General features: G+C 70.6%; 45 protein-coding genes and 3 pseudogenes (2 of these 48 running past the window's edge). 37 read left to right on the forward strand and 11 right to left on the reverse strand.

Translation table 11 applies throughout. The features are described 5' to 3' along the window. On the forward strand, nucleotides 1–459 hold the 3' portion of the coding sequence (locus AC07FT_RS05225; protein WP_479174103.1) for a sulfurtransferase. It extends 378 nt beyond the left edge of the window; only the last 459 of its 837 coding nucleotides appear in the window; its start codon lies beyond the left edge, outside the window; it ends in the stop codon at nucleotides 457–459. An 85-nt stretch (nucleotides 460–544) separates the two neighbouring features. On the opposite strand, the gene sepH is transcribed toward AC07FT_RS05225, so the two are convergent. After that, nucleotides 545–1,615 carry a septation protein SepH gene (sepH, locus tag AC07FT_RS05230; RefSeq protein WP_479174105.1) on the reverse strand — a complete coding sequence of 357 codons (1,071 nt, stop codon included), beginning with the start codon at nucleotides 1,613–1,615 and terminating at the stop codon, nucleotides 545–547. Between the two features lie 481 nt (nucleotides 1,616–2,096). Here sepH and AC07FT_RS05235 point away from each other — a divergent pair, with 481 nt between their 5' ends. Continuing rightward, nucleotides 2,097–2,936, forward strand: coding sequence for a hypothetical protein (locus AC07FT_RS05235; RefSeq protein ID WP_479174107.1), 840 nt, complete (start codon nucleotides 2,097–2,099; stop codon nucleotides 2,934–2,936). Nucleotides 2,937–2,981: 45 nt separating this feature from the next. Here the strand turns inward: AC07FT_RS05235 and AC07FT_RS05240 are convergent, their stop codons facing one another. Together AC07FT_RS05240 and AC07FT_RS05245 are read right to left on the reverse strand one after the other, a co-directional pair. Beyond that, entirely contained in the window at nucleotides 2,982–4,298 is a 1,317-nt protein-coding gene (locus tag AC07FT_RS05240) for a D-arabinono-1,4-lactone oxidase (RefSeq protein ID WP_479174108.1), read from the reverse strand. Next, nucleotides 4,261–5,505, reverse strand: a complete 1,245-nt coding sequence (locus AC07FT_RS05245; protein WP_479174110.1) for an MFS transporter — start codon at nucleotides 5,503–5,505, stop codon at nucleotides 4,261–4,263. Before AC07FT_RS05245 ends, AC07FT_RS05240 begins: the two co-directional genes overlap by 38 nt. A 146-nt stretch (nucleotides 5,506–5,651) precedes the next feature. Between AC07FT_RS05245 and AC07FT_RS05250 the strand changes: the two genes are divergently transcribed. Together AC07FT_RS05250 and AC07FT_RS05255 are read left to right on the forward strand one after the other, a co-directional pair. Further along, complete coding sequence (locus tag AC07FT_RS05250) at nucleotides 5,652–6,794, forward strand: ferrochelatase (RefSeq protein WP_479174112.1); 1,143 nt, start codon at nucleotides 5,652–5,654, stop codon at nucleotides 6,792–6,794. 80 nt (nucleotides 6,795–6,874) lie between these two features. After that, the gene (locus tag AC07FT_RS05255) at nucleotides 6,875–7,675 is read left to right on the forward strand and encodes an inositol monophosphatase family protein (RefSeq protein ID WP_479174114.1); all 801 of its coding nucleotides are present in this window, start codon (nucleotides 6,875–6,877) and stop codon (nucleotides 7,673–7,675) included. Between the two features lie 188 nt (nucleotides 7,676–7,863). On the opposite strand, the gene AC07FT_RS05260 is transcribed toward AC07FT_RS05255, so the two are convergent. Continuing rightward, nucleotides 7,864–8,034, reverse strand: a complete 171-nt coding sequence (locus tag AC07FT_RS05260) for a hypothetical protein (RefSeq protein WP_176180223.1) — start codon at nucleotides 8,032–8,034, stop codon at nucleotides 7,864–7,866. A 349-nt stretch (nucleotides 8,035–8,383) separates the two neighbouring features. On the opposite strand from AC07FT_RS05260, the gene AC07FT_RS05265 reads away from it, so the two are divergent. The 4 genes from AC07FT_RS05265 (at nucleotide 8,384) to AC07FT_RS05280 (ending at nucleotide 11,721) form a co-directional block, all read left to right on the forward strand. Continuing rightward, a complete protein-coding gene (locus tag AC07FT_RS05265) occupies nucleotides 8,384–9,037 on the forward strand; it encodes a response regulator transcription factor (protein ID WP_176180222.1) in 654 nt (217 codons plus the stop codon). A gap of 6 nt (nucleotides 9,038–9,043) precedes the next feature. After that, on the forward strand, nucleotides 9,044–10,279 hold the full coding sequence (locus tag AC07FT_RS05270; protein ID WP_479174116.1) for a sensor histidine kinase: 1,236 nt from the start codon (nucleotides 9,044–9,046) through the stop codon (nucleotides 10,277–10,279). Nucleotides 10,280–10,696: 417 nt separating this feature from the next. Further along, nucleotides 10,697–10,999, forward strand: coding sequence for a DUF4193 domain-containing protein (locus AC07FT_RS05275; RefSeq protein ID WP_254737190.1), 303 nt, complete (start codon nucleotides 10,697–10,699; stop codon nucleotides 10,997–10,999). Nucleotides 11,000–11,034: 35 nt separating this feature from the next. Continuing rightward, nucleotides 11,035–11,721, forward strand: coding sequence for a hypothetical protein (locus tag AC07FT_RS05280; protein WP_479174512.1), 687 nt, complete (start codon nucleotides 11,035–11,037; stop codon nucleotides 11,719–11,721). Nucleotides 11,722–11,754: 33 nt separating this feature from the next. Here AC07FT_RS05280 and AC07FT_RS05285 read toward each other — a convergent pair whose 3' ends face one another. Beyond that, nucleotides 11,755–12,207: a DUF3093 domain-containing protein gene (locus AC07FT_RS05285; RefSeq protein WP_471192836.1), complete on the reverse strand. Its 453-nt coding sequence runs from the start codon at nucleotides 12,205–12,207 to the stop codon at nucleotides 11,755–11,757. Nucleotides 12,208–12,266: 59 nt separating this feature from the next. Between AC07FT_RS05285 and AC07FT_RS05290 the strand changes: the two genes are divergently transcribed. The 11 genes from AC07FT_RS05290 (at nucleotide 12,267) to AC07FT_RS05340 (ending at nucleotide 23,904) form a co-directional block, all read left to right on the forward strand. After that, entirely contained in the window at nucleotides 12,267–12,848 is a 582-nt protein-coding gene (locus AC07FT_RS05290) for a PaaI family thioesterase (protein WP_471192838.1), read from the forward strand. After that, a complete protein-coding gene (gene dut / locus AC07FT_RS05295; RefSeq protein WP_471192840.1) occupies nucleotides 12,845–13,360 on the forward strand; it encodes a dUTP diphosphatase in 516 nt (171 codons plus the stop codon). Before AC07FT_RS05290 ends, dut begins: the two co-directional genes overlap by 4 nt. 1 nt (nucleotide 13,361) lies before the next feature. Continuing rightward, nucleotides 13,362–14,138, forward strand: coding sequence for a DUF3710 domain-containing protein (locus tag AC07FT_RS05300; protein ID WP_479174119.1), 777 nt, complete (start codon nucleotides 13,362–13,364; stop codon nucleotides 14,136–14,138). A 541-nt stretch (nucleotides 14,139–14,679) separates the two neighbouring features. Beyond that, nucleotides 14,680–14,769: a K(+)-transporting ATPase subunit F gene (kdpF, locus tag AC07FT_RS05305; RefSeq protein WP_009326374.1), complete on the forward strand. Its 90-nt coding sequence runs from the start codon at nucleotides 14,680–14,682 to the stop codon at nucleotides 14,767–14,769. Nucleotides 14,770–14,779: 10 nt separating this feature from the next. Beyond that, complete coding sequence (kdpA, locus tag AC07FT_RS05310) at nucleotides 14,780–16,465, forward strand: potassium-transporting ATPase subunit KdpA (RefSeq protein ID WP_479174121.1); 1,686 nt, start codon at nucleotides 14,780–14,782, stop codon at nucleotides 16,463–16,465. Further along, nucleotides 16,462–18,573 carry a potassium-transporting ATPase subunit KdpB gene (gene kdpB / locus AC07FT_RS05315; RefSeq protein WP_479174123.1) on the forward strand — a complete coding sequence of 704 codons (2,112 nt, stop codon included), beginning with the start codon at nucleotides 16,462–16,464 and terminating at the stop codon, nucleotides 18,571–18,573. Before kdpA ends, kdpB begins: the two co-directional genes overlap by 4 nt. An 8-nt stretch (nucleotides 18,574–18,581) precedes the next feature. After that, nucleotides 18,582–19,238: a potassium-transporting ATPase subunit KdpC gene (kdpC, locus tag AC07FT_RS05320; RefSeq protein WP_479174513.1), complete on the forward strand. Its 657-nt coding sequence runs from the start codon at nucleotides 18,582–18,584 to the stop codon at nucleotides 19,236–19,238. 29 nt (nucleotides 19,239–19,267) lie between these two features. After that, the gene (locus AC07FT_RS05325; protein ID WP_479174125.1) at nucleotides 19,268–21,844 is read left to right on the forward strand and encodes an ATP-binding protein; all 2,577 of its coding nucleotides are present in this window, start codon (nucleotides 19,268–19,270) and stop codon (nucleotides 21,842–21,844) included. Between the two features lie 71 nt (nucleotides 21,845–21,915). Continuing rightward, nucleotides 21,916–22,599 carry a response regulator gene (locus tag AC07FT_RS05330; protein WP_479174127.1) on the forward strand — a complete coding sequence of 228 codons (684 nt, stop codon included), beginning with the start codon at nucleotides 21,916–21,918 and terminating at the stop codon, nucleotides 22,597–22,599. Between the two features lie 132 nt (nucleotides 22,600–22,731). After that, nucleotides 22,732–23,142: an OB-fold nucleic acid binding domain-containing protein gene (locus AC07FT_RS05335; protein WP_432011778.1), complete on the forward strand. Its 411-nt coding sequence runs from the start codon at nucleotides 22,732–22,734 to the stop codon at nucleotides 23,140–23,142. 3 nt (nucleotides 23,143–23,145) lie between these two features. Beyond that, a complete protein-coding gene (locus AC07FT_RS05340) occupies nucleotides 23,146–23,904 on the forward strand; it encodes a DUF3159 domain-containing protein (RefSeq protein WP_479174128.1) in 759 nt (252 codons plus the stop codon). Between the two features lie 115 nt (nucleotides 23,905–24,019). On the opposite strand, the gene AC07FT_RS05345 is transcribed toward AC07FT_RS05340, so the two are convergent. Then, nucleotides 24,020–24,700 carry a potassium channel family protein gene (locus AC07FT_RS05345; protein ID WP_254737203.1) on the reverse strand — a complete coding sequence of 227 codons (681 nt, stop codon included), beginning with the start codon at nucleotides 24,698–24,700 and terminating at the stop codon, nucleotides 24,020–24,022. Further along, nucleotides 24,697–25,368: a potassium channel family protein gene (locus AC07FT_RS05350; protein ID WP_254737204.1), complete on the reverse strand. Its 672-nt coding sequence runs from the start codon at nucleotides 25,366–25,368 to the stop codon at nucleotides 24,697–24,699. Before AC07FT_RS05350 ends, AC07FT_RS05345 begins: the two co-directional genes overlap by 4 nt. A 522-nt stretch (nucleotides 25,369–25,890) precedes the next feature. Here AC07FT_RS05350 and AC07FT_RS05355 point away from each other — a divergent pair. From AC07FT_RS05355 to AC07FT_RS05410, 12 genes and pseudogenes are all read left to right on the forward strand, one after another. Next, entirely contained in the window at nucleotides 25,891–27,375 is a 1,485-nt protein-coding gene (locus AC07FT_RS05355) for an ATP-binding protein (RefSeq protein WP_479174130.1), read from the forward strand. Beyond that, a complete protein-coding gene (locus AC07FT_RS05360; protein ID WP_471192858.1) occupies nucleotides 27,372–27,800 on the forward strand; it encodes a roadblock/LC7 domain-containing protein in 429 nt (142 codons plus the stop codon). The genes AC07FT_RS05355 and AC07FT_RS05360 overlap by 4 nt, the downstream gene beginning before the upstream one ends. Next, nucleotides 27,797–28,153, forward strand: a complete 357-nt coding sequence (locus AC07FT_RS05365) for a DUF742 domain-containing protein (protein WP_479174132.1) — start codon at nucleotides 27,797–27,799, stop codon at nucleotides 28,151–28,153. The genes AC07FT_RS05360 and AC07FT_RS05365 overlap by 4 nt, the downstream gene beginning before the upstream one ends. Beyond that, a complete protein-coding gene (locus tag AC07FT_RS05370) occupies nucleotides 28,131–28,742 on the forward strand; it encodes a GTP-binding protein (RefSeq protein WP_479174134.1) in 612 nt (203 codons plus the stop codon). The genes AC07FT_RS05365 and AC07FT_RS05370 overlap by 23 nt, the downstream gene beginning before the upstream one ends. Nucleotides 28,743–28,915: 173 nt before the next feature. Then, a complete protein-coding gene (locus tag AC07FT_RS05375) occupies nucleotides 28,916–30,199 on the forward strand; it encodes a cytochrome P450 (RefSeq protein ID WP_479174515.1) in 1,284 nt (427 codons plus the stop codon). Nucleotides 30,200–30,526: 327 nt separating this feature from the next. Then, the gene (locus AC07FT_RS05380; protein WP_471192862.1) at nucleotides 30,527–32,596 is read left to right on the forward strand and encodes an APC family permease; all 2,070 of its coding nucleotides are present in this window, start codon (nucleotides 30,527–30,529) and stop codon (nucleotides 32,594–32,596) included. A 146-nt stretch (nucleotides 32,597–32,742) separates the two neighbouring features. Further along, entirely contained in the window at nucleotides 32,743–34,086 is a 1,344-nt protein-coding gene (locus AC07FT_RS05385) for a class I SAM-dependent RNA methyltransferase (protein ID WP_479174136.1), read from the forward strand. Between the two features lie 315 nt (nucleotides 34,087–34,401). Further along, nucleotides 34,402–34,762, forward strand: a pseudogene (locus tag AC07FT_RS05390) (FAD-dependent monooxygenase); the annotation flags it as partial. A gap of 305 nt (nucleotides 34,763–35,067) precedes the next feature. Then, complete coding sequence (locus AC07FT_RS05395) at nucleotides 35,068–35,271, forward strand: cold-shock protein (RefSeq protein WP_479174138.1); 204 nt, start codon at nucleotides 35,068–35,070, stop codon at nucleotides 35,269–35,271. A 317-nt stretch (nucleotides 35,272–35,588) separates the two neighbouring features. After that, a pseudogene (locus AC07FT_RS05400) lies at nucleotides 35,589–37,084 on the forward strand (DEAD/DEAH box helicase). Between the two features lie 114 nt (nucleotides 37,085–37,198). After that, entirely contained in the window at nucleotides 37,199–37,534 is a 336-nt protein-coding gene (locus tag AC07FT_RS05405; protein ID WP_479174517.1) for a CBS domain-containing protein, read from the forward strand. Nucleotides 37,535–37,583: 49 nt separating this feature from the next. Then, nucleotides 37,584–37,934, forward strand: a complete 351-nt coding sequence (locus AC07FT_RS05410) for an SCO5918 family protein (protein ID WP_479174140.1) — start codon at nucleotides 37,584–37,586, stop codon at nucleotides 37,932–37,934. Between the two features lie 78 nt (nucleotides 37,935–38,012). Here the strand turns inward: AC07FT_RS05410 and AC07FT_RS05415 are convergent, their stop codons facing one another. After that, nucleotides 38,013–38,372, reverse strand: a complete 360-nt coding sequence (locus AC07FT_RS05415) for a hypothetical protein (protein WP_479174142.1) — start codon at nucleotides 38,370–38,372, stop codon at nucleotides 38,013–38,015. A 1,227-nt stretch (nucleotides 38,373–39,599) separates the two neighbouring features. On the opposite strand from AC07FT_RS05415, the pseudogene AC07FT_RS05420 reads away from it, so the two are divergent. The 3 genes and pseudogenes from AC07FT_RS05420 to AC07FT_RS05430 all read left to right on the forward strand — a co-directional run bounded on the left by AC07FT_RS05420 (nucleotide 39,600) and on the right by AC07FT_RS05430 (nucleotide 44,110). Further along, a pseudogene (locus AC07FT_RS05420) lies at nucleotides 39,600–39,933 on the forward strand (MerR family transcriptional regulator). A 491-nt stretch (nucleotides 39,934–40,424) separates the two neighbouring features. Then, nucleotides 40,425–42,110 (forward strand): ribonuclease J, encoded by a 1,686-nt coding sequence (locus AC07FT_RS05425; RefSeq protein WP_403159288.1) that lies wholly within the window; start codon nucleotides 40,425–40,427, stop codon nucleotides 42,108–42,110. Between the two features lie 473 nt (nucleotides 42,111–42,583). Beyond that, complete coding sequence (locus AC07FT_RS05430; RefSeq protein WP_479174143.1) at nucleotides 42,584–44,110, forward strand: DUF3043 domain-containing protein; 1,527 nt, start codon at nucleotides 42,584–42,586, stop codon at nucleotides 44,108–44,110. 59 nt (nucleotides 44,111–44,169) lie between these two features. Here AC07FT_RS05430 and AC07FT_RS05435 read toward each other — a convergent pair whose 3' ends face one another. The 3 genes from AC07FT_RS05435 to AC07FT_RS05445 all read right to left on the reverse strand — a co-directional run bounded on the left by AC07FT_RS05435 (nucleotide 44,170) and on the right by AC07FT_RS05445 (nucleotide 52,869). Beyond that, the gene (locus tag AC07FT_RS05435) at nucleotides 44,170–48,462 is read right to left on the reverse strand and encodes an FtsK/SpoIIIE domain-containing protein (protein ID WP_479174144.1); all 4,293 of its coding nucleotides are present in this window, start codon (nucleotides 48,460–48,462) and stop codon (nucleotides 44,170–44,172) included. 111 nt (nucleotides 48,463–48,573) lie between these two features. Continuing rightward, nucleotides 48,574–50,076 carry a serine/threonine-protein kinase gene (locus AC07FT_RS05440; RefSeq protein WP_479174146.1) on the reverse strand — a complete coding sequence of 501 codons (1,503 nt, stop codon included), beginning with the start codon at nucleotides 50,074–50,076 and terminating at the stop codon, nucleotides 48,574–48,576. Between the two features lie 99 nt (nucleotides 50,077–50,175). Beyond that, nucleotides 50,176–52,869, reverse strand: a complete 2,694-nt coding sequence (locus tag AC07FT_RS05445) for a WD40 repeat domain-containing serine/threonine protein kinase (protein WP_479174147.1) — start codon at nucleotides 52,867–52,869, stop codon at nucleotides 50,176–50,178. Nucleotides 52,870–52,979: 110 nt separating this feature from the next. Here AC07FT_RS05445 and AC07FT_RS05450 point away from each other — a divergent pair, with 110 nt between their 5' ends. The 3 genes in view from AC07FT_RS05450 to AC07FT_RS05460 are tightly spaced (at most 19 nt apart) and all read left to right on the forward strand, a layout consistent with a single transcriptional unit that may run on beyond the window. Further along, nucleotides 52,980–53,267 (forward strand): hypothetical protein, encoded by a 288-nt coding sequence (locus AC07FT_RS05450; RefSeq protein WP_479174149.1) that lies wholly within the window; start codon nucleotides 52,980–52,982, stop codon nucleotides 53,265–53,267. A 10-nt stretch (nucleotides 53,268–53,277) separates the two neighbouring features. Continuing rightward, nucleotides 53,278–53,574 (forward strand): WXG100 family type VII secretion target, encoded by a 297-nt coding sequence (locus AC07FT_RS05455; RefSeq protein WP_479174151.1) that lies wholly within the window; start codon nucleotides 53,278–53,280, stop codon nucleotides 53,572–53,574. A 19-nt stretch (nucleotides 53,575–53,593) separates the two neighbouring features. Beyond that, nucleotides 53,594–57,671, forward strand: the 5' portion of a protein-coding gene (locus tag AC07FT_RS05460) for a DUF6531 domain-containing protein (protein ID WP_479174152.1). The gene runs 206 nt beyond the window's last position; 4,078 of the gene's 4,284 nt are visible here — the first part of the coding sequence; it begins with the start codon at nucleotides 53,594–53,596; its stop codon lies beyond the right edge, outside the window.

The raw sequence follows: 57,671 nt of genomic DNA on the forward strand, positions 1-57,671 counted from the left end.
GGGGACGGTGCGCTGACCACCGACGTTCCCGCCGTGGCCGAGGGGGACTTCGCGCCCGAGCCGGGTGCCGTTCCGGTGCTGGAGGCGGACGGCGCGGCGGCGCTCGCCCGGCGCGGTGTGCTGCTGGACGCGCGGGCGGGCGAGCGCTATCGCGGTGAGGTCGAGCCCATCGACCCGGTCGGCGGCCATATCCCCGGGGCGGTCTCCGCCCCCACGGCCGGGAACGTCGCCGACGACGGCCTGTTCCTGCCTCCGGAGCGGCTGGCCGAGCGCTTCGCGGGACTGGGTGTCACCGAAGCCACCGAGGTGGGGGTGTACTGCGGTTCGGGCGTCTCCGCCGCGCACCAGGTGCTGGCCCTGGCGTCGGTGGGCGTCCCGGCGGCGCTGTACGTCGGCTCCTGGAGCGAGTGGTCCGCCTCCGGCGACCGCCCGGTGGCCACGGGACCGCAGCCGGGCTGAACGCGCCGGTGGGCCCCGCCGTCCCGGACCGGGACGGCGGGGCCCACCGTGGGAGCGCTTCGCGGTGCCGAGGGGCGCCCGGCGGCTACTCCTGCTTCTTGCGCCGGGTACCGAAGACGATCTCGTCCCAGCTGGGTACCGCGGCCCGGCGGCCCGGACGGACACCGTCCGCCTCCGCCTGACGGTCCGTGGTCCCGGTCAGCCGGTCCCGGTGGCCCGCCACCGACCGCGGCATCAGTACATCCGCGTAGGCCGAACCCGCGCTCGCCGCCGGGGCGGGCGGCTCCACGGCCTCCGGCTCCTCATCGGGCTCGTCCTGCTGGGCGGCCGACGCGACGGGAGCCTCGGGTACGACCATGTCCCCCCGGAAGTTGGGCACGGCCTCCAGCAGGCTGGTGAGCGAGTCCCGCTCGCCGCCGAGGCCCTCGTCCGCCGAGGCGGACGCCGACACCGGCGCCGCGCTGTCGGAATCCTCGCCGCCCCGCTCGGCCGATGTGCGGTCCCGGTCCCTGTCGCGGTCCCTGTCCCGGTCACGCGGCAGCCGCGCGATCCTCGGCACGAACGGGAAGCTGGGCTCGGGGGTGTCGTCCGCCTCGCCGATCAGCGACCGCGCCTCGTCGTCGACGGCCTGGACCAGCCGCCGGGGCGGGTCATAGGTCCAGCTCGCCGAATGCGGCTCACCGGCGACCCGGTAGACCAGCAGCACCTCCCAGGTGCCGTCGTCACGCCGCCAGGAGTCCCACTGGGTGGTGTCCTTCTCGGCGCCGCGCAGCAGCAGCCGCTCCGCGACCGCCTCGCCGAGCTGCGGTCCGGTGTTCTCGCCGGGACGGCGCACAGGTGTCTTCCGGGCGCGCTCGGCCATGAACGCACGCTCCGCGAGGACCGGGCCCTCGAAGCGGCGCACGCGGTCCACGGGGATGCCCGCCAGCTGCGCGACCTCTTCGGCGGAGGCTCCGGCGCGTATACGGGCCTGGATGTCACGGGGCCGCAGATGGCTCTCGACCTCGATCTCGATCTGGCCGAGCCGAGCGCGGTCATTGCGCACCGCGGCGCGCAGTCGCTCGTCGATGGGAAGTGTGTACTCCGTGCTGTCCGCAGCCTTGAGCACCAGCCGTGTGCCGTCGTTGCTGACGGCCACGACACGCAGTTCGGGCATGGGGACCTCCCGGGTGGTGCCTGCCGACGTCACGGTTGCGTCGCTGCTCTCCCGCTAGACGAGTGTGGCCTGCCCGGGTGCAGCCTGCCACAACTTTGCCGAGTTGCCCGGCGTGTCGGGCATGGGCCCCGATCCGCCGTTATGGCACGGTGACCTGTTTGCAACCCACAGTGACGGCGCTGTCACCTCGGGCGGCGATCCCCATGTCATGTCGCGGCGGCGCCGGTTGAGTTGCCGCCTTCCGGCCCCTCCCGCCGGGCCCGGACAAGCCGGGTGGAAGAGGGGGGCCAGGGCTCGCCACAGTACTCCATTCGGGCCGCTCGGGTGGAGCGGCGCGCCAGCCGAGTTCGGCCGTGGCACGGTGATCGGACCCTCAACGCGTCGAAGTGGGCTCGGATGTGGGTGGCAAGTTTCACAGAATCGCCAGAATCGGAACGATCTGCTTCGTTTATCGGTCACTTCTCCTTGCAGGCTGGAACGAATGTCCAAGCAAGGGCGAGAGATGGACAGCAGGACCGAGACCGACGGACAACAGAAGAGCAGGCGCCTGGAGCTGAGTGCGGCACAGGTGGCCGGAAGCGCGCTGGCGGCGGTGGCCGCCGCGGTGCTCGCCTCCAAGCTCGGTGTGTACGGGACGATCCTCGGTGCCGGTCTGGTGAGCGTGGTGGCGACCGCGGGCGGCAGCCTCTTCCAGCACGCCTTCCGGCGTACCGGTGAGCAGATCAAGGAGGCGCGGGACCAGACGCGGCCGCCGCGCCGGGGCGGCCGCGGCGCGACGGCGCCTTCCATGGAGCACGGTGTGTGGAACGCGCCCAGCACGCACGGGACCCGGCTGCGCGGCGGGCGGCGGCCCGCGCTCGCGGCGGTGGCCGTGTTCGCCGTCGCGATGGTCGCGATCACCGGGATCGAGTGGGCGTCGGGCGGCCCGGTCTCCAACGTCTGGGGTGGTGACCGGGGCGGGACGACGGTCGGGGAGAGCTTCCACCGCCCCCAGGGGTCCTCGGGGCCGGAAGACGACCGCCGCCCCTCGGACACCCGTTCCGGCGATCCGTCCCGGGACCGCGGTCCGGACCGCGGTCCGTCCTCGCCGAGCCCGTCGCCCGAGCGCGGCGGTGACGGTGACACCGGACGTCCGGACACCCCGTCGCCCGGCCCCTCCCGGTCCTCGGGCGGGGGCGGCGAGGACGGTGACACCACCCCCGGCACCTCCGACCCCACCCCGTCTTCCTCGGGGTCCCCGTCACAGAGCGCTCCGGCGGACGGCAGCGACGAGGACGCCGGGACGACCACGCCCGAGCCGGACTCCTCCGCCGGTGAGTGACTCCGCAGGGGCCCGCACCGCGACCGAGGGGTCCGGAGCCGGACGTCAGTCGCCGAGCACCCGCCGCAGATAGTCGTTGCCGAACAGCCGGTCGGGGTCCAGCCGGTCCCGGAGCGCGGTGAACTCGCCGAACCGCGGATAGACCCCGGCCAGATAGGCGGCGTCGCGGCTGTGCAGCTTGCCCCAGTGCGGACGGCCGCCGTGCGCGGTCAAGATCTGCTCGGCGGCGGTGAAGTAGGCCCGGTGCGGAGTGCCCCGGTACAGGTGCACCGCGATGTACGCGGTGTCCCGGCCCGAGGCGGTGGACAGCGGGATGTCGTCGGCGGGCGCGGTGCGCACCTCCACCGGGAAGCTGATCCGCAGATCCGAGCGGTCGACGGTCCGCTTCAGCTCGCGCAGCGCGTCGGGCGCGGCCTCGCGCGGCAGGGCGTACTCCATCTCCAGGAAGCGCACCCGGCGCGGACTGGTGAAGACTTTGTAAGGGATGTCCGTGTAGCTGCGGGCGGACAGCGCCCGGCTGGAGATCCTGGCGATTCCGGGGATGGCCGAGGGCACCGCCCGTCCCACCGAACAGGCCACCTGGAAGACACCGTTGGACAGCAGCTCGTCGTCGACCCAGCCGCTGACCCGGCCCACCGGGGCGGCGGGGCCCGGGCTGCGGTTGTTCCGCTTGGTGTTGCAGTTCCCGGTGTGCGGGAACCAGTAGAACTCGAAGTGCTCGTTCTCGCCGACCAGCTGCGGAAAGTCGGCCAGCACCCGGTCGAAGGGCATCGGCTCCTCCCGCGCGGTGAGCAGGAACTCGGGCTCCACCCGGAAGGTGATCGCGCTGACCACGCCCAGCGCGCCCAGGCCCACCCGGGCCGCCGCGAAGACCTCCGGATGCTCCTGCGCCGAGCAGCGCAGCACCGAGCCGTCCGCCGTGACCAGCTCCAGCCCGGCGATCTGGGCGGAGATCGAGGCACTGTCCCGGCCGGTGCCGTGGGTGCCGGTGGAGGTGGCCCCGGCGACCGTCTGCTCCATGATGTCGCCCATGTTGGTCAGCGACAGACCATGGGCCGACAGCGTCTCGTTGAGCTGCTTGAGCGGGGTCCCCGCGGCCACCGTCACGGTCCCGCCCTCGCGGTCCAGGTCCCGCACCCCGACCAGCCGGTCCGGGCGTATCAGCAGCCCGTCCGTGGCGGCGGCGGTGCTGAAGGAGTGGCCGGTGCCCACCGCCTTCACCGGCAGCCCCTCGGCCGCCGCCCCGCGCACCGCCTCGACGAGGTCCTGGGTGGACGACGGGCTCACACTCCGCACCGGCCGGGCCGCCACATTGCCCGCCCAGTTACGCCACACGCTGCTCCGACCGGTCCTGACGGTCATCCGCACCCGACCCCTCCCGCTCTGGCGCCGGCCGCAGCCGGCGGTATCCGAGGAACGCCACCGCCGCCGCGAGCGCCCCGGCCACGGCCGGCACCAGGTACCCCGCCCCGGCTCCGGCGGCGTCGACCACCGCACCGGCGGACGACGAGCCGAGCGCCACCCCGACCGCGAGCCCGGTGGTGGTCCAGGTCATGCCCTCGGTCAGGTTCGCGCGCGGTACGTGCCGTTCGACGAGGGCCATGGTGGTGACCATGGTCGGAGCCACCGACAGGCCCGCGACGAAGAGCGCCCCGGCCAGAACCGGCAGGTTCCCGACCAGTAGGAGGGGGATCATACTCACGGCCATCGCACAAATACCCACCAGCCACTGGCGGGACACCGCCCCGCGCGGACCCTTCATGCCGAACACCGCGCCCGCCAGGCAGGAGCCCAGCGCGTACACCGCCAGCACCAGACTGGCCGCGGCCTTGTGGCCCTCCTCCTCGGCGAAGGCCACCGTCACGACGTCGATCGACCCGAAGATGGCGCCGGTCGCCATGAAGGTGATCATCAGCACCCGCAGTCCGGGGGAGCGCAGCGCCGAACCGCCGGTGTGCTGCCCGCGCGGATGCGGCACCGGCTCGGTGCCGTGCTGGAGGGTCAGCGAGAAGACGCCGACGGCCAGGAAGCAGGCCGCCATCAGCATGCCCGCCTCCGGGAACCAGGCCGTGGACAGGCCGATCGAGATCACCGGCCCGACGATGAAGCACACCTCGTCGACGATCGACTCCCAGGCGTACGCGGCGTGCAGCTGCCGCGGCGCGTCCTGGTGGAGCGCTGCCCAGCGGGCCCGCACCATCGCCCCCACGCTCGGTACGCATCCGGCCGCCACGGCCCAGCAGAACAGCGTCCAGTCCGGCCAGCCCCGGCGCGCGGTGAGCAGCAGCCCCGCGACGCCGGTCAGCGCCACGAGGGTCGCCGGGCGCAGCACCCTGCGCTGGCCGTGCCGGTCGACGAGCCGGGAGATCTGCGGTCCGGCGACCGCGGCGGACAGCGCGACGGTGGCCGAGAGCGCGCCCGCCAGCCCGTACCGGCCGGTGAGCTGGGAGATCATCGTGACGATGCCGACGCCCTCCATGGCGATCGGCAGCCGCCCGACGAATCCGGCGGCGGAGAACGCCTTGGCACCGGGGGCGGCGAAGAGCGCGCGGTAAGTGGAACGGGACACGACAGAGGCTCCGCCGGTGAGCAGGACCGGACGGTGGGACCGGCCGGCCGGGTAAGGAATGTGAGAGCTGATACAGCTTACGGCCGCCGCCGTATCGCCGCAGGGGTATTTCCTGCCCGTCAGGGGCTGGTGGCAGGATCGGGAGCATGCCGGATCAGTCAGAACTGCCATCTCCCGCCCCGTACGACGCCCTGCTCCTGCTCTCCTTCGGCGGGCCGGAAGGGCCGGAGGACGTCGTTCCGTTCCTGGAGAACGTGACCCGCGGGAGGGGCATCCCGCGCGAGCGGCTGAAGGAGGTGGGCCGGCACTACTTCCTCTTCGGCGGCGTCAGCCCGATCAACGCGCAGAACCGCGAACTGCTGCAGGCGCTCCGCAAGGACTTCGCCGAGCACGGCCTGGACCTGCCGGTCTACTGGGGCAACCGCAACTGGGCGCCGTATCTGACCGACACCCTGCGCGAGATGGTCACCGACGGCCACCGCCGCATCCTGGTGCTGGCCACCAGCGCCTACGCCTCCTACTCCGGCTGCCGCCAGTACCGGGAGAACCTGGCGGACGCGCTCGCCGCGCTGGAGGCGGAGGGGCTGCCGCTGCCGCGCGTCGACAAGCTGCGGCACTACTTCAACCACTCCGGCTTCGTGGACCCCATGGTGGGCGCCACGCTCACCGCGCTCGGCGAGCTGCCGGAGGGGCTGCGTGCCGGGGCCCAGCTGGCCTTCACCACCCACTCCATCCCGACCGCCGCCGCGGACACCTCCGGGCCCCCGGCGGACCACGGCGAGGGCGGCGCGTACGTGGCCGAGCACCTGGAGGTGGCCCGGCTGGTCGCCGCGGCGGTGCGCGAGCGCACCGGTGTGGAGCGCCCCTGGCGCCTGGTCTACCAGTCGCGCAGCGGCGCGCCGCACATCCCGTGGCTGGAGCCGGACATCTGCGACCACCTGGAGGCGCTGCACGGCGAGGGCGCGCCCGCCGCGGTCATGGTCCCCATCGGCTTCGTCTCGGACCACATGGAGGTCAAGTACGACCTCGACACGGAGGCCGCGGCCAAGGCGGCGGAGCTCGGTCTGCCGGTATCCCGCGCCTCGACCGTCGGCGCCGATCCGCGGTTCGCGGCGGCGGTCCGCGATCTGGTGCTGGAGCGCGCGGCCACCGAGCGCTTCACCGAGGGCCGGGCGGCCACCGCCCCCGAGCGGTGCGCGCTGGGCGCCCTCGGCCCCAGCCACGACCGCTGCCCTGTGGGCTGCTGTCCGGCCCGCTCCCCGCGGCCCGCGGTCGCGGGGGCCGACTGAACCCCCACCGGTGTCCACGGCCCGTCGGCGCCGCCGCCCGCGCCCCACGGGCACATCCGCGAAGGAGCACAAGGAGCACGATGACCGACCCGCTCACCACCGAACTGCTCGACCTGGCACTGGAGGTCGCCCGCCGCGCCGGGGACCTGCTGAGGGACGGCCGTCCGGCCGATCTCGGCGTGGCCGCCACCAAGTCCAGCCCGATCGATGTCGTCACCGAGATGGACATCGCCTCCGAGAAGCTGATCACCGACTTCCTGGCGCGGCACCGTCCGGACGACGGTGTGCTGGGGGAGGAGGGCGCGAGCCACGAGGGCAGCAGCGGTGTCCGCTGGGTGATCGACCCGATCGACGGCACGGTGAACTACCTGTACGGCCTGCCCGCGTGGGCGGTCAGCATCGCCGCCCAGAAGGACGGCGAGACGGTGGTCGGGGTGGTGGCCGCCCCGGTCCGCGGGGAGACCTACCACGCGGCGCTCGGCCAGGGCGCGTATGCCGACGGTGAGCCGGTGCGCTGCCGCCCGGCGCCCGAGCTGGCGCGGTCGCTGATCGGCACCGGCTTCGGCTATGTGCGGGAGCGGCGTGTCGGCCAGGCCAGGGTGCTCCACGAGCTGCTGCCCGAGGTGCGCGACATCCGCCGCGGCGGTTCGGCAGCCATCGATCTGTGCGACGTGGCCTGCGGGCGGCTCGACGGCTACTACGAGCGCGGGCTCAACCCCTGGGACTACGCGGCCGGAGAGCTGATAGCCCGCGAGGCGGGGGCGCTGACCGGCGGAAGGCCGGGCATCCCGGGTTCCGGGGAGCTGATGGTCGCCGCCGCCCCCGGCCTCTTCGAGACGCTCCGGGACCGTCTGGACGAGCTGGGCGCCTGGCACGACTGACGCGCGGGTCCGCGGGCGGCTGTCCGCGGACGCCGAAGCGCCCCGGTGCCGGGACGGCAGCGGGGCGCTCGGGCGTGGGACCGGAAAACAGCCGCTGGATCGACGACGCGTTTTCCGCTTCCAACCGGATCTGTGAACCTGGATCTGTATCTGGATCTTCAAACAGCGGATCTGTATCCCCGGAGGGATCAGGCGACGGCGCTGACCTCCACGCCATGCTCGGCAGCCAGCCGACGGAGGTCCTCCAGCTCCGCCTGCTCCACATCGGCGAGGAATTCGTCGCCCGTCTCACGGGCGCGGGTGAGGTCGGACTGGGTGGTCTCTATACGCTGCAGAATGCCTGCGGTGAACGCGTCCATGGTGCGCCCCCTCGTCGTGGGTCGGTGGCACGGGGGTGTGCCGACGGCGGGGCGATCACGTGCGTAGTCCCTGTAGATGACAGCAAGATCGTGGGATGCCAAAAGACAGGGCGTGATCGCGGGTGTGCAGTCGTCCTCCCCACCCCGTTGTGAGCGGAAACCTCCGGCGCGAAAAGAATCTGAATTCCCTGTTCCGGCGCTTCCGTCCCGCGCCGGTGGCGGTGCCGTGGTCCCCCCGCTCCCCCTTACCGCCGGTTTATGCGACTTCGAGGCAGGATGGAGGGCGCCGAACGCTGATCCGGTTTGGCGAGATCACGCCCGCTGTGGCCATGACGGAAGGACTAACGACGTGCGTGTACTCGTCGTCGAGGACGAGCAGCTGCTCGCCGACGCGGTGGCCACCGGTCTGCGCCGGGAGGCCATGGCCGTCGACGTCGTGTATGACGGAGCGGCCGCCCTGGAGCGCATCGCCGTCAACGACTACGACGTCGTCGTCCTCGACCGGGACCTGCCCCTCGTCCACGGCGACGACGTCTGCCGCAAGCTGGTCGAGCTGGGGATGCCCACCCGGGTGCTGATGCTCACCGCCTCCGGCGACGTCAGCGACCGCGTCGAGGGCCTGGAGATCGGCGCCGACGACTACCTGCCCAAGCCCTTCGCCTTCAGCGAGCTGATCGCGCGGGTGCGGGCGCTCGGCCGCCGCACCACCGTCGCCCTGCCGCCGGTGCTGGAGCGCGCCGGGATCAAGCTGGACCCCAACCGCCGTGAGGTGTTCCGCAACGGCAAGGAGATCCAGCTGGCGCCGAAGGAGTTCGCGGTACTGGAGGTGCTGATGCGCAGCGAGGGCGCCGTGGTCTCCGCCGAGCAGCTGCTGGAGAAGGCGTGGGACGAGAACACCGACCCCTTCACCAACGTCGTCCGGGTGACCGTGATGACGCTGCGCCGCAAGCTGGGCGAGCCCGCGGTGATCGTCACCGTTCCCGGCTCCGGTTACCGGATCTGACCGGGCATGGCGACGACCCCGCTCCCGCCCGCGGCACCACCGAAACCCAGCTGGGACCCGCCGCACGGCTCGCAGCCCAACCCGTGGCTGCGCCCGACCATCCGGATACGGCTCACCCTGCTCTACGGCGGGATGTTCCTGATCGCCGGCGTGGTGCTGCTGACGATCATCTATCTGCTGGCGGCCGACGCGATCCGCCGCGGCAGTGAGTTCCCGCTGGAGATCGTGCGGATCGACTACAAGCCGACCGACACCTGTCACCTCCCCAGTCAGGGCAACAACGACGCGTTCAACCGCGCGGTGGCCCAGTGCATGAAGCAGCAGCGCAACTTCGCCCTGGACGGGCTGCTGCGGCGCTCGCTGATCGCGCTCCTGGGGCTGGCCGTGGTCGCCTTCGCGTTCGGCTACGCCATGGCCGGGCGGGTGCTCTCGCCGCTGGGCCGGATCACCCGGACCGCGCGCCAGGTGGCGGGCTCGGACCTGTCCCGCCGGATCGAGCTCGACGGCCCGGATGACGAGCTGAAGGAGCTGGCCGACACCTTCGACGAGATGCTGGAGCGGCTGGACCGGGCATTCACCGCCCAGCAGCGGTTCGTCGCCAACGCCTCGCACGAGCTGCGCACCCCGCTGGCGATCAACCGCACCCTGCTGGAGGTCCACCTCTCCGATCCGCAGGCGTCCCCGGAGCTGGTCCAGCTGGGCAAGACCCTGCTGGCCACCAATGAGCGCAGCGAACAGCTGGTGGAGGGACTGCTGCTGCTCGCCCGCAGCGACAACGAGATCGTCGACCGCAAGCCGGTGGACCTGGCCGAGGTCGCCTCCCAGGCGATGGACCAGGTCCGGACCGAGGCGGACGCCAAGGGCGTGGAGCTGCGCGGCCGGCGGGAGCCCGCGGTGGTCCAGGGCAACGGTGTGCTGCTGGAGCGGATCGCGCTGAACCTGGTACAGAACGCGGTGCGGTACAACGTGGCGGAGGGCGGCTGGGTGCAGGTCATCACCGGCGTCGAGCAGGGCCAGGCGGTGCTGGTGGTGGAGAACACCGGCCCGGTGGTCCCCGCCTACGAGCTGGACAACATCTTCGAGCCCTTCCGGCGGCTGCGTACCGAGCGCACCGGCAGCGACAAGGGTGTCGGCCTCGGTCTTTCGATCGCGCGCTCCGTGGCGCGCGCCCACGGCGGCAGGATCGCCGCGGAGCCCCGGGAGGGAGGCGGCCTTGTCATGCGGGTGGTGCTGCCGCTCTGAGCGGGCAGACGGGCCGGGAAACGGAAGCTGCGGTACCGTCGGGGAGGTGTTCGCTTTGGGCGGAATTTTCGTGATCCGACCCACACCTGTATGGTGTGTGATCGATCACATGGGCGATTTTCGATCCATATACTCTGCGTGATCGTCACGGTTGACGGAAAGCCTGGAAAATCCGGGTTTTCGGGGGCCGTGATCACGGGAAGTACACGTCATGGCGCATGCGAGTGCGACAGTCGGACCGTGTACGGTCCCGATGGCCATCCAACCCGATCACCTCTTCAGGGGTGCGGTTGGGTGTCGATTGAGTAACAGACCTTGATGTGAGGCAAAATCTCCGCCTCGGGTCGGGCACAAGTCCGGCCTCTCACGCGTTACGTGCGCTGGAGACACCGCAGACACCCAGAGGGGGAGAGGGACATGGCAACGGACTACGACACCCCACGCAAGACCGACGATGACGTCAACGAGGACAGCATCGAGGAACTCAAGGCCAGGCGGAACGACAAGTCCGCGTCGACCGTCGACGTGGATGAGTTCGAGCAGGCCGAGGGCCTGGAGCTGCCCGGCGCGGACCTCTCCAACGAGGAGCTGTCCGTGCGGGTGCTGCCCCGTCAGGCGGACGAGTTCACCTGCATGACCTGCTTCCTCGTGCACCACCGCAGCCAGCTGGCCAACGAGACCAAGAACGGCCAGCCGATCTGCCGCGACTGCGCGGCCTGAGCCACGGCGCAGGCGTGGACGCGGAGCACGGCGGCGTGACCCAGGTGCACCCCGAGCGAGGCCGGACGGCCTCGCTCGTGAGCGCCCTGGGCCGTGGTGTCCGCAAAGGCGGCGAGCGTGCGAGAGCGGGGGTTTACGCGGTCGCCGAACGGATCATCGCGAACGCTCCACGGATCCCGGTCCGGGACCTGGAGACACTGCGCAGGCAGTTCCCCGGCCTCGGCCCGGAGGAGATCGCGGACAAGCTGGTGGCGGGTGCCGCACACGGCACCTCCACCGTGGGTGCGGGCGTCGGCGCAGCGGCCATGCTGCCCGCCCCGCCCGCCATGCCCACCGAACTGGCCGCCGAGATCATCGGCGTGGCCACCATAGAGATCAAGCTCATCGCCGAGCTGCACGAGGTCTACGGACTGCGGGCGCCCGGCGGTGTGCGCCAGCGCGCCAGCGCCTACCTCGGGGCGTGGGCCCAGGAGCGGGGCATCGACGTCACCGCCCCGGCCACCGTCAACGCCGCGCTGGGCGTCCAGATGAAGCGCGAGCTGCGCCAGCAGGTGCTCAGGCGCAGCTTCCGGAACCTGCCGGTGCTGGCCCCCTTCATGGTGGGCGCGGCCATCGGGGCCGCCATGAACCGGCGCGACACCAGGAAGCTGGCCCGCAAGGTCCGCAAGGACCTGCGCACCAAGCAGATCCCCTGGAGCGATCTGGTCCCCCTGGCCGAATGAGCCACCGGGGCGCGGCCCCCGGCAGGACGGGGCCTAGGCGGCGTCCGAGCGCACCGCCGCGAGCGCGGCCGCGAGCGCCTCGGGATCCCTGGTCGACAGATACACATACGGCGTCGGGTCCTGTGGATCGGTGACCTCCACCCGCAGCGCGGTGGGGATGTAGCTGCGCAGCAGCATGAACGCCCGGGGATCGGCCTTGTGGGTGCGCCAGGCGACCGCCTCGCCGGCGTCCAGCGCCTCGGCGGTCCCGAGGGCCGACACCGGGATCCTCGCGTCTCCCGCGACCAGTGAGCCCGCCACCACCCGCACCCGCGCCGAGCCGTACGTGCTGACCCCGACGGCGGCCAGCGCCGCCCCGCCGATCAGGCCGCCGAGCATCGGCAGGGTGCCGAACGGCAGCATGATCAGCCCCATGGCCACCCCGGTCATCAGGGCGATGAACCACCAGGAACGGGGCGCGGTGAGGCGTTCGTCGTAAGGCTGCATGCCTATCAGCTTGGCATGGCCGCCGAACCGGGCTGTCCGCGCGGGTAAGGTCAGCCGTTGTGAGTGGAACAACGACAGCGCTGAGGCCGCCGGAGGGCGCCCGGGCACCCGTACGCCACCCCGACGCCCCGGCGTCCGGTGAGCTCCTTGAGGTCCACAACGACCAGTGTTTCGGCTGCGGCGACCAAGTGGACGGTCTGCGGCTCCGGGCCCGCGCCGGCGAGGGCGTCGGCGTCACCGCCGAGTTCGAGGTGCGCCCGGCCCATCAGGGCGGGCCGGGCCTGGCCCACGGCGGGCTGCTGAGCGCGGCGCTGGACGAGACGCTGGGGGCGCTCAACTGGATGCAGCGGGTGATCGCGGTGACCGGGCGGCTGGAGACGGACTTCGTCCGCCCCGTTCCGGTCGGCACGGTGCTGTATCTGGAGGCACGGGTGACCGCCGTGCACGGGCGGAAGATCTACTGCGCGGCCACCGGCCGGATCGGCGCCCCCGACGGCCCCGTCGCCGTACGCGCGGAGGCCCTCTTCATAGAGGTGCGGGTGGAGCACTTCATCGAGAACGGACGGGCGGAGGAGATCGACGCCGCGCTGGCCGACCCCGACCAGGCCAAGCTGGCGCGCGTATGCGAGGTGAACGCGTGAGCACCGAACCGCTCGAGGTGCGGATCCGCCGGGTCGACCCCGAGGTGCCGCTGCCCGGGTACGCCCACCCCGGCGACGCGGGCGCGGATCTCGTGACCACACAGGCCGCGGAGCTCGCCCCGGGGGAGCGCGCGGTCCTGCCCACCGGGGTGTCCATCGCGCTCCCCGAGGGGTATGCCGCCTTCGTGCATCCGAGGTCCGGACTGGCCGCCCGCTGTGGCATCGCCATGGTGAATGCCCCGGGGACCATCGATGCCGGGTACCGTGGAGAGATCAAGGTGATCGTGGTCAATCTCGATCCGCGCGAGAGCGTGCGGTTCGAGCGCTACGACCGGATCGCCCAATTGGTCGTCCAGCAGGTCGAGAAGGTGCGCTTCCACGAGGTGGCGGAGCTTCCCGGGTCGGCGCGGGCCGAAGGGGGCTTCGGGTCCACCGGCGGTCACGCCGCCGTGGACGGCACAAAGGGTGGGAATGGATACGCTTCGGTCGGTTCCGACCGGGAAGGACGATGACGTGTTCGGACGTCGCCGCAAGCACAGCGAGGAGGACGTCGAGTCGCTCGACGTGGCCTCCGAGGAGTTGGCCGAGGACGCGGAGGACGGGGAGGACCTCTCCGAGGCGGTGGAGGCCGCCCGGGTGAGCCTGCCGCCCGCGCCGCGCCCCGACGGCCCGTGGGACGTTTCCGAGGTGCGTGAGCCCGGCGAGGGCCGGGTGGACCTGGGGGGCATGTTCGTCCCCGGTGTCGAGGGCATGGAGCTGCGGGTGGAGGTCGCGGGGGACGCGATCGTCGCCGCCACCGTGGTGCTGCGGGACAGCGCCGTGCAGCTCCAGGCGTTCGCCGCGCCCAAGAAGGAAGGCATCTGGGGCGAGGTCCGCGACGAGATCGCCACCGGGATCACCCAGCAGGGTGGCGTGGTGGACGAGGTCGAGGGACCGCTCGGCTGGGAGCTGCGCGCCCAGGTGCCGGTGCAGCTGCCGGACGGGAAGAACGGCGTGCAGGTGGTCCGCTTCATCGGTGTCGACGGACCGCGCTGGTTCCTGCGCGGAGTGATCTCCGGGCAGGGCGCGGTGCAGCCCGAGACCGGCAGCCTGCTGGAAGCGATCTTCCAGGACACGGTCGTGGTGCGCGGCGAGGGCCCGATGGCTCCCCGCGATCCGATCGTGCTCAAGCTGCCGAACGATGCGCAGATGGTCCCCGACGGGGTGCAGCAGGACGAGGCGCAGGGCTCGCGGTTCGCGGGTGGCGCCGACCGGCTCCAGCGCGGCCCGGAGATCAGCGAGGTGCGCTGAGCCTCCCGCCGCGTACCGTCTCCCGAACCATCCGGAGAAGGCCAGGTCCGAAGGGGCCCGGGGCAATGCCCCGGGCCCCTTCGGCATTTTCCCCGGGGGACGTTGAACACCGGCGCCCCACGGCCCGTATTCCTGGGTGACCGGGCGCGCACGTCGCGCTCACCGACTCCCGCCAGGGCGTGACCGCCCCCTCCGGTCTCGGCGCCTTGGCGGGCCGCTCGCTCGGATCAGGCCGGGCCCTTGGCGTAAGGCGTGGCCTGATGTGGGCGTTCACGGGTGGGCCGTACTCTTCTCTGCGGAGTACGGCCCACCGCTTTTCGCAGGTGGGGGCGGTCGGCGTCAGGGATGCGTCAAAAGCGCGCCAATGGCCGTAAGGGAGCCGTCAACGGGTGTCGTCGGATGCCCTGGGCGGGGTTTTGCTCTAGGGGTCCGTTCGTAATCCGAGCCCCTAGGAGCCCACGATGGCCGATCTGGCCTTCGTCGTCGCCACGATCGCGGTGTTCGCGGTGGTGGCCGTCGTCGCCAGAGGGGTGACGAAGCTGTGACCGCCGAGAACGTCGTCGGCCTGGTCGTGGCCGTCGCCCTGCTGGGGTATCTGGTCCTCGCGCTGATCTTCCCGGAGAGGTTCTGAGGTCCCGCACATGAGCCCCGAACTCGCTGGGGTGCTCCAGCTGGCCGCGCTGATCGGCGCGCTCGCCCTGGTGTACCGACCGCTCGGCGACCACATGGCCGCCGTCTACAGCTCCGAAAAGCATCTGCGCCCCGAGAAGTGGATCTACCGCTGCATAGGCGCCGACCCTTCCAGCCAGATGCGCTGGCCCGCCTATCTGCGTGGGGTCCTCGCGTTCTCCCTGGTGGGCGTGGTGTTCCTGTATCTGCTGCAGCGCCTCCAGGGCAGCCTGCCGCTCTCGCTCGGGTTCACCGCGATCAGTCCCGACCAGGCGTTCAACACCGCCGCGTCCTTCGTCGCCAACACCAACTGGCAGTCGTACGCGGGCGAGCAGTCCATGGGGCACGCCGTCCAGACGGCCGGGCTCGCGGTGCAGAACTTCGTCTCCGCCGCCGTCGGCATGGCCGTGGCCATCGCACTGGTGCGGGGCTTCGCCCGCTCCCGCACCGGTGAACTCGGCAACTTCTGGGCCGACCTGGTACGCGGCACCGTCCGTATCCTGCTCCCGCTGTCGGTGGTGGGCGCGCTGGTGCTGGTCGCCTGCGGCGCGATCCAGAACTTCGCGGGCATCCACGAGGTCGGACAGCTCACCGGCGGCAGCCGGCAGATGAACGGCGGTGCCGTGGCCTCGCAGGAGGTCATCAAGGAGCTGGGCACCAACGGCGGTGGCTACTTCAACGCCAACTCCGCCCACCCGTTCGAGAACCCGAGCGGTTTCACCAACCTCTTCGAGATCTTCCTGATCCTGGTCATCCCCTTCGCGCTGACCCGTACCTTCGGCAGGCTGGTGGGCAGCCTCCGGCAGGGCTACGCGATCCTCGCCGCCATGGGCGTGATCTGGCTCGGCTTCACGGCGCTGATGCTGTGGACCGAGTTCCACCACGGCGGCGCGGCGCTCCAGGAGGCGGGCGGCGCGATGGAGGGCAAGGAGCAGCGGTTCGGCGTCGGCGCCTCCGCGATCTTCGCCACCAGCACCACCCTGACCTCGACCGGCGCCGTGGACTCCTTCCACTCCTCCTTCACCGGCTTCGGCGGCGGGCTCACCCTGCTGGGCATGATGCTCGGTGAGATCGCACCCGGCGGTGTGGGCTCGGGCCTCTATGGCATGCTGATCATGGCGATCATCGCGGTCTTCATCGCGGGCCTGATGGTCGGCCGCACCCCCGAGTACCTCGGGAAGAAGATCGGCTCCCGCGAGATCAAGCTCGCGGCCTGCTACATCCTGATCACTCCGACGCTGGTGCTCGGCTTCACCGCCGTGTCGATGGTGCTGGCCACCCCGCCGGACTCGATCCTCAACACCGCCGGGGACTCGGTGCACCGCAGCGGCGCCCACGGCTTCTCCGAGGTGCTCTACGCCTTCACCTCCGGCGCCAACAACAACGGCTCCGCCTTCGCCGGACTCAACGCGAACACCCAGTGGTACAACACCACGATCGGCCTGGCCATGCTGCTCGGCCGCTTCCTCCCCATGGTGTTCGTCCTGGCGCTGGCCGGCTCGCTGGCCGAGCAGAAGCCCGTCCCCGAGACCGCGGGGACCCTGCGCACCGAGAAGCCGCTCTTCGCGGGGCTGCTGGTCGGCGCGATCCTCATCATCACCGGTCTGACCTACTTTCCGGCCCTGGCCCTTGGCCCGATGGCGGAGGGACTCTCATGAGCACAGCCACCACTCCCGTACGCACCGCACCCGAGGGCGGGCACCCCCACGGTCCCGAGGGCTCAGGCGGCCGGGTCCCGGGCGGTCTGTTCGACCCCCGGCAGCTGGTGAAGTCGATGCCGGACGCCTTCCGCAAGCTGGACCCGCGGATCATGGCGAAGTCCCCGGTCATGTTCGTGGTCGAGATCGGCTCCGTGCTCACCACCGTGCTCGCTGTCCTCGACCCCGGCGACTGGTTCGGCTGGGCCATCACCGCCTGGCTGTGGCTGACCGTGGTCTTCGCCAATCTGGCCGAGGCCGTGGCCGAGGGGCGTGGCAAGGCGCAGGCCGACACCCTGCGCAAGGCCAAGACCGACACCGTGGCGCGCCGGCTGGCCGGCTCCACCGAGGAGCGGGTGCCCGGCACCGAGCTGCGCATCGGCGATCTGGTGGTCTGCGAGGCGGGCGACATCATCCCGGGCGACGGCGATGTCGTCGAGGGCGTGGCCTCCGTGGACGAATCCGCCATCACCGGTGAATCGGCCCCGGTCATCCGGGAGTCCGGCGGCGACCGGTCCGCGGTCACCGGCGGCACCAAGGTGCTGTCCGACCGCATCGTCATCAAGATCACCACCAGGCCGGGCGAGACCTTCATCGACCGGATGATCAACCTCGTCGAGGGCGCCGCCCGGCAGAAGACCCCGAACGAGATCGCGCTGAACATCCTGCTCGCCTCGCTCACCATCGTCTTCCTGCTGGCGGTGGTGACCCTCCAGCCGTTCGCGATCCACGCGGGTGCCGAGCAGACGATGATCGTGCTCACCGCGCTGCTGGTCTGCCTCATCCCGACCACCATCGGGGCACTGCTCTCGGCCATCGGCATCGCGGGCATGGACCGGCTGGTCCAGCGCAATGTGCTGGCCATGTCCGGCCGCGCGGTCGAGGCGGCGGGCGATGTGTCCACCCTGCTGCTGGACAAGACCGGCACCATCACCCTCGGCAACCGGCAGGCGGCGGAGTTCGTCCCGGTGACGGGTGTGTCCGAGGCGGAGCTCGCCGACGCCGCCCAGCTGTCCTCGCTGGCCGACGAGACCCCCGAGGGCCGCTCGATCGTCGTCCTCGCCAAGGAGCGCTACGGGCTCCGGGCCCGGGACGAGGGCGAGCTGAGCCACGCCGAGTTCGTACCCTTCACCGCCCAGACCCGGATGTCCGGCGTCGACGTGGACGGCGTCACGGTGCGCAAGGGCGCCGCGGGCTCCATCGTCGCCTGGGTCGGCCGGCGCGGCGGGAAGGTCTCCTCCGACGCGCAGGAGAAGGTCGACGCGATATCGGCGGCCGGCGGCACCCCGCTGCTGGTCGCGGTCGAGGACGCCGACGGACCGCGGGTGCTCGGTGTGATCCACCTCAAGGACGTGGTCAAGGAGGGCATGCGGGAGCGGTTCGACGAACTGCGCCGGATGGGCATCAAGACCGTGATGATCACCGGGGACAACCCGCTGACCGCGAAGGCCATCGCCGACGAGGCGGGGGTGGACGACTTCCTGGCGGAGGCCACACCCGAGGACAAGATGGCGCTCATCAAGCGGGAGCAGGCGGGCGGCAAGCTGGTCGCGATGACCGGTGACGGCACCAACGACGCCCCCGCGCTGGCCCAGGCCGATGTCGGCGTCGCCATGAACACCGGTACCTCGGCGGCCAAGGAGGCCGGGAACATGGTGGACCTGGACTCCAACCCGACCAAGCTGATCGAGATCGTGGAGATCGGCAAACAACTGCTCATCACCCGGGGCGCGCTGACCACCTTCTCGATCGCCAACGACGTCGCCAAGTACTTCGCGATCATCCCCGCGATGTTCGGCGCGGTGGCGGGCTACGAGGGCCTGGACACGCTCAACATCATGCGGCTGTCCTCGGCCGAGTCGGCCATCCTCTCGGCGGTGATCTTCAACGCGCTGATCATCGTGGCGCTGGTGCCGCTCGCCCTCAAGGGCGTGCGCTACCGCCCCATGAGCGCCGACCGGATGCTCCGCCGCAACCTCGGCCTCTACGGCCTCGGCGGCCTGATCGCCCCGTTCATCGGGATCAAACTCATCGACCTGCTCATCTCCCTCATCCCCGGGATCGGGTGACCACCACCATGACCTCCATGAACAACTCGGTCCGCGGTACGGCGCGGCTGATCGGCGCGGGGCTGCGCGCCCTGCTGGCCCTCACCGTCGTCTGCGGTGTGCTCTATCCCCTCGCGGTCACCGGGATCGCCCAGGCCGCCTTCCACGACCAGGCCAATGGCTCCGAGGTGCGGTCCGGCGGCCGGGTCGTCGGCTCCGGGATCATCGGCCAGCGCTTCGACCTCGACACCAAGGACGAGGACGGCAATCCGCTGCCGGATCCGCGCTACTTCCAGCCCCGGCCGTCCGCGGCGGGCACCAACGCCGTCAACACCCGGTACTCGATCGTCGTCTCCGGCGCGTCCAACCTCGCCGCGGACAGCGAAGTGTTCAAGCGGACCGTCATCGACCGGCGGCGGCAGGTGGCCGACTTCAACCACGTCTCCCCGGCCCGGGTGCCGGTGGACGCGCTCACCGCCTCCGCCTCCGGTCTCGACCCGGACATCTCCCCGGCCTACGCCGAGCTCCAGGTGAACCGGGTGGCCAAGGCCAACGGGCTGCCGCGCGAGAAGGTCGCCCGGCTGGTGGAGGACCACACCCGGGGCCGCCGGCTCGGCTTCATCGGCGAGCCGCGGGTCAACGTGCTGAAACTGAACATCGCGCTCACGCGGCTGAGCCGGACTTGAGAACTCGGACCAGCGGGGAAAATGGGGTCATGGGACGCGGCAAGCTACGGATCTACCTCGGCGCGGCCCCGGGAGTCGGCAAGACCTACGCCATGCTCTCCGAGGGGCACCGCCGGGTCGAGCGGGGCACCGACCTCGTGGTCGGTTTCGTCGAGCACCACGGCCGCCGCCGCACCGAGGTGATGCTGCACGGGCTGGAGGCGGTGCCCCGCCGGGAGCTGGAGTACCGGGGCGCCGTCTTCACCGAGATGGACGTGGACGCGGTGCTGGCCCGCCGCCCCGCCGTCGCCCTCGTCGACGAGCTCGCCCACACCAACGTCCCCGGCTCCCGGAACGCCAAGCGCTGGCAGGACGTCGAGGAGCTGCTGCGGGCGGGCATCGACGTCGTCTCCACCGTCAACATCCAGCACCTGGAGTCGCTGGGCGACGTGGTGGAGTCGATAACGGGCGTCCGGCAGCGGGAGACCGTGCCCGACGAGGTGGTGCGCCGCGCCGACCAGATCGAACTGGTCGACATGTCGCCCCAGGCCCTGCGCCGCCGGATGGCGCACGGCAACATCTACGCCTCCGACAAGGTCGACGCGGCGCTGTCCAACTACTTCCGGCCCGGGAACCTGACCGCGCTGCGCGAACTGGCCCTGCTGTGGACCGCCGACCGGGTCGACGAGTACCTCCAGCAGTACCGCTCCGATCACAGCATCCGCACCACCTGGCAGGCGCGCGAGCGCATCGTCGTCGGCCTCACCGGCGGCCCCGAGGGCCGCACGCTGATCCGCCGGGCCGCCCGGATGGCGGCCAAGGGCTCCGGCAGCGAGATCCTCGCCGTCTACATCGCCCGCAGCGACGGGCTGACCTCTGCCTCCCCCAAGGAGCTGGCGGTCCAGCGCACCCTGGTCGAGGACCTGGGCGGCACCTTCCACCACGTCATCGGGGAGGACATCCCCGGGGCGCTGCTGGAGTTCGCCCGCGGGGTCAACGCCACCCAGATCGTGCTCGGCTCCAGCCGCCGCAAGGCGTGGCAGTACGTCTTCGGACCCGGGGTGGGCGCCACCGTCGCCCGCGACTCCGGTCCGGACCTCGACGTCCACATCGTCACGCACGGCGAGGTCGCCAAGGGCCGCGGACTGCCGGTGGCCCGCGGCGCCCGGCTCGGCCGCTCCCGGCTGATCGCGGGCTGGGCGGTGGGCGTGGGCGGACCGGCGCTGCTCACCCTGCTGCTGACCACCAGCGGAGCCACCCTCGCCTCCGACGCCGGACCCGGCTTCGCCAACGAGGTGCTGCTCTTCCTGTTCCTGAACGTGCTGGCCGCGCTGCTGGGCGGGATGCTGCCCGCCCTCGCCTCGGCGGCCGTGGGATCGCTGCTGCTGAACTACTACTTCACCCCGCCCACCCACACCCTCACCATCGCCGACCCCGAGAACATCGTCGCCATAACGATCTTCGTGGCGGTGGCCGTCAGCGTCGCCTCGGTCGTCGACCTGGCCGCGCGCCGCACCCATCAGGCCGCTCGGCTGCGCGCCGAGTCCGAGGTGCTGTCCTTCCTCGCGGGCAGTGTGCTGCGCGGTGAGACCAGCCTGGAAGCGCTGCTGGAGCGGGTCCGCGAGACCTTCGGCATGGACACCGTGGCGCTGCTGGAGCGGGAGAGCGATGTCGCCCCCTGGACCTGCGCGGGCAGTGTGGGCGACAGCGGCGGGGGAGCCGCACCGCCCGGGCGGCCCGAGGACGCGGACGTGGACATGCCGGTCGGCGACCATATGGCGCTCGCGCTCTCCGGCCGGGTGCTGCCCGCCGAGGACCGCCGGGTGCTCGCCGCCTTCGCCGCCCAGGCCGCGGTGGTCCTGGACCGGCAGCGGCTGACCCTCGAGGCCGAACGGGCCACCGAGCTGGCCGAGGGCAACCGCATACGGACCGCGCTGCTGGCCGCGGTCAGCCACGATCTGCGCACCCCGCTCGCGGCCATCAAGGCCGCCGTGAGCTCCCTGCGCTCCGATGACGTCGCCTGGTCCCAGGAGGACGAGGCCGAGCTGCTGGAGGGCATCGAGGACGGCGCCGACCGGCTGGACCACCTGGTGGGGAACCTGCTGGACATGTCCCGGCTGCAGACCGGCACCGTGACCCCGCTCATCCGCGAGATCGACCTCGACGAGGTGGTGCCGATGGCGCTCGGCGGCGTCCCGGAGGCCAGCGTCACCCTCGACATCCCCGAGGAGCTGCCCATGGTCGCCGTCGACCCCGGACTGCTGGAGCGCGCCGTCGCCAACATCGTGGAGAACGCCGTGAAGTACAGCCCGCCGGACTCCTCCGTGCTGGTATCGGCCAGCGCCCTCGGCGAACGGGTCGAGCTGCGGGTCGCCGACCGCGGCCCCGGAGTGCCCGACACCGCCAAGGACCGGATCTTCGAGCCCTTCCAGCGGTACGGTGACGCCCCGCGCGGCGCCGGGGTCGGCCTCGGGCTGGCCGTGGCCCGTGGCTTCGCCGAGGCGATGGGCGGCCGGCTGGCCGCCGAGGACACCCCGGGAGGCGGGATGACCATGGTGCTCACCCTGCGGGCCGCCCCCGGCCGCCCGCTGGTCCGCCCCGACCTCCCGGCACGGGCCGTGTCCTGACCGGCCCCGGAGCCGTGGCGGGGGCGGCCCGGGCGGAGGGGACGACAACACAGCGATGGAAGGCAGACCAGATGAACCGGGTGCTCGTGGTGGACGACGAGCCGCAGATCGTACGCGCCCTCGTGATCAACCTGAAGGCGCGCAAGTACGAGGTGGACGCCGCGTCGGACGGCGCGACCGCCCTGCGGCTGGCCGCCACCCGCCACCCCGACGTGGTCGTGCTCGACCTCGGACTGCCCGATATGGACGGTGTGGAGGTGATCAAGGGGCTGCGCGGCTGGACCCGGGTGCCGATCCTGGTGCTCTCCGCGCGCCAGACCTCCGACGAGAAGGTCGAGGCCCTGGACGCCGGCGCCGACGACTACGTCACCAAGCCCTTCGGCATGGACGAGCTGCTCGCCCGGCTGCGCGCCGCCGTCCGCCGGGCCGAGCCCACCGTGCAGTCGGAGGATCCGGTGACCGTCGAGACCCAGGCGTTCTCGGTCGACCTGGCGGCCAAGAAGGCCCACCGCGACGGCCGTGACGTGCGGCTGACGCCCACCGAATGGCACCTGCTGGAGGTGCTGGTGCGCAATCCCGGCCGGCTGGTCAGCCAGAAGCAGTTGCTCCAGGAGGTCTGGGGCCCCTCCTACGGCACCGAGACCAACTACCTGCGCGTCTACATGGCCCAGCTCCGCCGCAAGCTGGAAGTGGACCCCTCGCACCCGCGGCACTTCATCACGGAGCCGGGCATGGGCTACCGGTTCGAGCGGTGATCAGCGGACCGGGGTGCGCGGCCGGGGGTCCGGGGGTTGCCCCCGGGGGATGGGGTATCACGGAGCTGGGGATGGGCTACCGGTTCGAGCGGTGACGGCGTCGCGGTGTGGCCTCACCGGTACGCTGGCCGTATGAGTTCCGCACGCCAGCCCTCCGAGAAGGGTGACAAGCCGGTCGGCCGCTTCCGGCGGATGCTCGACCGGCTGTCGACTTCCCAGGAGGAGCTTCTATCCGCCGAGCTCCAGCAGGACGCGGAGGACGCGGGCTGTACCAAGATCGGTGACTGCGGTGACCGGCAGATCGTGAAGGTGACGGGTACGCTGCGCACGGTCACACTGCGGCCGAGGGCCGGAGTGCCCGCGCTGGAGGCGGAGCTCTTCGACGGCACCGCCGCGTTGGACGTGGTGTGGCTGGGCCGTCGCTCCATCATCGGTATAGAACCGGGCCGCAGGCTGATCGCCTCCGGCCGGATCTCCATGAGTCACGGGCGCCGGGTGCTGTTCAATCCGAAGTACGAACTCCGACCGCTCGGACAGGAGTAGCCGGTGACGTCAGACGACAAGCCGACCCCGACCGAAGACCACGAGGACGCCGCGCGGAGCAGGGCGGCGGCCGACACCGCGCTCCTGGAGGCGTTCGGCGGTGTACGGGGCATGGTGGACACCACCGTCCCCGGCCTGGTCTTCGTCCTGCTCTACACGATCAAGCGGGACATCCACCTCGCCGCCATCGCCGCGCTCGGGCTGACCGTGCTGCTGGCGCTGGCCCGGCTGGCGCGCAAGGAGACCCTGAAGCACGCCTTCAGCGGGGTCTTCGGGGTCGCGTTCGGCGCGATCTTCGCCATGATGTCCGGCGACGCCAAGAACTTCTATCTGCCGGGCATGCTCTACACGCTCGGCCTGGCGGTCGCCTACGTTCTGTCGGCGATCTTCCGCTATCCGCTGATCGGTGTGCTGCTCGGGCCGATGCTCAAGGAGAACCTCTCCTGGCGCACCCGCAATCCGGGCCGGTTCCGCGCGTACACCAAGGCCACCTGGGCATGGGGGCTGATCCTGCTGGCCAAGTCGGCGATCCTGTTCCCGCTCTACTGGTGGGGCGACGCCACCCAGCTGGGCTGGGTCAAGGTCGCGCTGGGCATTCCGCCGTTCCTGCTGTGCGTCTATCTGACCTGGATCTTCCTGGCCAAGGCCCCGCCGCCGATCGACGTCATCGCGGAGATGGAGGCCGAGGAGAAGGCCGAGCGGGAGCGTGAGCGCGCCACGGCAGAGCGCGGCCCGGTCGCCGAGCCGCCCCGCTTCCCCTGACGCGGCCCGCCCGCGCCGACGGCGTGAGCGACGACCGACAGCGCACCCACGACCGACGAGGGCCCCGGCAACCGCAAAGGTTCCCGGGGCCCTCGCCCGTGTCACGACCTGGGGATCAGCTCCCGGCGGACGGCTCCCGGCGGACCGACAGCAGGTCCTCCAGCTGCTCCTCGCGCGCCTGCGCCGCGACGAACAGCAGCTCGTCGCCCGCCTCCAGGACATCGTCCTTGTTCGGGGTCAGTACCCGGGTGCCGCGGATGATGGTGACCAGGCTGGTGTCCTCCGGCCACTCCACATCGCCGACCCGGGTCCCGGCCAGGGCCGCCTCCGGCGGCAGCGTCAGCTCGACCAGGTTGGCGTCGCCGTGGCTGAAGCGCAGCAGCCGGACCAGGTCGCCGACGCTCACCGCCTCCTCGACCAGCGCCGACATCAGCCGCGGCGTGGAGACGGCGACATCCACGCCCCACGCCTCGTTGAACAGCCACTCGTTCTTGGGGTTGTTGACCCGGGCGACCACCCGGGGCACCCCGTACTCGGTCTTGGCGAGCAGGGAGACGACCAGATTGACCTTGTCGTCACCGGTGGCCGCGATGACCACGTTGCAGCGCTGCAGCGCGGCCTCGTCCAGCGAGGTGATCTCACAGGCGTCCGCGAGCAGCCACTCGGCCTGCGGCACCCGCTCCACCGAGATGGCGGTGGGCGCCTTGTCGATGAGGAGCACCTCGTGGCCGTTCTCCAGCAGTTCGCCCGCGATGGAACGCCCCACGGCGCCCGCTCCGGCAATGGCGACCCTCATCGGTTGTTCCCCTCCTCGGGCCCCTCGTCGAAGGCCGCCTCGACCTTCTCGACCTCGTCGGTGCGCATCATCACATGGACGAGGTCGCCCTCCTGCAACACCGTCTGGGAGGTGGGCAGGATGGCCTCGCCGAGCCGGGTCAGGAACGCGACCCGTACCCCGGTCTCCTCCTGGAGCTTGCTGACCTTGTGCCCGACCCACGCGGGGGAGGTGTGCACCTCGGCCAGCTGCACCCCGCCGCTGGGGTCGCGCCACAGCGGCTCGGCGCCGGACGGCAGCAGCCGCCGCAGCATCTGGTCGGCGGTCCACCGGACGGTGGCCACGGTGGGGATGCCCAGGCGCTGGTAGACCTCGGCGCGCCGGGGGTCGTAGATCCGGGCCGCCACGTTCTCCACGCCGAACATCTCGCGCGCCACCCGGGCGGCGATGATGTTGGAGTTGTCGCCGCTGCTGACCGCGGCGAAGGCTCCGGCCTCCTCGATCCCCGCCTCACGCAGGGTGTCCTGGTCGAAGCCGACACCGGTCACCCGGCGCCCGCCGAAGCCCGCGCCGAGCCGGCGGAAGGCGGTGGGGTCCTGGTCGACGACCGCGACCGTGTGGCCCTGCTGCTCCAGGGTCTGGGCGAGCGCGGAGCCCACCCGGCCACAGCCCATGATCACGATATGCATGCGTCTTACCCCGCACTCCTGATGACCGTGCTGACCTGCACAAACACCCTGCTCACATCTTCCTTCCAGGACCTACGGGGCAACGGCGGGGACACGGCCCCCGCCGCTGGTGCTCCAGCGGGGACGGACTGGTGTCGCCGCGGCGCTAGTCCCCACCGTATCCGTACCGATGGGAAAGTTCCCCGGGGCGGTGGAGAGGGCGTCGGGCCCGGGTGGAATACTGATCATTTCCGATAGAGGCGATCTCGTGGAAATGGGTGAACGATCACATCGGTCCCCGTACCGAGAAGCCGCCCGGGGTTTTTCCCGAGTCGCATTCGCCTCATCTTCGCCCCGCATCCAGGACCTTCACTGAACCGTCACGGCAATTGGCAATAGAGTCCGCTGCGTTCGAACTGTGTTCCGTGCGTCGGACACTCGGTCATCCCGTGACTAAGATGATCGCCGTATTCCGTTTCCGGACGGGACATCAGGGCTCTGAATCGTTCCTTCCGCGCCCGCGTTCCCAGCACGAGGTTCCTGATGACTGATCACATATCGGAGGCGGTGAGCTGGTGCCTGGCCGTCGTCGCCCTCGTCGTTCTGGTGCTCCTGACGCGCCAGCGGCGGATCACCGCGGGCGTGCGCAGGCGCAACGCCGCGCTGGAGGAGAGCCTGCGGGCGCGGGACGAGGAGGTGCGCCATCTCGTCGACATCCGGATCCCGGCCGTCGCGGACGGGGTCAACCTGCCCACCCCGCTGCCGGGGCTGAAGGACGAGAAGCTGGCGGGCACCACCTTCGCGCAGAGCCTGCACGCCGTCATGGAGCAGTTCACCCGGGCGGTGGACAAGGCGCAGTCACGGGCCGACGCCTCGGCCAAGTCCGCGCTCAAGGCGTCGATGCGCGCCCTCCAGGGGCTCGCCCATGAGCAGCAGGTGTCCATCTCGCAGATGCAGGACCGGCACGACAACCCCGATGTGCTGCGGGACCTGCTGGAGATCGACCACGCCAACTCCCAGTTCGGCCGCCGCGCCCAGGCCATCGCCGTGCTCTGCGGTTCCTGGCCCGGACGCCAGCGGCTGGCCTCCTCGCTGACCGATGTCGTCCGCGGCTCCAAGTCACGCATCCGCGACTACCAGCGGGTGCAGGTGCACAGCCTGATCGACGTCGCCGTGGTGAGCCGGGCGGTGGAACCGGTGGTGCTCGCGGTCGCCGAACTGCTGGACAACGCCGCCCGCCACTCCCAGCCCAACACCAGCGTCGAGGTCAGCCTGCAGCCCGTGCACAACGGCGCCTGCATCGTGGTCGACGACGCGGGTGTCGGTATGGACGGTCTGGAGGTGCAGCGGGCCGCCACCCTGCTGTCCGGACAGCGCGCCGTGGACGTCTCCCGGCTCGGCGACCCGCCGCAGTTCGGCTTCGCCGTCGTCGGGCTGCTCGCGGCCCGCTACGGCTTCAGCGTCTCGGTGGACACCCGCTCGCCCTACGGCGGTGTGCGCGCCGTGCTGTTCCTTCCCTCGGCACTGCTCACCCATGTGGACGCCGGAGCTCCGAGCACCGCCGCGGCGCCGGAGGAGCGGAGCGCCCCGCCGCGCACGCTCCCCTCGCGCCGCCGCGCCGAACCCCAGGCTCCCGCAGCGGCCACCGCCGGGATCCCGGCGCAGGCCCGGGCCGTCGAGCCCGCCGCCACCCCTGCCCCCAGTCCCACCCCCGAACCCGCGCCCGCGGCGGCCCCACCCGCCGTGGACGACGAGGCCGCGCGCAGCTTCGGCGTGACGGTCGGCGGACTGCCCAAGCGCCGCCGCCGTCAGGCCACCGCCGCGCCCGGACCCCGGCCGGTCACCCAGACGGAGCCGGACACCGGCTCGCACCGGGTCCGCTCGGCCGAGGAAACCGCCCAGCGGATGGGCGCCTTCGCCCGGGGCACCCGCTCCGGCCGGGCGGCCCATCCGGACACCCCACAGGAAAGCGCACCCCGCCCCCAGGACGCCGCCCCCCACAGTGAAGAAGGGAATCGCCAGGCATGAACGACCACTTGAACAACGAGCTGGGCTGGATGCTCGACGAGGTCGTCAAGATGCCGGAGGCGCGGCACGCCATCCTGCTGTCCGCGGACGGGATGCTGCGGGCGCACTCCGCGGGCATCCCCCGCGACGAGGCGGAGCGTCAGGCAGCCGCGCTCTCCGGACTCCAGTCCATCAGCCGCAGCACCTCCGAGTTCTGCGATCCGCACGAGACCCCGTGGCAGCAGACCCTGGTGGAGTTCGTCGGGGGCTATGTCTTCCTGACCGCCGCCGGGCCGGGCGCCTACCTCGCGGTCTCCGCCACCGAGGCGGTGGACATGGAGGCGGTCAGCTACCGGATGCAGAAGCTGGTCGACCGGCTGGGCAAGGAACTCACCAGTCCGCCGCGGCAGGACCTCGGGCGACAGGGCTTCGGCAGCCCGGCATGAGCCCCGGCCGGCGCGAACGAGGACTGGTACGCCCGTATGTCGTGACCGACGGCCGTGCCTACCCGACCCGCAACACTTTCGACCTGGTGACCCTGGTCATGGCCCACCCCGACCGTCCGTTCGCCGGGCTCAGCCCGGAGAAGCGGCGGGTGATGGAGCTCTGCCTCGGCGGCGCGCTGTCCGTCGCCGAGGTCGCCGGCTATCTGGAACTGCCGGTGAGCGTCACCAAGGTCCTTCTCGGTGATCTCGTGGACAGCGGCCACATCACCACCCGGTCCCCGATTCCCCCCGCCGAACTCCCCGAGACGCAGCTGCTGCAGGAGGTGCTCGATGGACTCCGCGCTCGTCTCTGAGCGGGCGGTCTACCTGCCCGGTACCGTGCGGACGGCCGTCAAGCTGCTGGTGGTGGGTCATTTCGCGGTCGGCAAGACCACGTTCGTGGGCTCGCTGTCGGAAATCCGCCCGCTGCGCACCGAGGAGACGATGACGCAGGCCGGGGCGCTGGTCGACGATCTCGCCGGTTCCGAGCGGAAGACCACCACCACGGTGGCCATGGACTTCGGCCGGCTCACCCTCAGCGACTCCCTGGTGCTGTACCTGTTCGGCACCCCCGGTCAGCTCCGGTTCACCCGGCTGTGGAAGGACATGACCCAGGGCGCGATGGGCGCGCTCGTCCTCGCGGACACCCGGCGGCTGGAGCAGTCCTTCCCGGTGATGTCCGTCCTGGAGGAGCAGGGCCTGCCGTACGCGGTGGCCGTCAACCGCTTCGAGGGCGCCCCGGTCTTCGCCGAGGAGGAGATCAGGGAGGCCCTCGACCTGCTCCCGGAAACCCCCCTGGTGGTCTGTGACGCGCGCAACCGGATCTCCTCGACCCGCGCCCTGATCTCCCTCGTCCAGTACCTCCAGTCCCTCCACACCCGTACCCCGCAGGAGAACGTGTGACCTACCGCAAGGACGCCGGGGCCGACCCGGGAGCCGTACCGCCGCCGGGGTGCCCCGCGCACACCGGCGGACCGGCCCACGGAGGTCCCGCCGGTGTGCGCGGCGCGGCCGTGCCGCTGTACGGAGCCGACTTCGCCGCCGATCCGCACGCCTTCTACGCGCGGCTGCGGGCCATGGGCCCGATCGCCCCGGTCGAGCTCTCCCCCGGCGTCGGGGCGTATCTGGTCACCAGCTACACGCTGGCCCTGGAGGTCCAGCGCGACACCGAGCGGTTCGCCAAGGACCCGCGCAACTGGCGGGCCCTGAACGAGGGCGAGGTGCCCCAGGACTGCCCGGTGCTCCCGATGCTGATGTACCGGCCCAACGCCCTGTTCACCGACGGCGAGGAGCACGCCCGGTTCCGGGGCGCGATCAACGACAGCCTCGGCCGGGTGGATGTGCACGCGCTCAGCGAGTTCGTGGAGCGCAGCGCGGACATGCTCATCGACGCCTTCGCCGGGAGGGGCGAGGCCGATCTGCTGAGCGAGTACGCCGCGATCATCCCGCTGCTGGTGTTCAACCAGCTCTTCGGTTCCCCGCCGGAGAAGGGGCGGGAACTGGTCCGGACGGTCACCGCGCTGTTCGACGTCGGCCCCGAGTCGGCGCGGGCCAACGACCAGATGCTCGGCTACATGGCCGATCTGGTGGCCGTCAAGCGCCGTGAGCCGGGCCCGGACGTCACCTCGTGGATGATCGCCCATCCGTCCCGGCTGACCGACGAGGAGCTCATCGAACAGATGGGGCTGCTGCTGGCGGCCGGTACCGAACCCCAGCTGAACCTGATCGCCAACGCGCTGCGGCTGCTGCTCTCCGACGACCGGTTCGCCGGGGAGCTCTCCGGCGGCAGCCTCCCGGTCCAGGACGCCCTGGACGAGGTGCTGTGGTCCGACCCGCCGATGGCGAACTTCGGCACCCGGTTCGTCCGCTACGACGTGGAGGTCGGCGGGGTACGGCTGCGCAAGGGCGACGCCGTCCTCACCAGCTACGCCGCGGCCAACACCGACCCCCAGCTGACTTCCGGCGGCCGGCTGGGCAACCGCGCCCACCTGGCCTGGAGCGTGGGCTCCCACCGGTGCCCCGCCGAGAGCCCGTCCCGGGTGATCGCCTCGGTGGCGATCGAGAAGCTCCTGGACCGGCTGCCGGATCTGGAGCTGGCCGTTCCGCCCGAGCGGCTGGCCTGGCGTACCGGGCCCTTCCACCGGGCCCTGGTGGCGCTGCCGGTGCGGTTCCCGGTGGTGGCGGGCGCGGGGCCGGTGCCCGCGCCGATGCCGACCGGCGCCCCCGCACCGGCGTCCGCGCCCGCCGCGCCGCCGTCCGCCCCGCTCGATGGGACCGGGCGCCCGGAGCGGCCCGCGTCCGGCGCCAGTGGCCCGCGGCGGCTGTGGGGCGCCCTGGGCCAGTGGTGGCGCGGCCAGTAGGCGACCGGCAGGCGGCCGGTGATCCGGCGGCGGTCCGCGGGACGGACGTGAGCTGTCCCACGGACCGGGACGCGAGCTGTCCGAGGGGCGGCACGTGAGGTGTGCGACATCCCGTGATCGGCGCCCGCACCGCGTCCGGTGTGCGGGGTGTGCGTCGGAGCGCCTCCGTGCGCGCCCGAAAGCGGTCGGAACCGCCTCATTCCGGCCGCCACTGCGGGCTTGCTGCGCCGTTGTCCCCGACGGGCGTACGCCCGCCGCGCGCCCCCGGGAACGGAGCGGGGGCAGGCGGCTGGGCGGGGGCCGTGCCTACCGCATACGATCCTCTGCGTGTCCAAACTGACCGACCTCCCGAAACGGATCCTGATCGGGCGGGCGCTGCGCAGCGACAAGCTGGGGGAGACCCTTCTCCCGAAGCGCATCGCGCTCCCCGTCTTCGCCTCCGACCCGCTGTCCTCCGTCGCGTACGCGCCGGGACAGGTGATGATCGTGCTGTCCGTGGCGGGGGCGTCGGCCTACAGCTACAGCCCGTGGATCACGATCGCGATCATCGTGCTGATGTTCACCGTGGTCGCCTCGTACCGCCAGAACGTGCACGCGTATCCCAGCGGAGGCGGTGACTACGAGGTCGCCACCACCAACCTCGGCCCCAAGGCGGGCCTCACCGTCGCCAGCGCCCTGCTGGTCGACTACGTGCTGACGGTGGCGGTGTCGATCTCCTCGGGAGTGGAGAACCTCGGCTCGGCCGTGCCCTTCTTCGTCGAGCACAAGACGCTGTGCGCGGTCGCGATCATCCTGCTGCTGACGCTGATGAACCTGCGCGGGGTAAGGGAGTCGGGCAAGCTCTTCGCGATCCCCACCTACGTCTTCGTGGGCGGCGTCTTCGCGATGATCATCTGGGGTGCCTACCGGGGGCTGGTCCTCGGTGACGACATGAAGGCGCCCACCGCCGGTTACGAGGTCCACGCCGAACACACCGGGCTGGCCGGGTTCGCGCTGGTCTTCCTGCTGCTTCGGGCCTTCTCCGACGGCTGTGCCGCGCTGACCGGCGTCGAGGCGATCAGCAACGGCGTCCCGGCCTTCCGCAAGCCCAAGAGCCGGAACGCGGCCTCGACGCTGGCGCTGATGGGCGGCCTGGCCGTCACCATGTTCGTGGGCATCATCACGCTGGCCATCGTCACCGACGTCAAGATGGCCGAGAACCCGGCCCGGGACCTGCTGGACAAGGGCGTGGCGCTCGGGTCCGACTACACCCAGAACCCGGTGATCTCCCAGGTCGCCGCCGCCGTCTTCGGGGACGGCTCGATCCTCTTCGTGGTGCTGGCCGCGGCCACCGCGCTGGTGCTGTTCCTGGCCGCCAACACCGCGTACAACGGCTTCCCGCTGCTGGGCTCGATCCTGGCCCAGGACCGCTACCTGCCCCGTCAGCTGCACACCCGCGGCGACCGGCTCGCCTTCTCCAACGGCATCGTGCTGCTCGCCGGGGCCGCCGCGGTCCTCGTCTACATCTACGGCGCCGACTCGACCCGGCTGATCCAGCTCTACATCGTCGGCGTCTTCGTCTCCTTCACCCTCAGCCAGACCGGCATGGTGCGGCACTGGAACCGGCACCTGGCCACCGAGCGCGACCCGGCGGCCCGCCGCCGGATGGTCCGCGCCCGCGCCATCAACACCTTCGGTGCCTTCTTCACCGGTCTGGTCCTGGTCGTGGTGCTGCTGACCAAGTTCACCCACGGCGCCTGGGTCGCGCTGCTGGGCATGGTCATCTTCTACGTCACCATGACGGCGATCCGCCGCCACTACGACGGGGTCTCCGAGGAGCTCGCCGCCGCCACCGAGCAGCTCGACGAGGAGGAGGTGCGCCCCTCCCGGGTGCACTCCATCGTCCTGGTCTCCAAGGTCCACAAGCCGACGCTGCGCGCCCTGGCCTATGCCAAGCTGATGCGCTCGCACCGGCTGGAGGCCGTGAGCATCAGCGTCGACCCCGTCGAGACCAAGGCCCTCCAGGCGGTGTGGCACGAACGCGGTATCGACGTCCCGCTGAAGATCCTCGACTCCCCGTACCGCGAGATCACCCGGCCGGTCATCGAATACGTCAAGGGGCTGCGCCGGGAGAGCCCGCGCGATGTGGTCTCCGTCTACATCCCCGAGTACGTGGTCGGCCACTGGTACGAGCACCTGCTGCACAACCAGAGCGCGCTGCGGCTCAAGGGGCGTCTGCTGTTCACCCCGGGCGTCATGGTCACCTCCGTGCCCTGGCAGCTGGACTCCTCCGAGCTCGCCCGCAAGCGGGCGCGCAAGCGGGCCGAGTGGAACGCCCCCGGCGCGGTGCGGCGCGGTCCGGTGACCCCGCCCAAGAGCGAACGGACCGGTGCCAAGTCGCAGACCCCGGGGCGCTAGCCACCGTCCGGCCCGGGCCCGGGCCGGACGGAACGAGGGAGGGGCGGCGGCACGTAGACTGGTGGGCTGTTGTCCCACCGCCGGGCCGTGTCCCGCGGCCGGGCGCCGTCCCACCACCCCCTCACCCCACAGGAGCCGAGCCCGCCATGCACCGTGAACCCGAGGCGTCGCTGGTCGGCGAGGAGTACGAGGTCGAGGTCGGCCCGGTGGCCCACGGCGGTCACTGCATCGCCCGCACCGAGGAGGGCCAGGTCCTCTTCGTCCGGCACGCCCTGCCCGGTGAGCGGGTCGTGGTCCGGGTCACCGAGGGCGAGACCGGCGCCCGCTTCCTGCGCGCCGACGCGGTGCGGGTCCTGGAGGCGTCCAAGGACCGTGTCGAGGCGCCCTGCCCGTTCTCCGGACCGGGCCGCTGCGGCGGCTGCGACTGGCAGCACGCGGCCCCCGGCGCCCAGCGCAGGCTGAAGGCCGAAGTGATCACCGAGCAGCTGCACCGCCTGGCCGGACTCACCCCCGAGCAGGCGGGCTGGGACGGCACCGTCGAGCCCGCGCCGGGCGACAAGGTGGCCCGCGGCGAAGTCCCCGCCTGGCGCACCCGGGTGCAGTACGCCGTGGACGAGCAGGGCCGGCCCGGTCTGCGCCGCCACCGCTCGCACGAGGTGGAGCCGGTGGACCACTGTCTGATCGCGGCCCCCGGCGTCACCGAACTCGGTATCGAGAAGCGCGAGTGGCCGCAGATCGAAACGGTGGAGGCCATCGCCGCCACCGGTTCCTCCGACCGCCAGGTCGTCCTCACCCCGCGGCCCGGCGGCAGGCTGCCGATCGTCGAACTCGACCGTCCCGTCTCCGTGCTGCGCGCCGCCGAGTCGCGCGGCCGGGACCGGGTCCGCCTGGTGCACCGCGTCCACGGCCGCCCCTTCGTCCGCGAGCGCGCCGCGGGCCGCACCTGGCGGGTCGGCGAGGGCGGCTTCTGGCAGGTCCACCCCCAGGCGGCGGATCTGCTGGTCGAGGCCGTGATGCAGGGCCTGATGCCGCGCAAGGGACACACCGCGCTCGATCTGTACTGCGGTGTCGGACTGTTCGCGGGCGCGCTGGCCGAGCGGGTCGGGGAGACCGGGGCGGTGCTCGGCATCGAGTCCTCCAAGCGCGCTGTCGAGGACGCCCGTCACAACCTCCAGGACTTCGACCGGGTCCGCATCGAGCACGGCAAGGTCGAGCAGGTGCTGCCCCGCACCGGTATCACCGAGGCCGATCTGATCGTCCTGGACCCGCCCCGCGCGGGCGCGGGCAAGGAGACCGCGACCCGCCTCGCGGGCATGGGCCCGCGCCGTATCGCCTACGTCGCCTGCGACCCGGCGGCCCTCGCCCGAGACCTGACGTACTTCGCCGCGGCGGGCTATGTCCCGCGCCGGATGCGGGCGTTCGACCTCTTCCCGGTGACGCACCACGTGGAGTGCGTGATGATCCTGGAGCCGGCCACAAAGGGTGTCTGACCTGCCGGTCAGGTGAGGTCGGCGCAGGCACCGTTGGGTGCTGAGCGGCGGGTGCCCGCCGCCTCTGGCGGGCCGGAGAAGAGGGAGCTGCGGCTGAAGGGCGCCGGTCGAGGTCCGAGGAAATGCGCGATGGATCGTGCGCTGAGCCTCCTCTCCGGTGATTGGGGCTCGGGCCCGGGTGGCGGCGGCACCGCATCGGTGCCGGTGGCATGGCGGGGCCGTGGGTCCGATGCCGGCTGTTCGCCGGCGGGGGTTGGAGTCTTGCTGGTGACCGCGCCGGATGCCCTTCCGGCAGGGCTATGACAGGCAAGTAGGGATCTGGAGAACTCACCGGCGGTGCGTTCGCAGAGCGGCATGCTCCTCGTCAACGACTACAACGGTCAACTTGCTCTGCAAGCGGCTGGCCTGATGAATTCCGCGGCCTCATTCTGGAGAGCGCCAGACAATGCGGGTCCGGCTTGACCAAGGCGACGCGGTACGGGTGGACGCACCGCGGTGACGCGCGGGGAACTGCGGCGGATCCTGCTCGACTCGCTGCCGGCCCGGCACCGTCCAGTGGAGGGCACAAGGCCGACAGGACCGCACCCTCGGCGAGGGATGTCACGAGGTGACGTTCGCCGGCGGCAGCACCGTCGTCACCAGCCTGCTGGCCGGCGCGGACGGCGCCCGGTCGCGGAACGGTTGCGCTCCGGCTGCATCAATATCTGTGCCCGCAGGCTGAGATTTCAACGGAACATGCAGAAAGATTCTCTGCCGCATAATTGAACTGGTATTTTCACCGCACACATGCCGCTGCGGTGTGCTACTGTCGATATCAGTTGCAGTTGTGGTTCCCGAAACTTCAAGTGCTCTCCGGTCGGCTTCTGCGCCACTGGGAAGCGCTTTTGTATTTCCGGTCCTTTTCCGGGCGGGGTGATCATCGCGGCGACATGGTGTCCGCGCTGTGCGGATCCCGATGCACTGCCCCAAAGGAGAAATGGCATGGCTGCTGGTACCGTGAAGTGGTTCAATGCGGAAAAGGGCTTCGGCTTCATCGAGCAGGATGGTGGCGGCGCTGACGTTTTCGCCCACTACTCGAACATTGCCGCCCAGGGCTTCCGTGAGCTACTGGAGGGCCAGAAGGTGACCTTCGACATCGCGCAGGGCCAGAAGGGCCCGGCGGCCGAGAACATCGTTCTCGCCTGACACTGGCGCGCACTTCGTAGCTGGGGCCCGCATCCTCCGGGGTGCGGGCCCCAGCTGCTCGCATTTCCGCAGTGGTTTCACCTGTGGACGACGACAAGGAATCCGTTGGCTCAGTGCACGGATTCTCCTTCAGGGCATCGCAGTGGACGCCCCGAATATTGCGTCCCACATTGCGCCACTCATTTCAGCGACTGCGCCCGCACGGATCTTCGTCGGCCAGATCCGCTTTCGCGTACCACCGGCCCTTCTTGCGATTCTCCGTGCTGCTCATTGCTGCGGGAATTCCTTGATATGTGCCGCATCGAGGAAGGTTCCGCATGAACCGCACACGCACGAACGACCGCTTCACCCGCACCCGTAACGGCAGTGCCGACACAGGAAGGGGCGGCAGCCGAATCGGCTCGTCGACCCCGCGCCGGTCCGGCGGGCCGAGCCGCTCCGGTGATTACGGCCGCCGACCCGCCACGCTCCGAGGGGAGTTCGCCCTCCCCAAGACGATCACCCCCGCGCTTCCCGCCGTGGAGGGCTTCGCCGATCTCGACATGCCCCGGGAGCTGCTGGCCGCGCTCGGTTCGCAAGGCGTGACCGTGCCGTTCCCGATCCAGGCCGCGACGCTGCCGAACTCCCTCGCCGGCCGTGACGTCCTCGGCCGTGGCCGCACCGGCTCCGGCAAGACCCTCGCCTTCGGGCTGGCGCTGCTGGCCCGTACGGCCGGGCGGCGCGCCGAGGCCAGGCAGCCGCTGGGGCTGATCCTCGTACCGACGCGTGAGCTGGCGCAGCAGGTCGCCGACGCGCTGGCCCCGTACGCCCGCTCCGTGAAGCTGCGGCTGGCGACGGTGGTGGGCGGGATGCCGATCGGCAGGCAGGCGAGCGCGCTGCGCGGTGGCGCCGAGGTCGTCGTCGCCACACCGGGACGTCTCAAGGACCTCATCGACCGCGGCGACTGCCGGCTGGACCAGGTCTCCATCACCGTCCTCGACGAGGCCGACCAGATGGCCGACATGGGCTTCATGCCGCAGGTCACCGCCCTGCTCGACCAGGTCCGTCCCGAGGGCCAGCGCATGCTGTTCTCCGCGACCCTCGATCGTACGTCGACCTGCTAGTGCGGCGCTACCTGAGCGATCCCGTCGTGCACTCCGTCGACCCGTCGGTCGGCGCGGTCACGACGATGGAGCACCACGTGCTGCATGTCCACGGCGCCGACAAGCACACGGCCACCACCGAGATCGCCGCACGCGACGGCCGCGTGATCATGTTCCTCGACACCAAGCACGCCGTCGACCGCCTCACCGAGCATCTCCTGAACACCGGGGTACGGGCCGCCGCCCTGCACGGCGGGAAGTCGCAGCCCCAGCGCACCCGTACGCTGACGCAGTTCAAGTCGGGGCACGTCAACGTGCTGGTCGCGACCAACGTCGCGGCGCGCGGCATTCACGTCGACAACCTCGACCTTGTCGTCAACGTCGACCCGCCGACCGACCACAAGGACTACCTCCACCGCGGCGGCAGGACCGCCCGTGCAGGAGAGTCCGGCAGCGTCGTCACCCTGGTCGCCCCGAACCAGCGCCGCGGCATGACCCGCCTCATGGCAGCGGTCGGCATCGTCCCGCAGACCACCCAGGTCCGCGTCGGCGAGGAGGCCCTGCACCGTATCACCGGCGCCCAGGCCCCCTCCGGTATCCCGGTCGTCATCACGGCGCCGGTGGTCGAACGTCCCAAGAGGCGCAGCGCCACTTCACGCGGCCGGCGCAGCTCCGCTTCGGCGGCCCGTCGCGCTTCCGTACGGCAGTCCACGGCCGGGGCGGCCGCATAGGCCCTTCGTTCTCAGGAAGCCGACCCAACTCCTGAGGAGGCACCCTTTGGTGCTGGTACACGTGCAGAGCCGCCCGGCTGGCGCCAACCCGTGCCCGGCACGGTGGCCGACGCCATGGACGCGGCCGGACCGCGGGTCTGGGAGGACATGACCGTCGAGGTCGCACTGTCCGTGATGGCCGCCGCCCGTACGGGGCACCTGGTCGTCTGCGACGAGGACGGTCTGTGCACCGGCCTGGTCACCCGCGCCAGGCTCACGGCCGTTCGTGACGGCTCCGGATACACGGACAGGATCCGCCTGCGCGACATCGCCGACGTCATCGGGCCTTTTGCCTCGCCGCTGACCACGAGGGCCGAAGCCGAGCGGGCGATGCGCTGTCGCCGGCTCGGGGCCCTGCCCGTGGTCGACGAACACGGCAGCGCTGTGGGCGTCCTCGCCCCGACCCGCTGAACCGCTTCATGGCCGTCGGCCCCGTCTCTCCTTCCCCCTGTGAGGCATCATGCGCTGTGTCATCGCCCGCTTTCCGTTCGACCTGACCAAGAGCGGCGTGCTGGAATCGATGAAGGGCGTCAAGCCCGAACCGGTCACCGGCGAGTTTGTGATCATCGGACGACGCCACTATCCGGTCAAGCAGGTCGGCCAGGCCATCACCCGCCAGGACCGCCGCGATTTCAGCGCCGGCGAAGTCCTCCGGGCCATGTCCCGGCTCGGCTTCACCTGTCGCGCTCTCCCTGAGGTCGCACCCGCGCGCATCGAAAGCCCGTTGCAGCAGGCTTCCACAATGCTTGGCACCCCCCCTGTCCGTCTGACCGACGGGACAGGCACAGGCACGAGCCGAACAGAGCAGTGATGGGGGCCCTACCGGCGCGCGCCGATAGGGCCCCCGCTGCGTGCCGTGCCGCTCTCGACGCGGCGGCGGGTCAGTCGGTCAGTGGTCGGTGTAGCTGAAGTCGCCTACGGTCCAGGCATTGACGTCCTCGATCGCGACGCGGAACATCCCGCCCGTCTCCGGGACCCCCACCGTGCCCTGCAAGATCCGGGCGACATGAAAGTGCAGATGCGTGGGCGGCCCGTCCTTCTGCGCAGGGGCGTCGAAGACAGCGGAGAACTCGCCCAGGTCGGCGGAGTCTGTCAGAACCTCCGACACCCTCTGCCTCCACACGGCTTCGGGGGCCAGTCGACCGGTGATGACAGCACCATCGGTCACCACGGTCAGGGACATCCGATTGCTCTGCCCGGACTCCACACGGGCGGCGATGTCAATGATCAGCTCGTCAGGCTTCGACATGGGATCGGATTCTATGCACCGGCCCGTCCGGGTGGGCCTGGTGGTGGCACTACCGGGCAAGACGGGCGCACACGGCTCCCCCGGTGCCGCAACACAGGTCAGGGGTGCGCACGCGCGGCGCCTGCGGGCCAGGCTCGCGGACGGTCACTTCGAGGGTGAACGGGTGGGCCGTCGGTGCCGGTGTGCAGGTGCCCCGCCGTGGCGCAGGGGGTTGGTGACGAACTCGGACACGGTCAGGACCGCGGCGTCCGCGGCTCCCCGGGGTGATGGTCGGAGGCCGCAGGTCTTCGAGGAAGGCTCGTGCGGTATCGCGTGGGTCGACAATGGCCTGGTGAGACGGGCAGTTGGGGCGTTGACGGGCATCGTGCCCATCTGGCTCACCCTGGTGTCGACGAGCCGCGCCGGCCGCCGGCGTCATATGAAGTCCAGCGGGCGGCTCCGGGTCTCACCCGTGTGCCCCCTGCGCTGCGGGCGGCAAGCCTTCACAGACCGGACCAGGGATTACTTCACTGCTGAGTGCGCAAATCTATGCTTGCTGGAGTAGACATTCGCTGATCGTGTGCTTATGGTTTCTCTCGTAGTCGAGATCGAGCAAGGCCCGGCAGACACGAACTGCCGGGCAGCCGTACCCGCATGACGGTCCGGCGGTGGAGTGTCGAAGTCAGGTTGTTGCAGGACGACGACGGGGCTGACCACCGGACCGGGTGGCCCGCAGTAATGAGGGGCCGCCGCGAACAGGACCGCGGTTCACGCGGTTGCAGTACCAGCAGTGCTGTATCGAGCGGGCCCTCGGTGAAGGCGTCGAGCTGCGGACGCGCGTGCCGGGGAGTTCGGCAGTGGGGCTCCTGGCCAGAGCAGACGCAGGACGGTCGACGGGGCCGGCTGCCGGAGAGTGGCGCTGGGTGAGGCCACCAGCAGTTCGCGATATCAGCAGTACAAGCAGTACGCAGTCCCGTTTGCAAGTGATTGGCTCAGAGGGAGGAACGGAGGGGGCGAGCACCATCAGGATCGCCCGGGCGGAAGACGCGAGCCCGGGTACCGCAGGACATCGACGGTGGTCTCCGGTCACGCATCCGCGATCCCCGCACCCCCGTCGGAGTATGAGGCGGCCGGGCGGAAACAGAAGACCGGCGCAGCACTAAGGCCAGCAGATGGTGTTGCAGTTCCTTCGGGGCCTTGGTGCCGTACGGCACCAAGGCCCCTCCACACGTTCCACAGAGAGGTGAGATGGCAGCAGACGAGTCGCTGGGCCGTCTCGACGACGACTACCCCGCCTACACGATGAGCCGGGCCGCCGAGCTGCTCGGTACCACCCCCGGCTTTCTCCGTGCCATCGGCGAAGCGCGACTGATCACGCCACTGCGCTCAGAGGGCGGACACCGCCGCCACTCCCGCCACCAACCGCGCATGACGGCCCGCGCGCGAGCTCGTCGACCAGGGCACCCCGATCGAGGCCGCATACCGGATCATCATCCTTGAAGACCAGCTCGAAGAAGCCCGGCGCATCAACGCCCTATACCGCCGCGTCGCCGGATCGTCCGGTCCATCGGCCGCTGCCTGAGGTGAGCGTGCCCGCCGGTATCAGCGGGCCCTCACATCCGCGCGTGGCCGGGCCGTGGCGCGCAGGGATGGTCCATGTGTCCCAGCGGTTCCACTGGCATTTCGCTCGCCTCCGGCCCCGGCCGCGGCACGGCCGCAGTGGGTGAGGCTGCCGGCAGGCTCCCCCACCCCGGTGCCGCCTCTCCTCCAGGGCATCCCCATACGGCCGCAGTCGTTGATCGGGCCGCGAGTGCGGCGAGAACCGTGCCGCAGGAGTGAATGCGCGTGCTGTTGTGGTCAGCAGGCGGCGAGGGAGATGGTGAGATCTTCGCCGACACGACCGGGCCCACGGCTCACCCGCGGAAGGCGGCACCGCCTTCACCAGCCGCTGTCCCATCCGCCAGCGTCATCCCATCGATCCGGGGCGCCCGTCGTGGTGCCCCGGCTCCGTCGAGAGGAAGAGATCGAACACGTAATGGATCACCACGCCCCACTCTCCGGTAGCGTCGAGGTATGAGTCATCCGCACCCCGAGCTGAAAGCCGCCCCGCCCCTTCCCGAGGGAGGGCTGCGGGTCGTCGCCCTGGGCGGCCTCGGTGAGATCGGTCGCAACATGACCGTCTTCGAGTACGCCGGTAAACTGCTCATCGTCGACTGCGGCGTGCTCTTCCCCGAGGAGACCCAGCCCGGCGTGGACGTGATCCTGCCGGACTTCACCTCGATCCGGGACCGGCTGGACGACATCGTGGCCGTGGTACTGACCCACGGGCACGAGGACCATATCGGCGGCGTGCCGTACCTGCTCCGCGAGCGCTCCGACATTCCCGTCGTCGGCTCCAAGCTGACGCTGGCGTTCCTGGAGGCCAAGCTCAAGGAACACGGCATCCGACCGCGCACGGTGCGCGTGCGCGAGGGCGACCGGCGCGGCTTCGGGCCCTATGACTGCGAGTTCGTCGCGGTCAACCACTCCATCCCGGACAGTCTTGCGGTCGCGATCCGCACCGGCGCCGGGATGGTGCTGCACACCGGTGACTTCAAGATGGACCAGTTCCCCCTCGACGACCGCATCACCGATCTGCGGGCCTTCGCTCGTCTCGGTGAGGAGGGCGTGGACCTGTTCCTCACCGACTCCACCAATGCCGAGGTGCCCGGCTTCACCACTTCCGAGCGTGAGTTGAACCCGGCGATCGAGCAAGTGATGCGCACCGCGCCGCGCCGGGTCATCGTCTCCAGCTTCGCCAGCCATGTGCACCGCATCCAGCAGGTCCTGGACGCCGCCCACGAGCATGGCCGCAAGGTCGCCTTTGTGGGCCGGTCGATGGTTCGCAACATGGGCATCGCCCGTGACCTGGGCTATCTGAAGGTCCCGTCCGGTCTGGTCGTGAGCACGAAGGAGCTGGAGAAGCTCCCGGACCACAAGATCGCCCTGGTGTGCACCGGCTCCCAGGGCGAACCGATGGCCGCGCTGTCGCGGATGGCCAACCGCGACCACATGATCCGTATCGGCAAGGGCGACACGGTCCTGCTCGCCAGCTCACTCATCCCCGGCAACGAGAACGCCATCTACCGGGTGATCAACGGGCTTACCCGGTGGGGCGCGCACGTGGTCCACAAAGGCAACGCCAAGGTGCATGTCTCCGGGCACGCCAGCGCCGGCGAACTCGTCTACTGCTACAACATCGTCAAGCCCCGCAACGTCATGCCCGTGCACGGTGAGTGGCGCCACCTGCGGGCCAACGGCGACCTCGCCATCCGTACCGGCGTCGACCCCGACCGGGTCGTCATCGCCGAGGACGGCGTCGTCGTCGACCTCGTCGACGGACGCGCGTCCATCACCGGCAAGGTCCCCGCCGGCAACGTCTACGTGGACGGCATGGAAGTCGGCGGCGCCACCGAAGCGTCTCTCAAGGACCGCCTCACCCTCGCCGCCGAAGGCGTGGTCACGGTGGTGGCGATCGTGGACGCCGACACCGGCGCGCTCGCCGAGGCCCCTGACTTCCTGGCCCGCGGCTTCGTCCACGACGACGCCACCTTCGAACCGGTCGTTCCCGTCATCGAGAAAACCCTGGCCACCGCAGCCGAGGAAGGCGTCGGGGACGCGCGCCAACTCGAACAGCTCCTGGCCCGCGCCGTGGCGAACTGGGCGTTCCGCACTCACCGCCGCAAGCCCCTCATCATCCCCGTCATCATTGATGCCTGAGCCACAGCCCGGCAGGTGTCCGGGGCCGGACGCCGCCCGTACGCATCGCGCCGCCCGGATTTCGCCCGGACGTGTCCGGGGCGGCCCGATGGCGGGAGCGCTGCGCCGGGCATCTCGTGCAGCCCCTCCAGCGGCTGACCTGCCGCCCGAGCAGCAACATTTTTCTCAATGAAGGGAAGACGGGCGCGTGTCGCTCCTGGGTCTGCGCACGTCGTCGCAAGGCAGCCCTGACGCTCATGTGACGCTCGGCCTGATAGTGCGTCAGCTTGCGCATGAGGCCAGGGAGCGGTTTGTGTGTCGGGCCGCACGGAGCGCCCGCCGCCCCGGCACCCCTTCGTCTTAGGAGGGGCGCCTGTCGGGGTTGCGTCCGGTCGCCCAAGGTAACCCCCGACGCGTGGGTGGCGTCGGTGGGAACCGCTCTGCGAGGCTGGACGTACTGCTGATGGGGTTTCTCGGCGTCGAGGAGTTGGGCTGTGACGGGGACGGGCTCCGGAGAAGCAAGGCGGGTTGCGGGGCGGTATCGGTTGACGGGGGTGCTGGGCCGCGGCGGCATGGGGGTCGTGTGGCGGGCATCCGACGAGTTGATCGGCCGTACGGTCGCCGTGAAGGAGTTACGGGCCCCGCACGGTCTGTCCGGTCGGGAGCGGGAGGTCTTCAGTGAGAGGGCGCTGCGGGAGGCCCGTACCGCTGGAAGTCTCAGCCACCCTGCCGTCGTGGCCATCCACGACCTCATCCCCGTCGCCCCGGACGACGAAGCGGTCTACATCGTCATGGAGTTGGTCGACGCTCCCTCTCTGGCGCAGATCCTCGAACGGGAACGAGCCCTGCCCGAGTGGCGCGTGGCACGCTTGGGCCTCCGGGCGCTCGACGCGTTGAACGAGGCGCACGCCATCGGCCTGGTGCACCGCGACGTCAAGCCCAGCAACATCCTGGTCCTGCCCGGCGACAACGTGAAGCTGGTGGACTTCGGCATCGCGCATGCCGTCGACGACACCCGTCTCACCGGCCATGGGGTGGCCGGTTCCACCGGATACATGGCTCCCGAGCTGTTCCAAGGCGAGTCTCCTTCACCGGCCGCCGACCTGTGGTCGCTCGGCGCGACCCTGTTCCATGCCGTGGCGGGTACCGGCCCGTTCGATCGGGCCTCCACGGCGGCCACCCTCCACGCGATCCTCTACGACGACCCGCCGTCCCTCCGCGCGTACCCGTTGCTGGGACCGCTCATCGGTGGTCTGCTCACGCGCAGCAGGGAACACCGCCTGACCAGCGAGCAGGCCATGGCCGCTTTGACGACTGCCGCCGGCGCGGCGCCGTCCCGGCAGGGTGAGCCGGACGCCGTCACCGGGCCCGTGCCCCATCAGGCCGACGGAACCAGTGGAACCAACGGAACCAGTGACGCTTCCGGGGCGATCTGGCAGGTCCGTACCACCGGCGTCAGGCCGGCACCGTCACCGGAGCATGGCACGGACGGCCCGGAGAGCCCGCTTCCCATCCGTCACGGGGCCGCGACCTGGGAGTCCCACCCGACCACCGTCGGATCACAGGGGCGCAGTGAAACCCACACCCAGCGCGGCAACGTCGCCGACACGCGGACGGCCCGCAGGGAGGCCGCGAGGCGCCGGCGTCAAGCGCTGGCGAGTGGCGACGAGAGGTATCTCCCAGCCCGGGACAAGGGCCCGGTCCGCCGGTTCGCCCGGGACTGGGTGGACTCACGGTTCAACCTGGCTGAGCTCTTCCTGCCGCTCGCCCTGGTGATCCTCGTGCTGAGCGTGGTGCCGATGCCCCCGGTGCAGGGCTACCTGCTGCAAGGGTGGGTGATCTTGATAGCGCTGATGGCGCTGGACTCGGCCGTCAGCGGTATCCGGCTCGGGTCGCGGCTCAGGGAGAGTTTCCCGGGCGAGAACACGCGGGGCGCGGTGGCCTACGCCCTGACACGTTCCTTGCAGGTGCGTCCGCTCCGGATGCCGAGGCCGCAGGTCGCACGCGGGGAGCGGCTCTGAGCGCGCAGGCGCTTTCCCGGGTTCGGGCGGGCGGACCTGCGGCTGCTCGTCGAAGCCGCTCACAGCAGGTGCTGGGGGGCCGTGGCCAGGTGGAGGAGGATCGGGGCCCGGCCCGAGGAGAGGTATCCCCGGCCGGGTGGCGTAGTGAAGTACTGGTCCGGTTCCAGCGTGATGCTGTGTGCCACGGCGGCGGGGCGGCCGGCCGGGGTGAGCAGGAACCGGTGGCCCGTCGCCAGGACGGTGTTGACCAGGCGGGTCAGGGGGCTGGGGAAGCCGGTCAGGACGGGCGTCGCGTCGGCACTGAGGACGAGGGCGTGGCGGCCGCGTGCGGAGGGGCGGGCGATGTCGTCGAGCAGGGTGGGCGCGTCGGTGAATCCTTCCTGGGTGGGCACGATGACGATGTGGTCGGCGTCGTCGAGCACCAGGGCGTAGGGGCCGTCACCGAAGACCTCGGCGGCCTCACGGAGGTCGGAGTCCTTGTGCGAGATGCCGGTGAGGACGCGTACGCCCGGGTCGTCGGGGAGCAGGCCGGGCAGGGGCGAGCGGGGCGGGGCGACGGCGAGCACGCCGATGCTGGCTCGGCGTAGCGAGTGGGCGAGTGCGGCTGTCGCGGTGGTGCGGCCGGAGCCGGGCGGCCCGGACAGGAGCAGCAGATGGGCGCTCTCGAAGAGGTCGAGGCCCACTGTGCCGTGGTCGGGTCCGCCGACACCCAGGGGGATCCAGGTCGGGGAGGGCGGCGGCTCGGGCAGCGGCAGCTCGGCGAGCGTGATCCGGGTGGGCAACGCCGGGAATTGCCTGGGCAGACGGGCGGGGTCGGGATCGGTGAAGCGGGACGGCAGATCGGCGGGGAGTACGTCCGGCCGGCAGATCTGCACGTGCCGCCCGGTTGCGGCGTCGATCGCGCGACCTGGCAGTGCGGGGGGACTGGCCATGCGGGAGGTCAGGTGGGCTCGGCGGGTCTCCTCCTTGGGGAAGGGCAGCAGCAGGCGCCGGGTGTAGTAGGTGGGAAGCTTGTGGTTGAGCATGTCGTGACCGCCGAGCGGCACGATGTGCACGCCGAGCGGAGCGCCGGCCGCGACGATGTCGCGCAGCGTGGTCAGCACTGACGTCTCCGTGAAGGTGGGGTCGCCGTGGTCCTCGAAGTGCTCCCAGCCGTCGACGATCAGCACGATGCGGGGCCGGTCCGCCTGCTGGGCGGGGCCGGCCGTGGAGCGGCGTTGGACTTCTTCGCCCAGCCAGGTGACCAAGCGCCGGATGCGGTCCGGTTCTGCGGGTGAGAAGACGCCGCCGCAGTGCGGCAGTTCGGCGTAGTCCGTCAGACCGGCAGGGTGGTGCTCGATGAGGTAGAGGTGGGCCTGATCGGGCCGGAACCGGGTGACGAGGCCCGTGATGAGCGTCTTCGCGAAGGTGGTGCGGCCCGACTGGGGGCCGCCCGCGACCATGAGCCGGTCCGTACCGGCCAGATCGAGGTACTGGGCGGGCTGCGCCTGCTCCGCGGGCTCGTCCGCCAGACCGAAGGGCACGGCCGTGTCGGGCGCCGCGGCGGTCTGGCGGCCGGCCAGTCCCCCCATCGACAACACCGGCGGCAGGGGCGGCAGCAGGGGCCGGAAGGGGGCGGCGAGCCCCCGACGCCGGGCGGCTTCCTCGATGGCGGCGACCGCCAACTCCTGGTCGGTGGGCGCCTCCACGCGGGTCATGTGCTCGGCCGGGCGCGGTGCTCCGAACTGGTCCCAGCTCAGGGTACGGACGGTGACGGGCCGCGCCGCTCCGGAGGGCGGTGGGGAGCCGAGGTATCCGGACTGGAAGACCTGTGGGACGCGCGCCTCGTCGGTGGTGCACAGGATGAGGCCGCGTCCGCGCAGCGAGCCGGGGATCGCGGCGGCGTCAGGCACACCGAGCACCTCGGTACTGTCCGCGGCTTCGTTCTGCCGCAGGCTGACGCGCAGTGAGATGTTGTTCTTCAGCTCCGGCGACAGCTTTCCCTGCAGGGACTGGGTGGCCAGGACCAGGTGCATGCCGAGCGAACGGCCCTTGGCGGCGACGTTGACCAGTTCCTTGAGGAAGTCCGGCGAGGTCTCCAGGACGCGGGCGAACTCGTCGAAGACCATCACCAGGCGCGGCAGCGGCGGCAGAGTGGCGTCGGTGCGGCGCTTCTTCCAGTACCGGTCGATCTCCCCGTCGTACCGGGCGAGCAGGGACTCGCGACGGCTGACCTCGGCGCGTACGGAGGCCAGCACCCGGGTCGCGGCGGCGTCGTCGAAGACGTCGGCGGGGGTTTCCCCGGTGGAGCGGATCAGGGCGACCACGTGGGGGCAGTGCTGGAAGGGCAGGAAGGCGCTGCCTCCCTTGAAGTCCACGAGCACCAGGTTGAGTTCGTCGGGCCGGTTGGCCAGCAGCAAGGAGGTCACGAGGGTCTGCAGCAGGATGCTCTTCCCCGCTCCGGTGGCGCCGCCGAGCATGGTGTGCGGGCCCTGCCCGGCCAAGTCCACCGTCACCGGGCCCGCGGCGTCCGAGCCGAGCAACACCCGGGTGCGCGGTCCCTGCCCGTGCCCCCACAGGGGCAGGACGTCGTCGGCCGTCGGTGTGCCGAGACCGAGCAGATCGAGGAAGCGTACGTAATCCGGTACGGCGTTGCTCGACGAGCCGAGGGTGAGCCGGTCCCGCATGGGAGCGAGTGCCCGGGCGAGCGGCTCGACCGCGGCTTCGGCCAGGGGGTGAGGAGTGACGGTGACGGCGTACTCTTCGGGCGTGCGGGTGAGCCGGAGGGTGTCCCCGGTCATCTCGCACAGGCCGCGGCACTCGTTCATGCCGCGCCGGTCGGCGCACAGGAGGTAGACACCGACCGACGGCCCGTCCCGCAGCACCTCGTCCATGCCGGGCAGTTCGCGCAGGGCGAGAGCTCCGTCCAGAACGACCACGACCTCGTCAGCGAAGTGTGTGCGCGAGTCACGGGTGCGCTGCTCGCGGCGCGCGCCGACGAGCTGCCGCAACTCCTTCGCGCGCGCGGCGCGCGTTGTGCCGGTGTTGCCGATGACGCACGGAACATCGGCCGCTGGCCCTGCGTCCACGTGCGGCAGCCACCGGGTCCAGGCCAGTCCTTCGTGCCCGTCGGCCGCGATCACTACGATGCGCAGATCGTCCGGCCCGCGCAGGGCGGCCACCTGCATCACCAGCCAGCCCGTCAACGCCTGCACCTGCCGACGAGCACCGATCACTCCCAGCACGCCGGTGGATCGGAGGTCCAGTGTGACCGGCGCCTCGCGCAGCACCGGCGGCTCGAAGCCCTCCCACGGTTCGCCCCGCAGGTCCACGGACGCCGACTGATCGGCGGTTCCCACGCGCAGCACCAGGCCGTGTGGCGAGTCGGCTCTGCGGGACCACAGGTCCGGGCGGGCGCCTGTGGCCATGTCGGCGATCTCCCCGGGGTCAGGTGCCCGGAGCAGATGCACGCGCAGTTCTTCGGTGACGTGGGCGTCGATCTTCTCCTGGGCGGCCTTCACCGCCGCTGCGTGGGCAGCTTCGCGCCGCTGAAGCTGCTTTTCCTGGTCTTTGTCCATCACCATGAAGCCGACGACGCCCAGCAGACCGAGGAACAGCATCACCGGCCGGTGCATCACCACGGCGAGGAGGAGGGCGCCCAGTATGGGCAGGGCCGTCGTCCATCCTGTGAGACTCGACGTGCCCGTCGCGGCCTGCTGCGCCGGCAAGGTCACTTCCGTACGAGGGACTGCCGGAGCCGGGCTGAACACGCGGTCGAAGTCCAGTCGCCCGTCCGCACTGCGCCTGACTCGCTGGGTTCCCGTAGGCGTAGGTGTCCACTGCAGCTCATCGGCGCCCACCTGGAGGGTCCTGCCGGGAGCGAGCGCGGTACGTCCGGTGACCCTGCGGCCGTTGACGTACGTCCCATTGGTGGAGCCCCGGTCCACGACGAAGACCCGGCCGTCCGTCGAGACCTCCAGCCGGGCGTGCTCGCGCCGGGAGACGTCCGGATCCCGCAGGCACACTGCGGCCGTCGAGTTCCTGGCCACGGTATGGCTCCCTGGTGCCAACGGCACCATCAGCCCGACGTCCGGACCGGCCGTCACCCGCAGCACGCCGGCCCCATCCCCCGAGGGGTAGCGGTGAGCCGGCCCCGGCGCCCCCACGCAGATGACCGCTCCCGGCATCATGGGGCTGTCGGCCAGGCTGGACTCGGGATCGAGCGGGACGGTTCCGACGAAGCACTGCCGGCCACCCACGGGCACCGGTAAGGCCGCCAGCAGTGAGGCTACGCTGCTGTCGGGACCGGCGACCATCTCGACGTCCTGGCGCGTGGCCGAGTCGGCGTCCTCAACGGTCAACCGGAGAATCACGCTCCACCTCCCTGCGTGGCTTCGGCATGCAGGGCAGGTCCGGTTTTGGACCGCCGACTCGCAGCCGACCCCCTACACCGACCGGGCACCGGCTCACGGGCGATCCCCGAGTCACAGCAGTGCCGCCAAGTCACCGTGCCGCTGATAAGCGACGGGCACCTGATACCGCAGAAAGTTGTCCAGAGAGGCTAGTTCGGTGCGGGCTTCGTCGTGGGTCGCGAACAGCAGAAAGGTGGCGGCTCCTCCGCTCACTCGGAACGGCTTGGGTACCATCGGTGCCGCCCTTTCGCGGAGTTCGGCGATGACGATCCACATCATGTGTCGAGGGCGAGCACGTCCGGGTCCGATGGTCATGCGCTTTATTTGATCCCAGTCCGCGCTCCACGGCCTCCCGCGGAACTGAAACATCAGACCCTCCTGGCTGGCCGTGACGACGCTTTCGCGTCGTACCCACAACAGGTACGCCCCCAGGGACGAGAAGAGCAGCGCGGCCCCTCCGAGGGGTGCCGCCGTGAACGCATCCGCCGGCCTGAGGAGAACGAGTACCAGGCCCATCGCAAGGCCGCAGACAAGGGCGGTCACGCCGTCCTTCCGTGCCAGCGCCTGGATCTCGCAGCGCACCTCCACGACGTCCTGCCGGATGCTGGTGGGCTGCTCTTCCCAGTCGGGCTGGCGGGCAGGTGCCATTGCCGGTCGCGTATCGGCCGCTGGCGTGGTTGTCGGTCCTGCGGCGATGGATCGGTCCTGTGAGGTCGTGCGGGCCGAATGGTCGGCCTGTGCTGGTGCCTGTGCGGGTGTCCGAGTGGCGGAGACCGTGCGGAGGAGAGCGCCGGCTTGCTCCACGCTGATCCGCTCGGTGGGGTCACGGACGAGAAGCGCGGTGATCAGCGTGGAGAGCGGGGGGCTGCAGTTGAGGCTCGGCAAGTCCTCGTAGAGGATCGCGCGAAGAGTCGCGGCCGTTGTGGCGCGGGAGAAGGGATCGCGCCCCTCGGTGGCACGGAAGAGGGTGGCACCAAGGGCCCACGCATCGGCGGCTGTCGGATCCGCTCCCTCGAACAGTTCCGGTGCCGTGTAGCCGGTGGAGCCGGCGACGCCGTGGCGGGTCAGACGGGTGTCGTCCACGGCGTGGGCGATACCGAAGTCGAGGAGCTTCACCTTGTCGCCGGGCAGCACCATGATGTTGCTGGGTTTGACGTCCCGGTGGATCAGACCGATGGAGTGGGCGGCCTGCAACGCGGCGAGCAACTGCGCGGCTATGGCGGTCAGGCGTTCCTCGGGCAAGGCGCCGTGGCGCTGGAGTACCTCCGCCAGCGAAGGCGCCTCCACGAGTTCCATGACGATGTAGACCGCATCGTCCTGCGCGGTCGCCGGCACCAGGTCGTGGATCGCGACGATGCCCGGGTGGTTGAGCCGGCCGGCCGTGCGAGCCTCGCGCAACGCCCGCTCGCTGAACATCGCCCGCTCCCGGTCCGACAACCCCGGCGGAACACGTAACTCCTTGACCGCCACCGGGCGGCCGATCAGCTCGTCCGTCGCCTGCCACACCACCCCCATGCCGCCACGCCCCAGCACATCCGCCAGCCGATACCGGCCTGCCACCAGCCGCTCCGTCATTCGCGAGCGCCCCCCTCACTCGTGATGCGCCGCCTGCTATCGAACTGACACCATGGTGAAAACTGGGATACCCGTTGGTGTCGTCCGGCAAGCGAATAACTAGGCTTCGATCCTCGTCTCCCATATCCACAAGTCCCGGCCGCTCGTGTAGACGAGAGTCGTTCCGTCCGGGCTGAGGGCGATGCCGTCGACCGAGGAGCGGTGGTCGGCGTCCAGGTCCAGCTTCCGCGCGGTCTCGCCGGTGTCGGTGTGCCAGATGCGTATCGTGCCGTCCAAGCTGTTGGTGGCCAGCAGCTTGGAAGACGCCCCTGCCCAGTCAATGTCGGTGATCCTGTCCGTGTGGCCGATCAGCGAGCTTTTGGTCGATCCGGAACCGTCGAGTATCAAAACGGTCTCAGACATGCGACTGTAAACAATTGCCGTGTTTTCGTCGTCCTCTTTCGTAGACACCTGGCGGCCGCTGACCACGTCCCACCGGTGTCGCAGGGTTTCGGCGTCGACGCCGTAGAGGAACCGGCCGTTCGCGCTGAATGCGACCGGGAAGGCGCCAGATCGCTCTTCCCGTATTGAGGTTGTCCGACCCGACCGGATATCCCATATCACGATGGTGCCGTCGTCTGTCACGCTGGCGAGGGTGTGGTTGTCCGGACTGAATGCCAGGGACACGACCGTGTCGTCCTCGTCCAGACGCAGATTCCTGCGCTCTTCTCGGTCGTAGACGTCCCACACCCTGATGGTATGGTCGTCGATGTCGTCGTCATCGTCGGCAGCGGCCAGCAGACTTCCGTCGGGAGTGAACCGCATCGTCGAGATCGGACCCTTGTTACCGGAAAGGGTGGTGGCCTTCTTACGAGTGGCTACATCCCATAGCTCGATGGAACGGTCGGTGCTACTTGCGAATGTCTTACCACTTGGAGCGAACTCCACAGCGCTTGCGCTTCCGGCTGTCGTGAGTCGAATCGGCTCGCTGTCGTGGGGGGTGAAGGCATATGTCGCCACGAGGATTCCCACAAGCACGACACACGTCACCACCGACGAGACACGGCGAGGCCCGTGGTGTCGCAGGTCCTCGGCGTCCGCCTCGGCCGCAGTGGTGATGGTGACATGGAGCGGCGCTGCAGCGCGGAACACTGCGACCATTTCGTCGAGTTGGCACTCCACTTCTCCCATGTTCCATGCAAAGCCGCTTCTGCCGCGGGTGCGATCGATGCCGCGCAGGGGTGGACTCTTCCTAACACCGGCCGGTGTGGTCGCGTCCATGCGCAGCGTGATGGTGGTTCGACTGGCTCGGCGGGTGGAGCGCTGGGGGCCGATGACGATTTCCTCGATGTGCTCCCATGCCACGCTGGGGCCCGCCCGACTGTGGTCGGTTCGGGAGAAGTGGATGCCCTCGGTGCTGAGAGTGAAGCTGTTCCACCATGGTCCGGGCCGGGTTTGCGGCCACGCCACCAACGCCCAAATGATCGGCGCGATGAGCAAACCAACAACATCCGAGTCCCAAAAGGTGAGGAGCCTCCAGAGGATCCACGCGGACAGCACGAACAGGACGATCGCGGTCGAACAGTTCAGCCGTATCGCGGCATTCGTTGGAAAGGTGAAGTAACGCTCGGTGCCATCAGCCATCGCGCTGGTCGGTCCCGGGTCGGCTGCCCGCGGTTCTGCCCTCACCCTTCTCGGCCCTGCGGTATCCGATCGGGCGGTGGTTGGCCGGTCCTCCCAGCCGGAACGTCGCCCGCCACCGTTGTCGCGTCGGGCGCCCGGCCCCGGTGATCCCGCGGCCCTGTTGCGGCCTGCGGCGGATGCCTGGCCTGACGTAGGTGTGCCAGCAGTCGATCGCCCGGCGCCGGTGGGGCGGGGGTGCACGGCTGTCGAGCGGTTCTGCCATGTGTCGGTTCGCCTGCCGGCTTCGTCCGGCAAGGTGCCGGGTCGCACCGGTGCGGGATCCGTGCTCAGGGCCTCGGCGATGGCAGCGCGAAGACGCAGGCCCGCTTCCCGGCCGCTCATGCGCCGGTTCCGGTCCCGGACGAGCAGGCCCTCGATCACCGGGGCCAGCGAAGGATGACGGTCGAGCGGCGGTGGGTCCTCGTGGAGAACTGCTCGGACGGTGGCCGCGGTGGAGCCGCGCTCGAAGGGGCTGCGGCCGGTGGTGGCGTGGCGGAGCGTGACGCCCAGGGACCAGAGGTCGACCGCGGGGGTGGGGGAGTGACCCTCGAACAGTTCGGGTGCGATGTAGTCGGTGGAGCCGGCGACGCCGGTGCCGGTGAGACGGGTGTCGTCCACGGCCTGGGCGATGCCGAAGTCGACCAGTTTCACCTTGCTGTCGGGAAGGACCAGGATGTTGCTGGGCTTGACGTCCCGGTGTATCAAGCCGATGACGTGTGCGGCGTCCAGCGCTTCCAGTAATCGGAGGCCCAAGCGGGCCACACGCAGCTCGGGCAGGGCGCCGTGCTCCTCCAGGACGGTCGCCAGGGAGGGTGCCTCCACTAATTCCATGACCACGTAGACCGCGTCGTCCTGCGCCGTGCCCGGTATGAGGTCGTGGATGGCGATGACCCCGGGGTGGTGGATGCGCCCGGCGGTCCGGGCCTCGCGCAGTGCCCGCTCACCGAACGCGGCCCGATCCCGCGCGGACAGCCCGTGCGGAGCGCGGACTTCCTTCACCGCGACGGCGCGGCCGATCAGTTCGTCGGTCGCCCGCCAGACGATCCCCATGCCGCCCCGCCCGAGCACCTCCGTCAGCCGGTAGCGCCCCGCGACCAATCTCGGCCCCTGAGAGGAGTCCGTCCCCGTCACCACCGCGCTCCTGTCGGATCGCTTACCGGTCGGCGCCCCGTACGCTAACCTGACAGCAGATTAGCCACTCTTGACGCGCAGTTGAGGTCTCACGGGGGAGATCCGAGACGATGGCTCAAAAATTCGTCTGCGATCCACAGGAAGCGGACTTAGTCGCGCGGGAGTTGACCCGCATGCGCTCCGATCTCCGGCTCTCGGCACCTCAGCCCTTGGCGGATGCGGTGAGCACGGTGGCCGGCCCGGTCGCGGAAGCACTCGGTGAATTCCTCGACGCCGTCACCACAGCCCGGAACGGCCTCGTAGCGTCGGTCGATACGGCCGCAGGACTCTTCGCGGACCTGGCGGAAGGCACGCTCGACCTCGACCAGGTCCTCGCCGACCAAGCCCTGGAGATGTGAGGAGAGACCGATGGCGGATGTCAGTGTCGGCTACGACGGTGTGCAGCAGGCGGCGTCACGGCTGATCAGCGGGCAGACCGAGATAAGCGAAAAACTCCAGGCCCTCAAGGGCATGATCGATCAGCTGGTGGCCAGCGAGTTCCGCACCCAGATGGCGTCGTCCAAGTTCCAGCAGTCGTACCAACAGTGGACGACGGGCACCCACAACATGATTCAGGGGCTCGAAGGGATGGCGGCGTTCCTCAACGACGTCGTACGCAGCCACCAGGAACTCGACGCACGCCTGGCGGGCGGCGCCGGCAGCTGACCGGCCGGGGCGCCTGACCATGGAGGACTGGAGCGTTCTCGACCTGGCGCGGGACCCGGTCCCGGGCGACCCCGCCCGCATCCAGACCCTTGCGGCGCGACTGCTGCGGGAGGCGCAGTACGCGGAACAGCACGCCAGCCGCCTGCGCCAGGTCGCCGCCAACAGCGTGGACCTGCGCATGCAGGGCGACTACGCTCCGCTGTTCCAGCAGCGGCTTGCGCGCCTCCCGCAGCAGGCCGCCGGTCTGGGTCCGGCTCACGAAAGCTGCGGCAGGGCGCTCATCGCGTACATGCAGACCCTTGAGCAGGCCAAGATCCAGTCCCGCGCCGCGCTGAGCCGGGGCATGCAGGCGGACGCCCAGTACAAGGCCGCGTTACAGCAGTTCTGCACGCTGGTCCCGGGGTTCTCGTACACCGGCAACTGGCGCGGGCTCGACGAGCAGTTCGCGCTCAGGTGCACCCAGTACCAACGCCCCGAGGTCCGCGCCGCCGCGGCACGGATCGGCGCCTATGCCGCCCAGGCCGAACGGGAACGGCAGGCCGCCGCCACGATGGAACGACAGGTGGCCCGGGTCGCGGCCGAAGCGGAGACGCGGTGTGCGCAGGCCATACGCGCCGCGATACCCGCGCTCGGTTCGACCGGGGCGGCCTCCGGCAGGAACGGCGGAACCTTCGCGCGTACCGCCGCCCTGAAAGCAGCACGCGGGGCGGCGCGAGGCGCCGCGACGGGTTGGGCCCGACGGAGTGTGAGGTCGGCTCTCCACGATGTGGCCAGAAAACACGAGAGCAAGTCGTATTGCGGCGATCCGGTCGACGTGGCCACCGGCCGGATGGCCCTCGCGCAGACTGATCTGACACTGCCAGCCCGACTCCCGCTGGTGTTCTCCCGCCACTTCGAGTCGTCCTACCGTGCCGGGCGCTGGTTCGGCCACGCCTGGACCTCGACGGCGGACCAGCGGCTGGAGATCGATACCGAAGGCGTCGTCTTCGTGCGCGAGGACGGCTCGCTCCTGTCCTACCCCCACCCGACTCCGGACACCCACGCGCTGCCCGCCGAGGGCGACCGGCTTCCGCTGACGGTCGACACCAACGGCGACTACACCGTCACCGACCCCGTCAGCGGCCGTCGATGGGACTTCGCGGCACCCGGCCCCGACGGCCGCGGCATCGCACTCCTGGCCCACCTCACCGACCGCTCAGGCACCCAGCGGCTCACGTTCACCTACGACACGGACGGCGCCCCCACCGCGATCAGGCACTCGGCCGGCTACCACCTGAAGATCACCACGGAAGGCGAGCGCATCACCGCCCTCCATCTGGCGGAGGCAGCTGGGGACGGCGGCGACCAGCCACTGCTCCGCTTCGGGTACGACGAACACGGCCACCTGTCCTCGGTGACGAACTCCTGCGGCGCGCCTATGCGGTTCAGCAACGACGCGGTGGGCCGGATCACGGCCTGGACCGACACCAACGGCTCGTCGTATCGGTACGAGTACGACGACGAGGACCGCTGCACCTACCAGACAGGCGACGCCGGGCACCTGCGGAACGCCTACACCTACGTCGACACCGATCCGGCGACGGTCCTCAAGGCCACCACGGTGACCAACTCCCTCGGACACACGAGCCGGTACCTGATCAACGACAGGCTTCAGGTCGTCACCGAGATCCGCCCGGACGGCTCCGCCACCCACACCACATACGACCGGTTCCATCGGCCCCTCACCGCCACCGACCCGCTCGGCCACATGGTCGCCTACACGTACGACCAAGCGGGCCGCCCGCTGACGATCACGCGCCCCGACGGCCGTGAGATCACCGTCGCCTACAACGACCAGGGCCTGCCGGTGAGGGTGACAGAACCCAACGGCACCCAAGTCTCCAGGGGGTTCGACCGGAGCGGCAACCTGACGGCGGTCACCGACGCTTCCGGCGCGACGATCCGCTTCGCCTACGACGGCCGCGGCAACCTGACATCGGCCACGGACGCCCTGGGCAACACGACGCACGTCGAATGCAACGCCGCCGGCCTGCCCCTCGCCGTCACCGACCCGCTGGGAGCGGTCACCCGGTACGAGCGTGATCCGTTCGGCCGCATCGTCACGATCACCGACCCCCTGGGCGCCATCACCCGCCTGTACTGGACCGTCGAGGGCAAGCTGGAGCGCCGGACCGACCCGGACGGAGCCGAGGAATCCTGGACCTACGACGGTGAAGGCAACTGCACGAGCCACACCGACGCCATCGGCGGCACCACCCACTTCGAGTACACCCACTTCGACCTGCTCACGGCCCGCACGGGCCCGGACGGCGTCCGCTACGAGTTCGAACACGACACGGAACTACGCCTGACGAAGGTCACGAACCCGCAGGGCCTGACATGGACGTACGAGTACGACGCGGCCGGACGCCTGGTGACGGAAACGGACTTCGACGACCGCAGCCTGACGTACGAGCACGACGCCGCGGGCCGCCTGGTGTCGCGACGGAACGCACTGGACGAGGTGACGTCCTTCAAACGTGATGATCTCGGCCAGGTGATCCGCAAGGACGCTGCGGGCCGAGTCACTACGTACACCTACGATCTGACCGACCAACTGGCCCAGGCGACGGGCCCCGACGGCACGACGCTGACGCGGCTGCGAGACCGCTACGGGCGCCTGCGCTCGGAGACGGTCAACGGCCGCACAATGAACTACACGTACGACGCACTTGGCCGCCGCACGGGCCGCACCACCCCTTCCGGGGCCGAGACGACGTGGTCGTACGACGCGGCGGGCCGCCGCACGCGCATGGTGGCCTCGGGCAGGGCGATCGACTTCACGTATGACGAGGCGGGTCGCGAGGTTTCCCGCCGCATCGGCGGCACCGTCGTCTTCGACCGCACCTTCGACCCCTTGGGCCGCCTGAAGACTCAGTCGGTGACCGGTGCCCAGGGCCGCACGGTCCAGCACCGTAAGTACACGTACCGAGCCGACGGCTACCTGATTGATATCGAGGACCACCTGTCAGGCACCTGCCGGTTCGACCTTGACGCGACAGGCAGGGTGACAGCGGTCCACGCCGCCGCCTGGACGGAACGGTACGCCTACGACGAGGCAGGCAACCAGACCAAGGCGTCCTGGCCCTCGAACCACCCGGGCGCAGAGGCAAGGGGCCCGCGCACCTACACGGGCACCCGCATCACCCGAGCCGGCAACGTCCGCTACGAACACGACGCACTTGGCCGCATCACTCTCCGCCAGAAGACCCGGCTGTCCCGCAAACCGGACACCTGGCGCTACGAATGGGACGCCGAGGACCGCCTCACCGCGGTGACGACCCCCGACGGCACCCGCTGGCGCTACACCTACGACCCCCTGGGCCGTCGCACGGCCAAACTCCGCCTCGCGGAGGACAGCGAAACGGTCGTGGAGCGAGTGGACTTCACCTGGGACGGCACAACGCTCTGCGAACAGACGACAACATCCGCCGACCTCCCCCACCCGGTCACCCTCACCTGGGACCACCAGGGCCTACGCCCCCTCGCCCAGACGGAACGCGTCACCACGACCGACACACCCCAACAGGAGATCGACTCCCACTTCTTCGCCATTGTCACCGACCTGATCGGCACACCCACCGAACTGGTCAGCGAAAACGGTGACATCGCTTGGCACACCCGGACCTCCGCATGGGGGACCACGGCAGTCAACGCTGACGCCACCACCTACACACCGCTGCGCTACCCAGGCCAGTACGCCGATCCGGAGTCCGGTCTCCACTCCAGCTATTTCCGCCACTACGACCCCGAGACGGCACGCTTCATTAGTCCGGATCCGCTTGGCCTGGCGCCTGCGCCCAATCCGGTGTCGTACGTGCCTAACGCGCAGTCGTGGCTCGACCCTCTGGGGCTGACGGCGGAAGAGAACCTGGAATGGCTCGACCCGTCAGACATCAACTTCTCGCAGCGGACGGTCTCGCCGAATGATTACGTCGAGAAGATGCGCAACGGCGAGTGGGACTGGACCCGCCCGGGAACGGCGCTGAGGGTGATGGAGGTCGACGGGCAGCTGGTGACGTACGACAATCGCCGCCTGGACGCGGCTCGGGAGGTCG

The sequence above is a fragment of the Streptomyces sp. NPDC045899 genome (genome assembly GCF_056431485.1).

Bases quoted from the DNA above. Each gene is read 5' to 3' on its own strand.
- AC07FT_RS05370 (WP_479174134.1), top strand. From the start codon at position 28,131: ATGGACTCCGCGCTCGTCTCTGAGCGGGCGGTCTACCTGCCCGGTACC.
- AC07FT_RS05260 (WP_176180223.1), bottom strand. From the start codon at position 8,034: ATGGACGCGTTCACCGCAGGCATTCTGCAGCGTATAGAGACCACCCAG.
- AC07FT_RS05450 (WP_479174149.1), top strand. From the start codon at position 52,980: ATGGCTCAAAAATTCGTCTGCGATCCACAGGAAGCGGACTTAGTCGCG.
- AC07FT_RS05285 (WP_471192836.1), bottom strand. From the start codon at position 12,207: ATGCAGCCTTACGACGAACGCCTCACCGCGCCCCGTTCCTGGTGGTTC.
- AC07FT_RS05415 (WP_479174142.1), bottom strand. From the start codon at position 38,372: ATGTCGAAGCCTGACGAGCTGATCATTGACATCGCCGCCCGTGTGGAG.
- AC07FT_RS05360 (WP_471192858.1), top strand. From the start codon at position 27,372: ATGAACGACCACTTGAACAACGAGCTGGGCTGGATGCTCGACGAGGTC.
- AC07FT_RS05270 (WP_479174116.1), top strand. From the start codon at position 9,044: ATGGCGACGACCCCGCTCCCGCCCGCGGCACCACCGAAACCCAGCTGG.
- AC07FT_RS05345 (WP_254737203.1), bottom strand. From the start codon at position 24,700: ATGAGGGTCGCCATTGCCGGAGCGGGCGCCGTGGGGCGTTCCATCGCG.
- kdpA (WP_479174121.1), top strand. From the start codon at position 14,780: ATGAGCCCCGAACTCGCTGGGGTGCTCCAGCTGGCCGCGCTGATCGGC.
- kdpB (WP_479174123.1), top strand. From the start codon at position 16,462: ATGAGCACAGCCACCACTCCCGTACGCACCGCACCCGAGGGCGGGCAC.
- AC07FT_RS05365 (WP_479174132.1), top strand. From the start codon at position 27,797: ATGAGCCCCGGCCGGCGCGAACGAGGACTGGTACGCCCGTATGTCGTG.
- AC07FT_RS05255 (WP_479174114.1), top strand. From the start codon at position 6,875: ATGACCGACCCGCTCACCACCGAACTGCTCGACCTGGCACTGGAGGTC.
- AC07FT_RS05425 (WP_403159288.1), top strand. From the start codon at position 40,425: ATGAGTCATCCGCACCCCGAGCTGAAAGCCGCCCCGCCCCTTCCCGAG.
- AC07FT_RS05410 (WP_479174140.1), top strand. From the start codon at position 37,584: ATGCGCTGTGTCATCGCCCGCTTTCCGTTCGACCTGACCAAGAGCGGC.
- AC07FT_RS05250 (WP_479174112.1), top strand. From the start codon at position 5,652: ATGCCGGATCAGTCAGAACTGCCATCTCCCGCCCCGTACGACGCCCTG.
- AC07FT_RS05455 (WP_479174151.1), top strand. From the start codon at position 53,278: ATGGCGGATGTCAGTGTCGGCTACGACGGTGTGCAGCAGGCGGCGTCA.
- AC07FT_RS05355 (WP_479174130.1), top strand. From the start codon at position 25,891: ATGACTGATCACATATCGGAGGCGGTGAGCTGGTGCCTGGCCGTCGTC.
- AC07FT_RS05240 (WP_479174108.1), bottom strand. From the start codon at position 4,298: ATGACCGTCAGGACCGGTCGGAGCAGCGTGTGGCGTAACTGGGCGGGC.
- sepH (WP_479174105.1), bottom strand. From the start codon at position 1,615: ATGCCCGAACTGCGTGTCGTGGCCGTCAGCAACGACGGCACACGGCTG.
- AC07FT_RS05440 (WP_479174146.1), bottom strand. From the start codon at position 50,076: ATGACGGAGCGGCTGGTGGCAGGCCGGTATCGGCTGGCGGATGTGCTG.
- AC07FT_RS05350 (WP_254737204.1), bottom strand. From the start codon at position 25,368: ATGCATATCGTGATCATGGGCTGTGGCCGGGTGGGCTCCGCGCTCGCC.
- AC07FT_RS05395 (WP_479174138.1), top strand. From the start codon at position 35,068: ATGGCTGCTGGTACCGTGAAGTGGTTCAATGCGGAAAAGGGCTTCGGC.
- AC07FT_RS05385 (WP_479174136.1), top strand. From the start codon at position 32,743: ATGCACCGTGAACCCGAGGCGTCGCTGGTCGGCGAGGAGTACGAGGTC.
- AC07FT_RS05335 (WP_432011778.1), top strand. From the start codon at position 22,732: ATGAGTTCCGCACGCCAGCCCTCCGAGAAGGGTGACAAGCCGGTCGGC.
- kdpC (WP_479174513.1), top strand. From the start codon at position 18,582: ATGACCTCCATGAACAACTCGGTCCGCGGTACGGCGCGGCTGATCGGC.
- AC07FT_RS05235 (WP_479174107.1), top strand. From the start codon at position 2,097: ATGTCCAAGCAAGGGCGAGAGATGGACAGCAGGACCGAGACCGACGGA.
- AC07FT_RS05330 (WP_479174127.1), top strand. From the start codon at position 21,916: ATGAACCGGGTGCTCGTGGTGGACGACGAGCCGCAGATCGTACGCGCC.
- AC07FT_RS05405 (WP_479174517.1), top strand. From the start codon at position 37,199: ATGGACGCGGCCGGACCGCGGGTCTGGGAGGACATGACCGTCGAGGTC.
- AC07FT_RS05325 (WP_479174125.1), top strand. From the start codon at position 19,268: ATGGGACGCGGCAAGCTACGGATCTACCTCGGCGCGGCCCCGGGAGTC.
- AC07FT_RS05375 (WP_479174515.1), top strand. From the start codon at position 28,916: ATGGGCCCGATCGCCCCGGTCGAGCTCTCCCCCGGCGTCGGGGCGTAT.
- AC07FT_RS05275 (WP_254737190.1), top strand. From the start codon at position 10,697: ATGGCAACGGACTACGACACCCCACGCAAGACCGACGATGACGTCAAC.